General features: G+C 35.0%; 56 protein-coding genes (2 of these 56 running past the window's edge). 39 read left to right on the top strand and 17 right to left on the bottom strand.

Translation table 11 applies throughout. The features are described 5' to 3' along the window. The 18 genes from AC4FQ5_RS04770 to AC4FQ5_RS04685 all read left to right on the top strand — a co-directional run. Positions 1-96 carry the final stretch of a hypothetical protein gene (locus AC4FQ5_RS04770; protein WP_491141350.1) on the top strand. It extends 621 nt beyond the left edge of the window, so only the last 96 of its 717 coding nucleotides appear in the window; its start codon lies off the left edge, out of view; the stop codon is at positions 94-96. 18 nt (positions 97-114) lie between these two features. Continuing rightward, positions 115-1,812 (top strand): hypothetical protein, encoded by a 1,698-nt coding sequence (locus AC4FQ5_RS04765; protein WP_491141349.1) that lies wholly within the window; start codon positions 115-117, stop codon positions 1,810-1,812. 21 nt (positions 1,813-1,833) lie between these two features. After that, a complete protein-coding gene (locus AC4FQ5_RS04760) occupies positions 1,834-5,625 on the top strand; it encodes a hypothetical protein (protein WP_491141348.1) in 3,792 nt (1,263 codons plus the stop codon). Positions 5,626-5,655: 30 nt separating this feature from the next. Continuing rightward, positions 5,656-7,227: a hypothetical protein gene (locus AC4FQ5_RS04755; RefSeq protein WP_491141347.1), complete on the top strand. Its 1,572-nt coding sequence runs from the start codon at positions 5,656-5,658 to the stop codon at positions 7,225-7,227. Positions 7,228-7,290: 63 nt separating this feature from the next. Beyond that, complete coding sequence (locus tag AC4FQ5_RS04750; protein ID WP_491141346.1) at positions 7,291-9,483, top strand: zincin-like metallopeptidase toxin domain-containing protein; 2,193 nt, start codon at positions 7,291-7,293, stop codon at positions 9,481-9,483. Between the two features lie 4 nt (positions 9,484-9,487). After that, complete coding sequence (locus AC4FQ5_RS04745; RefSeq protein ID WP_491141345.1) at positions 9,488-9,754, top strand: hypothetical protein; 267 nt, start codon at positions 9,488-9,490, stop codon at positions 9,752-9,754. Between the two features lie 3 nt (positions 9,755-9,757). Continuing rightward, positions 9,758-10,027: a hypothetical protein gene (locus AC4FQ5_RS04740; protein WP_491141344.1), complete on the top strand. Its 270-nt coding sequence runs from the start codon at positions 9,758-9,760 to the stop codon at positions 10,025-10,027. Positions 10,028-10,396: 369 nt separating this feature from the next. Beyond that, on the top strand, positions 10,397-10,672 hold the full coding sequence (locus AC4FQ5_RS04735) for a hypothetical protein (RefSeq protein WP_491141343.1): 276 nt from the start codon (positions 10,397-10,399) through the stop codon (positions 10,670-10,672). A gap of 94 nt (positions 10,673-10,766) precedes the next feature. Continuing rightward, positions 10,767-11,030: a hypothetical protein gene (locus AC4FQ5_RS04730; protein WP_491141342.1), complete on the top strand. Its 264-nt coding sequence runs from the start codon at positions 10,767-10,769 to the stop codon at positions 11,028-11,030. Beyond that, a complete protein-coding gene (locus AC4FQ5_RS04725; protein WP_491141341.1) occupies positions 11,023-11,190 on the top strand; it encodes a hypothetical protein in 168 nt (55 codons plus the stop codon). The genes AC4FQ5_RS04730 and AC4FQ5_RS04725 overlap by 8 nt, the downstream gene beginning before the upstream one ends. 140 nt (positions 11,191-11,330) lie before the next feature. Then, positions 11,331-11,522 carry a hypothetical protein gene (locus tag AC4FQ5_RS04720; RefSeq protein WP_491141340.1) on the top strand — a complete coding sequence of 64 codons (192 nt, stop codon included), beginning with the start codon at positions 11,331-11,333 and terminating at the stop codon, positions 11,520-11,522. Next, the gene (locus AC4FQ5_RS04715; RefSeq protein WP_491141339.1) at positions 11,512-11,829 is read left to right on the top strand and encodes a hypothetical protein; all 318 of its coding nucleotides are present in this window, start codon (positions 11,512-11,514) and stop codon (positions 11,827-11,829) included. Before AC4FQ5_RS04720 ends, AC4FQ5_RS04715 begins: the two co-directional genes overlap by 11 nt. A 17-nt stretch (positions 11,830-11,846) precedes the next feature. Beyond that, positions 11,847-12,242 (top strand): hypothetical protein, encoded by a 396-nt coding sequence (locus tag AC4FQ5_RS04710; RefSeq protein WP_491141338.1) that lies wholly within the window; start codon positions 11,847-11,849, stop codon positions 12,240-12,242. 174 nt (positions 12,243-12,416) lie between these two features. Then, positions 12,417-12,755 carry a hypothetical protein gene (locus tag AC4FQ5_RS04705; RefSeq protein WP_491141337.1) on the top strand — a complete coding sequence of 113 codons (339 nt, stop codon included), beginning with the start codon at positions 12,417-12,419 and terminating at the stop codon, positions 12,753-12,755. Positions 12,756-12,955: 200 nt separating this feature from the next. Then, entirely contained in the window at positions 12,956-13,879 is a 924-nt protein-coding gene (locus AC4FQ5_RS04700) for a helix-turn-helix transcriptional regulator (protein ID WP_491141336.1), read from the top strand. A 46-nt stretch (positions 13,880-13,925) separates the two neighbouring features. Next, entirely contained in the window at positions 13,926-14,555 is a 630-nt protein-coding gene (locus AC4FQ5_RS04695; RefSeq protein WP_491141335.1) for an energy transducer TonB, read from the top strand. Then, the gene (locus AC4FQ5_RS04690) at positions 14,556-14,987 is read left to right on the top strand and encodes a nucleoside deaminase (protein WP_491141334.1); all 432 of its coding nucleotides are present in this window, start codon (positions 14,556-14,558) and stop codon (positions 14,985-14,987) included. It abuts the gene before it with no gap. Positions 14,988-15,141: 154 nt separating this feature from the next. Beyond that, positions 15,142-15,321, top strand: coding sequence for a hypothetical protein (locus AC4FQ5_RS04685; protein ID WP_491141333.1), 180 nt, complete (start codon positions 15,142-15,144; stop codon positions 15,319-15,321). 35 nt (positions 15,322-15,356) lie between these two features. Here the strand turns inward: AC4FQ5_RS04685 and AC4FQ5_RS04680 are convergent, their stop codons facing one another. Further along, positions 15,357-16,115: a type III pantothenate kinase gene (locus AC4FQ5_RS04680; protein ID WP_491141332.1), complete on the bottom strand. Its 759-nt coding sequence runs from the start codon at positions 16,113-16,115 to the stop codon at positions 15,357-15,359. A 108-nt stretch (positions 16,116-16,223) separates the two neighbouring features. Between AC4FQ5_RS04680 and AC4FQ5_RS04675 the strand changes: the two genes are divergently transcribed. Continuing rightward, a complete protein-coding gene (locus tag AC4FQ5_RS04675; RefSeq protein WP_491141331.1) occupies positions 16,224-17,057 on the top strand; it encodes a M23 family metallopeptidase in 834 nt (277 codons plus the stop codon). A gap of 4 nt (positions 17,058-17,061) precedes the next feature. Here AC4FQ5_RS04675 and AC4FQ5_RS04670 read toward each other — a convergent pair whose 3' ends face one another. Further along, entirely contained in the window at positions 17,062-17,430 is a 369-nt protein-coding gene (locus AC4FQ5_RS04670) for a helix-turn-helix domain-containing protein (protein ID WP_491141330.1), read from the bottom strand. 762 nt (positions 17,431-18,192) lie between these two features. Between AC4FQ5_RS04670 and AC4FQ5_RS04665 the strand changes: the two genes are divergently transcribed. The 4 genes from AC4FQ5_RS04665 to AC4FQ5_RS04650 are packed head-to-tail and all read left to right on the top strand — an operon-like array spanning position 18,193 to position 20,897. After that, entirely contained in the window at positions 18,193-19,107 is a 915-nt protein-coding gene (locus AC4FQ5_RS04665; protein WP_491141329.1) for a hypothetical protein, read from the top strand. A 14-nt stretch (positions 19,108-19,121) separates the two neighbouring features. Then, a complete protein-coding gene (locus tag AC4FQ5_RS04660) occupies positions 19,122-19,727 on the top strand; it encodes a DUF6705 family protein (RefSeq protein WP_491141328.1) in 606 nt (201 codons plus the stop codon). 1 nt (position 19,728) lies between these two features. Continuing rightward, the gene (locus AC4FQ5_RS04655) at positions 19,729-20,331 is read left to right on the top strand and encodes a DUF6705 family protein (protein WP_491141327.1); all 603 of its coding nucleotides are present in this window, start codon (positions 19,729-19,731) and stop codon (positions 20,329-20,331) included. 2 nt (positions 20,332-20,333) lie between these two features. Continuing rightward, a complete protein-coding gene (locus AC4FQ5_RS04650; RefSeq protein WP_491141326.1) occupies positions 20,334-20,897 on the top strand; it encodes a hypothetical protein in 564 nt (187 codons plus the stop codon). 324 nt (positions 20,898-21,221) lie between these two features. Here the strand turns inward: AC4FQ5_RS04650 and AC4FQ5_RS04645 are convergent, their stop codons facing one another. Then, positions 21,222-23,063, bottom strand: a complete 1,842-nt coding sequence (locus AC4FQ5_RS04645) for a M1 family metallopeptidase (protein WP_491141325.1) — start codon at positions 23,061-23,063, stop codon at positions 21,222-21,224. Between the two features lie 102 nt (positions 23,064-23,165). Between AC4FQ5_RS04645 and AC4FQ5_RS04640 the strand changes: the two genes are divergently transcribed. Continuing rightward, complete coding sequence (locus tag AC4FQ5_RS04640) at positions 23,166-23,810, top strand: hypothetical protein (protein ID WP_491141324.1); 645 nt, start codon at positions 23,166-23,168, stop codon at positions 23,808-23,810. Positions 23,811-23,842: 32 nt separating this feature from the next. On the opposite strand, the gene AC4FQ5_RS04635 is transcribed toward AC4FQ5_RS04640, so the two are convergent. Both AC4FQ5_RS04635 and AC4FQ5_RS04630 read right to left on the bottom strand, forming a co-directional pair. After that, positions 23,843-24,319 carry a DinB family protein gene (locus AC4FQ5_RS04635; RefSeq protein WP_491141323.1) on the bottom strand — a complete coding sequence of 159 codons (477 nt, stop codon included), beginning with the start codon at positions 24,317-24,319 and terminating at the stop codon, positions 23,843-23,845. Between the two features lie 204 nt (positions 24,320-24,523). After that, positions 24,524-26,212, bottom strand: coding sequence for a DUF6909 family protein (locus AC4FQ5_RS04630; RefSeq protein WP_491141322.1), 1,689 nt, complete (start codon positions 26,210-26,212; stop codon positions 24,524-24,526). A 556-nt stretch (positions 26,213-26,768) separates the two neighbouring features. On the opposite strand from AC4FQ5_RS04630, the gene AC4FQ5_RS04625 reads away from it, so the two are divergent. Beyond that, entirely contained in the window at positions 26,769-28,964 is a 2,196-nt protein-coding gene (locus AC4FQ5_RS04625) for a glutamine synthetase III family protein (protein ID WP_491141321.1), read from the top strand. 339 nt (positions 28,965-29,303) lie between these two features. Then, on the top strand, positions 29,304-29,993 hold the full coding sequence (locus tag AC4FQ5_RS04620) for a C40 family peptidase (protein WP_491141320.1): 690 nt from the start codon (positions 29,304-29,306) through the stop codon (positions 29,991-29,993). 211 nt (positions 29,994-30,204) lie between these two features. On the opposite strand, the gene AC4FQ5_RS04615 is transcribed toward AC4FQ5_RS04620, so the two are convergent. From AC4FQ5_RS04615 to AC4FQ5_RS04590, 6 genes are all read right to left on the bottom strand, one after another. Continuing rightward, on the bottom strand, positions 30,205-30,786 hold the full coding sequence (locus AC4FQ5_RS04615; RefSeq protein ID WP_491141319.1) for a pentapeptide repeat-containing protein: 582 nt from the start codon (positions 30,784-30,786) through the stop codon (positions 30,205-30,207). Between the two features lie 156 nt (positions 30,787-30,942). Next, entirely contained in the window at positions 30,943-32,172 is a 1,230-nt protein-coding gene (rodA, locus tag AC4FQ5_RS04610) for a rod shape-determining protein RodA (protein ID WP_491141318.1), read from the bottom strand. Then, on the bottom strand, positions 32,169-34,196 hold the full coding sequence (locus tag AC4FQ5_RS04605; protein WP_491141317.1) for a peptidoglycan D,D-transpeptidase FtsI family protein: 2,028 nt from the start codon (positions 34,194-34,196) through the stop codon (positions 32,169-32,171). Before AC4FQ5_RS04605 ends, rodA begins: the two co-directional genes overlap by 4 nt. Next, positions 34,193-34,699 carry a rod shape-determining protein MreD gene (locus AC4FQ5_RS04600; RefSeq protein ID WP_491141316.1) on the bottom strand — a complete coding sequence of 169 codons (507 nt, stop codon included), beginning with the start codon at positions 34,697-34,699 and terminating at the stop codon, positions 34,193-34,195. Before AC4FQ5_RS04600 ends, AC4FQ5_RS04605 begins: the two co-directional genes overlap by 4 nt. Further along, complete coding sequence (gene mreC, locus AC4FQ5_RS04595) at positions 34,692-35,546, bottom strand: rod shape-determining protein MreC (RefSeq protein WP_491141315.1); 855 nt, start codon at positions 35,544-35,546, stop codon at positions 34,692-34,694. Before mreC ends, AC4FQ5_RS04600 begins: the two co-directional genes overlap by 8 nt. Before the next feature lie 27 nt (positions 35,547-35,573). Then, entirely contained in the window at positions 35,574-36,599 is a 1,026-nt protein-coding gene (locus AC4FQ5_RS04590; RefSeq protein ID WP_050378070.1) for a rod shape-determining protein, read from the bottom strand. 227 nt (positions 36,600-36,826) lie between these two features. On the opposite strand from AC4FQ5_RS04590, the gene hemA reads away from it, so the two are divergent. From hemA to hemE, 6 genes are all read left to right on the top strand, one after another. Then, positions 36,827-38,101 carry a glutamyl-tRNA reductase gene (hemA, locus tag AC4FQ5_RS04585; protein ID WP_491141314.1) on the top strand — a complete coding sequence of 425 codons (1,275 nt, stop codon included), beginning with the start codon at positions 36,827-36,829 and terminating at the stop codon, positions 38,099-38,101. After that, on the top strand, positions 38,088-38,996 hold the full coding sequence (gene hemC / locus AC4FQ5_RS04580; RefSeq protein WP_491141313.1) for a hydroxymethylbilane synthase: 909 nt from the start codon (positions 38,088-38,090) through the stop codon (positions 38,994-38,996). Before hemA ends, hemC begins: the two co-directional genes overlap by 14 nt. A gap of 35 nt (positions 38,997-39,031) precedes the next feature. Further along, complete coding sequence (locus AC4FQ5_RS04575; RefSeq protein ID WP_491141312.1) at positions 39,032-39,613, top strand: DUF1287 domain-containing protein; 582 nt, start codon at positions 39,032-39,034, stop codon at positions 39,611-39,613. Between the two features lie 5 nt (positions 39,614-39,618). After that, entirely contained in the window at positions 39,619-40,281 is a 663-nt protein-coding gene (locus tag AC4FQ5_RS04570; RefSeq protein WP_491141311.1) for a peptidoglycan recognition protein family protein, read from the top strand. A gap of 129 nt (positions 40,282-40,410) precedes the next feature. Beyond that, positions 40,411-41,091, top strand: coding sequence for a uroporphyrinogen-III synthase (locus AC4FQ5_RS04565; protein WP_491141310.1), 681 nt, complete (start codon positions 40,411-40,413; stop codon positions 41,089-41,091). A gap of 40 nt (positions 41,092-41,131) precedes the next feature. Beyond that, positions 41,132-42,163, top strand: a complete 1,032-nt coding sequence (gene hemE, locus AC4FQ5_RS04560) for a uroporphyrinogen decarboxylase (protein ID WP_229983213.1) — start codon at positions 41,132-41,134, stop codon at positions 42,161-42,163. 118 nt (positions 42,164-42,281) lie between these two features. Here hemE and AC4FQ5_RS04555 read toward each other — a convergent pair whose 3' ends face one another. The 5 genes from AC4FQ5_RS04555 to AC4FQ5_RS04535 form a co-directional block, all read right to left on the bottom strand. Next, positions 42,282-43,502 carry an aminotransferase class V-fold PLP-dependent enzyme gene (locus AC4FQ5_RS04555; RefSeq protein WP_491141309.1) on the bottom strand — a complete coding sequence of 407 codons (1,221 nt, stop codon included), beginning with the start codon at positions 43,500-43,502 and terminating at the stop codon, positions 42,282-42,284. A 160-nt stretch (positions 43,503-43,662) separates the two neighbouring features. Further along, entirely contained in the window at positions 43,663-44,307 is a 645-nt protein-coding gene (locus AC4FQ5_RS04550; RefSeq protein ID WP_491141308.1) for a 50S ribosomal protein L25/general stress protein Ctc, read from the bottom strand. Positions 44,308-44,361: 54 nt separating this feature from the next. After that, positions 44,362-45,300: a ribose-phosphate pyrophosphokinase gene (locus tag AC4FQ5_RS04545; RefSeq protein ID WP_491141307.1), complete on the bottom strand. Its 939-nt coding sequence runs from the start codon at positions 45,298-45,300 to the stop codon at positions 44,362-44,364. An 85-nt stretch (positions 45,301-45,385) separates the two neighbouring features. Continuing rightward, entirely contained in the window at positions 45,386-46,951 is a 1,566-nt protein-coding gene (locus AC4FQ5_RS04540; RefSeq protein ID WP_491141306.1) for a G-D-S-L family lipolytic protein, read from the bottom strand. Between the two features lie 9 nt (positions 46,952-46,960). Continuing rightward, positions 46,961-48,199, bottom strand: a complete 1,239-nt coding sequence (locus tag AC4FQ5_RS04535; RefSeq protein ID WP_491141305.1) for an OmpP1/FadL family transporter — start codon at positions 48,197-48,199, stop codon at positions 46,961-46,963. A gap of 279 nt (positions 48,200-48,478) precedes the next feature. On the opposite strand from AC4FQ5_RS04535, the gene AC4FQ5_RS04530 reads away from it, so the two are divergent. The 6 genes from AC4FQ5_RS04530 (at position 48,479) to AC4FQ5_RS04505 (ending at position 56,758) form a co-directional block, all read left to right on the top strand. Then, entirely contained in the window at positions 48,479-49,918 is a 1,440-nt protein-coding gene (locus AC4FQ5_RS04530; protein ID WP_491141304.1) for a PSP1 domain-containing protein, read from the top strand. Continuing rightward, the gene (locus AC4FQ5_RS04525; RefSeq protein ID WP_491141303.1) at positions 49,911-50,372 is read left to right on the top strand and encodes a gliding motility lipoprotein GldH; all 462 of its coding nucleotides are present in this window, start codon (positions 49,911-49,913) and stop codon (positions 50,370-50,372) included. Before AC4FQ5_RS04530 ends, AC4FQ5_RS04525 begins: the two co-directional genes overlap by 8 nt. A gap of 6 nt (positions 50,373-50,378) precedes the next feature. Next, positions 50,379-52,760, top strand: coding sequence for a transglycosylase domain-containing protein (locus tag AC4FQ5_RS04520; protein WP_491141302.1), 2,382 nt, complete (start codon positions 50,379-50,381; stop codon positions 52,758-52,760). Between the two features lie 73 nt (positions 52,761-52,833). Next, the gene (locus AC4FQ5_RS04515) at positions 52,834-54,375 is read left to right on the top strand and encodes a protein adenylyltransferase SelO (RefSeq protein ID WP_491141301.1); all 1,542 of its coding nucleotides are present in this window, start codon (positions 52,834-52,836) and stop codon (positions 54,373-54,375) included. Positions 54,376-54,463: 88 nt separating this feature from the next. Continuing rightward, a complete protein-coding gene (locus tag AC4FQ5_RS04510) occupies positions 54,464-55,405 on the top strand; it encodes a choice-of-anchor J domain-containing protein (protein ID WP_491141300.1) in 942 nt (313 codons plus the stop codon). A 78-nt stretch (positions 55,406-55,483) separates the two neighbouring features. Then, positions 55,484-56,758, top strand: coding sequence for a DUF6080 domain-containing protein (locus tag AC4FQ5_RS04505; protein WP_491141299.1), 1,275 nt, complete (start codon positions 55,484-55,486; stop codon positions 56,756-56,758). 52 nt (positions 56,759-56,810) lie between these two features. On the opposite strand, the gene AC4FQ5_RS04500 is transcribed toward AC4FQ5_RS04505, so the two are convergent. Next, positions 56,811-57,341: an SPOR domain-containing protein gene (locus AC4FQ5_RS04500; RefSeq protein ID WP_491141298.1), complete on the bottom strand. Its 531-nt coding sequence runs from the start codon at positions 57,339-57,341 to the stop codon at positions 56,811-56,813. Positions 57,342-57,524: 183 nt separating this feature from the next. On the opposite strand from AC4FQ5_RS04500, the gene AC4FQ5_RS04495 reads away from it, so the two are divergent. Then, positions 57,525-57,671, top strand: partial view of a c-type cytochrome gene (locus AC4FQ5_RS04495; RefSeq protein WP_491141297.1) — the start only. Its footprint extends 1,209 nt past the window's final position; only the first 147 of its 1,356 coding nucleotides appear in the window; the start codon lies at positions 57,525-57,527; its stop codon lies off the right edge, out of view.

Raw genomic sequence — 57,671 nt, 5'->3', positions numbered from 1 at the left:
TCCGGGTTGTACGATTTGTCAACTTATGCAACACAATTGTATGTAGACGAAAAATTAGGAGCAGATGAAGGTGGCGTGTGGAATTTTCCTGTATAAAACACAAAATAATAAATTATGAAATTTAGAGAAATTATCGTAAAAAGTATAAATACCGAAGCGGGTAATTATACAAGCATAAATAATGAAATTAAATCATTTGAACCATTAGACATTTATTTGGTTCCTAAAAAAGGCGGTTCGCATGACCGATATGTTACAGATGAAGAAGGTTTTGTTTCCAAGCAATCTATTGAAAGTAATGATACTTTAGCCGATGTAGTAAATAGAGGTAACACTACGGCCAAAAATGAAATCATACTTGCTGCCAATAAAGGTCGAGCTGCCGCAGTTGGATTCAATGAAACTACATATAGTTACCATTTTGGCGATATGAATCCTGCCCATACAGGTAGTAATAATGTAGGAATTGGCTACAATACTTTAAATAATCTTACTTCAGGTGCCGGCAATACTACAGTAGGAAATTTCACTTTATCATCTCTTACAGAGGGTAGTAATAATACTACATTAGGATATGCAGCTGGTTATCAATTGACGAAAGCATCTGCAAATGTATTTTTAGGTCATTATAGTGGTTTTAATTTAAAAACTGAAGTATATGAATCAGATCTAGCAAATATATCGCCTGCAGCTGTAGCTTACATGAAGGAGCAGACTGGCTTCTCCGGATATAACGGAAGTACATTTAATTCTTCTTTAAACACATACGTCGGTGGGGCTATTAATGCTAATTCTAATAGTCCTACAAGAGCTGTAATGTCTACAATTATAGGCGCATCCACTTTAAATAATGTGTTGTATAGAAACTTTAACAATATTGTTATTGGAGCTGGTAATTACATGAAAACTGCCAATTCAATGATGTATAACTCAATTATTATTGGAAACAGTATTAATTTGCCTAATCAAATTGACTCTCTTGCAATTGGTTTAAACAGATCAAGAAGAATCAATGCTCAAGAGGCAATTATCTATGGAGAATTACCAAACAACAGGCTGTTAATCAACGCACCGCTTACCATTCCTTCTATATATATGCCTAATGCACAGGGGGACGCTACATTTACAAAAAATCTTGTTGCAAAAGCTGACGGAACATTTGGCTGGGAAGAGAAATCAAATTCTGAAGGAATTCCTTTAACAGGAACCCAGATTGGAAAACTAATTTCGGGAGATTTAGAATTTGATAATCAAAACGGAACCAAACTCATTAAAGGTAACGCGTATGGTTCTCATATATCTTTCTTAAATGACGGAGTTGTTGAAATAAACAATCAGACTGGTAGCAATGTTTATATTGCAGGAATGAATGTATCTGGAAAAGACGTTCAATCTGTTGGGATCAAGGGTAACCATTACTATGGAAACAGTTACGAAGACAATTCATTTGTTCAAAAAAAATACATTGATCAAAAATTATCTTATTCTAATAATGAAGAAATAACTGGTGGTGAGTGGATTGATGGTAAACCTATTTATAAAAAAACAGTAAAATTCGATACAATTCCTTCTACCGGAGAAATTGATCTTACACCTCATTTTCAAGATATAGAAACAATCATTTCAAATCAAATGTTTACCGAATGGTATAATATGGATGTAGCATTTGCTGGTAATCAATATAGAAGTAAAGCATTTATTACTCTACAACCAGAAATGGCTAAAATTGAATACGTTCCAAACATAGATTACGATTATTCGCTAATTAATACGTTTACGCTAACTCTTGAATATACCAAAAGAACTCTTTAATCAAATTTAAAAATAAAAAAAATGGCAACAGAAAATAAAAAAAACAATACAGAGCAAACACTTTTCAGATTTGTAAGCTTAAGAAATCCACAATTAACTGAGACCAAAGATAAAAATCTCGGGTTCATTCAAAGACAAAAAGAGATTAAAGGTTTTTTTGATGATAAACTTATTAATACCATAGATCAGTCAGCAAGTGCTAAGTTTAGTGAACTAGAAAAATATGTTGGTGATTTTTTAGAAAATTCGAATGTATTTACTCACGAAAACGAGCTTGAAATTGCTTTTCCAAAATTATTAAAAGCAGGTAGAAAAATCTCTAAAAGAGAAGAGCTGAATGATGATGATATTCTTGAAATATCCTTACAGTATAATCTCTTATTTGCAAATAATACCGACAATTATGAAACATTAAAAAAGTTGTGGGATAATTTGATTTATCAGATTGTAACACAAAAAGATTTTTATGTAAAAGAGTCAATCATTCATATTTTAAAAGCTCTTCATTATGGATATGCCAAAACACTATCTGTTACTGAAGAAATGGTGAAAATCAATGGAAATGATCTTCTAAAAAAATCTTTAGATGGAAAAGTTGTACTTCCTGTCTCTCTTTTTGGTGACGGAAGTAGTACCGAAAGCTCATCATCAACTACAACTGATAATCCTTTTCAGGTAAATGTATCTAGAATTAATGAAGGTGTAATCAACGGAACTCAATTATCTGCCTCAACTCAACAACAACTAAAAGTTGAAGGAGAAAAAATTTCCGATTTATCTTTTCTTGAATTAGAAAAAAATGAATTTACTCTCTTAAAATCTGAATTAGAAAAAATTCAAAAAGCATTTTACAAACTAAAAACAAAGAAGCATGATGCAGAGTATAAAGAATATAAAGATCTTTATCAAGCAACTTTAGACGAATATAATATCGCACTTGAAAGAATAGATGCTCAGATTCACGAAGGGATGACTCAGGAAGAAATTGATGCATTATACGCTACATTAGATGAGCCAAATGTTCCTCCATTTAACTTTGTTTATAAAAATGAGTTAAATTTTGAAGACCTTAAATCTAAACTTTCACAAGATCTACTTGCTTTATTTATCAAAAATTTCACCATTATAAATAATGGTATTCCTGTAGAAAGAGAATTAGATTATTCACAAATTGAAATTGTATCGGATAAAGAACTTCTTATCAATGAAATTCTTGTTTCAATTACGGAAGATTATGATACTTTTTCAGAAGTATTTGAGAAATTAGATGAAGAAATTGCTTCTAAAAACAAAATATTATTTTCAAAATCTCCTGCAAAAGAGCAGGAATTTGCAAAGATTGGAAACGTTCTTGTTCCTGTGAATAAAACAACTTATACAGAGATTTCTGGCACCTATTATTTAAAAGTATTGACGCAGCGAGCAGTCTTTATGAATCAAAACTTTCTTTCTTTTTATTACAACACAGACAGTGCATCTTTGGGATTACTTTCAGCTTCGTTGGAAATGTTAGGAGACGGAACGAATGTTTATAAAAATATATCTGCAATTGATGTTGTTGACGGTAAGGTTATTTTCCCTTTAATTATAGGCTCTTTAAAAACTGTTTCATCAGTAAAGATTACTCTTTATTTTAAAAATGGAGAATATACAACCGTCGAGCAAAACAATATCATATCAGGTGAAACCTATACCGGAAGATTCGCTTTCAGAACAAAAGTTGATGAAGGTAATGGTGAGATTCCTGGTAGTGGAACCGAAAATCCTGGCGAAGGTGGTGAAATTCCTGGCGGAGCAGGAAATACTGGTGGCAGCTCCAATAGTAATACAGTAGGTTTTATTCGTAAAAACTTTGGTATAAAAAGATTAGGTATTGCCGATTATTTGAAAGTTGTACAAAGCACTCATGCATACGTTCCGGGAGAGGTTACTCATATTGAGAACATTATGGCAAAAGAATTTAAGCAAAAATCTTCCCGAAAGCTTAGAAGAAGCGAAATACAGACCACTACTTCCAAATCTACTGAAAGAGAAAACATAAATGACACTACTTCAACTACAAGAAATGATATGCAGTCTGAAGTTGCAAATGTGATTCAGAGCCAGATCAATGCTGAAGCACATTTCAGGTATGGAGGCGGTAAAGCACCATTTGAAGTAGGGGGAAGTTTTGCAACCAATAACGCAAAAGAGAACAGTACTCGCCAAGCCATTGCAAAATCACAAGAAATCACTGAAAAAGCAACAGAAAGACTTCTTACCAAAGTTGCTGAAGAAAGAATTGAAAAAATCATTGAAGAGTTTGAAGAAAACAACGCACATGGTTACGATAACCGAGAAGGCGATAAACATGTTGTAGGAGTTTACAGATGGGTTGATAAAAAAATGAAGAATCAGATCTACAACTATGGCATCCGTACCATGTTTGAATTTATGATTCCCGAACCGGCAAAACTTCACCGTTTGGCAACATTTGCGACAAAAGAGACTTTTAAAGAACCTATTGATCCTAGAAAATCTAAAGACCAATGGGAAATGACAAACCCAAAATCAGCGACAAATGATCAATTGCAATATTGGGCAAATTATTATGGGGTAACTCTAACTCAATTGCCTGAATCTAATATTCTTTATACTGCAGAAACCGGACCACAGAATCTTGATAACAGTGCTGCCCCAAGAACGTTAACTCTTACCATTCCCGACAATTATAAAGGTTATGAAGCCAATATCACTTATGGATTTTATAATAGATTTAAAAGGAATAATTCTCAGCTTACAATAGATAATTTACAAGGAGGTTTTTTACCAACTATCGAAAACCCGAATAGAGAAGGATGGTTGCGAAGTAATCTTACAATTACCGGGATTAATGTCGTAGGAAATTATGCAATGCAGTATGCAGGAAGTAATGGAACAACCGAGATGTCATTTGTTGTGAAAATTAAATGTACGCTGTCGGATGCTTTTATGGCTTCTTGGAGGCAAGAAAATTTTGATAATATTATTAAAGCTTATGAAACAGCTTATGCCGACTTCTTAGAAAAACAAAAAGAGGCAGATGAAAATGCGAAAGAAGAAGAAGCTGCCAATAAAGAAAAAATGTCAAATTTTTATCGTGATATGGAACGTGTAATCATTAAACACAACTGTATCGCATACCTACTTCAAGATTATCTTAACAAAAAAACTCTTGGTGCAGAACTTACAAATAAAGCTCAGGCAATGAAGGATTTCAGCATCATTCTCGATGAAAATCTTGATCAATATACCGCTCTAGCGAAATTTTTAGAACAAGCGTTTGAATGGACGATTATGGATTATACATTCTATCCATACTATTGGGCAAGTCGTGACGAATGGCAGACTATGTATCTATCAGAAAGTACAGATCCATTATTCAGAAGCTTTTTACAGGCAGGTATGGCAAGAGTCGTCGTAACTGTAAATCCCGGTTTTGAAGATGCTGTACAATTCTTCATGGCAACCGGTAAAGTTTGGAATGGCGGTGAAGTACCTGTAATCGGAGATCCAATGTATATGAGTATTGTAGATGAAATGCGTGAGCCTTTAGGTTTAAAACAAGGAAAAGCTTGGATTACCACTTTACCAACTTCTCTCAATATTTTACAGGAAAATTCTGTAGGATTAAAAACAACTACAGCCTTACCATTTTCTGAAGAAAATCCTGAAGAATTCGAAGTTCCTTCTGATGTAGTAACTGATGATTCAGATTTTCAGCCGAATAATAATCTTTTAGGAGTGAAATCTGAAGGTACATCTGAAAAAATCATTACCGGAGATTGGCAATAAATTGATTTAATAATTTAAAAAATAACAAATATGTCCAACATAGGAAAAATCATAAGAGTAAATGCGTTGCCTCCCGCAGGAGAAAGAGAAAACAATGTCATTTACCAAGTAGCTGCACCGGGTGCAGCTACTTACAAAGACTACGCTATTGATGAAAACGGTGATATCAAAACTCATTCTGGAAATTTTAATCCACAGGATTTGGTTGACAGTGCTGTAAATATTTCAAATCAGGAATTACTGGATGAAGGAATTAGCACACAAAAAGATTTTAATGCAGCTACGAGAGAAAGGTTAATCCACAAATTAGACAAACCATATATGGATGGTAATCCTCTGGAATATCCGAAAGTTTTAGGTTTAGATAATAATGGAAATACAGCAACATTACCAGTAGGAGATTTAGGTAAAAATATTGCCAATTCTTCATTGACATCAGTTGCAGGGTCAGGATTAACTTTAGGAGCTGACTGGGGTGTAGAAACTGCAGGACATCCATATTCAATTTCTGGGCTGAATGATGTCTCAACAAATCCTGCATTTCATACGTTTTTATCACAAGATGATTCTGGAAAGCTTGGAAAAACAAATGGTATTCAGCCATTCTTGAGCTTACCTTCTACACTTTCTGAAACAGAAAAAACAGCATGGAAAACCGCAATGAATGGAGGATGGACAACAAATACGATGAGTGTCGCAATGGTTAGTCCATTAGTAATTGATAGAACAAGCAATATTAACACTTGGGTTTCTCTAAAAGGAGCTAACTTGAATTTAAATCCAGCTTCATTTTCGGTTGAAATTATGAATGAGAATGGAGACACGGTAGTAGATGAGATACTTTCTTCACAAGTTCAATTGTATCAAAATGGTATTGATTTAGTTTTTTATTATAATTTTTCGAATTTACCTACAGGAAAATATAGAATAAGGATATGGAATGGAATAGCATATTATATTACAAATTCTAATTTGTCTATTAATTCTGTAAATTCTGTTTCAAATATTGATACTTCGACTTTAACTTGGGAAGTTAGATCCGTTCCGGAGAATAATAATACATATACTGTAGGAAATGGAAATATTGCAAAAATAATGGACGAAACGTCTCAATCATCTGGCAGCAATTATCCAGTAGTAAGCATTAAATCTAGCCCATTTCATGATATTACAGATAATTTTTACATTGAAATGGATATAAATTATACCATAGGAACACTTATAGGCAACCCTTTAATTGAACTATTACCCGCCAGAATAGGTCTAGCATATTCGGATTTTAATATTAATACCGATGTATTTAATACTGTTGCATACATTGCATATAAACCTTACTCAGGTAGAGGAGAGGCAAATATAAATACAATTTCTCCTCCTTTTATTGCTATAGCTTCATCTGATGGCGTTAGTTCATATTCACAAAAATTAACTTTCATTAAAAATGGAAATATCCTGTACCTAATTTGGAGTTTTAATAATCAGATTTATCAAGTCGATATAGACGGCACCCGAGCTTTATCTTTTATTATGCAAATACCCAATTGGCAGTATGGTCTCGCTAATACTGCAGATTTAATGATCTCAAAAGCTTACAAATTTTAATATCACAAATCAAATGGCAGAGCCTAAAAACTCTGCCTTTTTATTAATCTTAAAATTATTAAAATGAAAAATACAGAATATGAAGATGTTTTTGATTTTAGGGAAGAAGTGCTGTCGATGGATAATGAATTTTCAGCATTTGCATTTCCTTCATTCAAAAATACTTTTACGATTGGTGAGAAAATAAGAGGAATGAATAATGTAAACCCGCTTGCGACTGTAAAGTTTTTTAATCAGTCAAGTGATGATGTTTTAGCAAAATATTATCCTGATGCAGGATCTCCTGTTGAAGGTACTTTCACATATATTCCGGACATTGGAAGCGATTTAGAATCAGTCATTAAAACTACAGTTAAAGACTTTTATTATTATGGTGTAGAAGACATTAATAATTTTGCATTCAAAGTCATTATATTTTCATCAAGAGATGCTACAAAATTGAAAGAATCTTTTGACGTTTCAGAACCTCAAGGAAGAGAAATATTAATTTTTGTTGAAGATAATACTGAAGATAAAGCAAGTGGTACCTACGGCGCAATAAAAATTTCGAATGATGTTTTGTCTTTTCTAAATAAAAGTGGAAGGCTGGAATATGATTTATATAACAATGATGCTGTTTACGAAGAAATCAAAAAAGTAATCCCTGAATTGGATGATTCTCAAATAAAAACACTTTTACAGAAAGGTTATATTGAAGATATCCGTGTCGACATTGCCAAAACCTATTTTAAGCTTGCTTCTTTTTTTTCCAGTGGCGTTTCTATTATCAGTCCCGGTTTAGGAATTCTTACCAATGATACTCTAAGAAAAGCAACCAGTGTTCTTTTAGAAAAAGTCATTTTACTCATAGAAGAAACAAGACTTGGAGAAAACAGATGGCAGCCTAAACCTCCCAAACTTGAAAACGGAGAAGTCGATAAAAATTACAAATATAATCCTCTTATATCTTCCGGAAAAGACAGTAATGGCATTGTAAATTTTAGCGAAATTACCGGACTGCTAAAAACAATGCTTACTGATCAGAATAATCTGGTAAGGTTGGTTTTAAACATCAAAAAAGATTTTAGGAAAAACAGCCAGCCAAAAGGTTTTTTGGAACTCTTATACAACCTATATCTTAGTGCTTATGATATTATGTATGATGTTATTATCGGTTTAGACGACATCTCTAATCTCGACATTCTCAAATATGGTGTACAAGCATATAATGCTTTATTATGCGGAGTTTGGAACGGACTTGTAGATGCTGTTTCAGGATTATTTGCAATGGTAAAAATGATCTATGACGGGATTACACTAGGAAAAGATTTTGTACAGAATATAGAAAAATATCTGCCTACTCTTTTGGAACAGTTTGATGAAGCTGTACAGGCAATAAAAAAGATCAGTTTTACTGAAACAGCAAAATACATTTTTGAGAAATTAAAAGAAATAAATCTTACATTTGATCCTGTTGCTTGTTCTTATTTTATAGGATATGCTTTTGGGTTTATTATCTCATTGATTATAGAGGTTGTTCTAACAGTCATCTTAACAGGTGGTACGGTAACTGTACCGTTAATTATAGAAAAACTGGAAGAAGCTATCTTTGGTATTTTCAGGCTGGGTTGGGGAATTGCTAAAGGAACTGTAAAAGCTGTAAGAACTTTTGCCAGATTTGTACTGAGAACTATTGAAGATTTAATTGAAGCTTTTCAAGAATTATTGCGTATTTTAAAAGGAGAAAAAGGTAGCTTCAAAAAAATTATTGATGACGTTTTTGAAGCAAGTAATATTAAAAAAATAGGTGTACAAGGAGGTAAAATTCTTTCAGAATCAGAAATAGAGGATTGGGCAAAACTGGTAATGAAAAAGTATGGAACCAAATTACTGAAAGTTGATAAATTTGATAACCCAAATGTTTTAGCACAATTTGATCCCAACACCAACACCATAAAATATATGGATGATGTAACAGAGTACTTGATGGCACACGAACATTACCATGCAGAAGAAATGTTTAAAATAGGTTTTCCAGCATATGTGAAAGATGCTCCATTAGTGGGGGTTAAGGAAGCAGATTATACGGTGGAAAATTGGATTAGATTATATAAAAGAGAAAAATATGTTTATGATAAGTTAGTAGAAAATGCAAAAAGATTTAAATTTAATGATCAAGAAGTATCAACACCTCCATTTGGACATGCTTTTCGATATTTTGATAGGTATGTAATTTTAGAATTAGAAATAAGAAAAATACCAATTCCCAAAAATTAAAATTATGATAGCTAAAGAATTAGAAACGAAATTAGAACAGTTCTTGAAAGAAAATAATAGAAAATATTATGACGGTTCAATTAAGTACAAGAGTTTAAGAGAATGTGGAACTCCTGATGGTAAAATTAGAAATTTCCATATAGTTTCATATATGGTTTCTATCTCAGACCAACCCTATGATGGGGATGCTTTTTTTTATGCTTCTTTTGATGAAAAAGATTATCATTTAGTAGAAATTGTTGGACCTCAATCTTGGGAAAATTTTGAATAGGATATGATAGAACAGGAATTAGAACAAAGAGTCAAGGATTACTTAGAAAAGAAAAAAGAAGTGTATTACCCAGACTCTATAGGATATAGAGGGCTTCGAAATACGAAACAAAGAGATAATAGCTTCAAAAAAATGCATTTAGTGCATTATATGGTTTCGATTAGTGATCAACAATATGGAGGCGATGCGTTTTATATTATTGCATTTGATGAGAAAACTCTAAAAATGGAATTTATAGTAGGACCGCAATCCTTAGAGATAATCGAAGAGTAGCTTTTAATATAATCCACTTCTGAAGTTTAGTAAGATGTGGATTTCTTTTTCTAGCACTATAGATATAATGATGATATGACAGAGTATTTAATGGCAGATCAATCTTTTCATGCTCAAGAAATGCATGAAATAAGTTTTGCAAAGTATACAGAAAATGGTCATGTGTAGATACTCCATGGACAATAGAAAATAGAATACATGAATATAAGAGAGAAAGGTATGTTTATGAAAAAATTCAAGAAAACATATCAAAATTTACTCAATATGAAGATAAACACAGTTTCATTTATTTTGATACTCTCACAGCAAAATTAGAAATATTGTTAAAGCAAAATAATATCCCATTTCCTAAAAATTAAATATCTTATTATGAAAGAACAAAAAGAATTAATTGAAAAAGCAAAAACTTTTTTAGACAATAAAAAGGTTAATTATAATAATGACTCATTAGAGTTTATAGGGCTAAGAGAGAATTACGAAATAGAAGAAGGTAATCCCCAAAATTTTTATTTTATTAGCTATGATGTTTTAATCGATAAAACAAATAAATATAGTACAAAAACTTACTTTATTTACATTGATAAAAAAACTTTAAAAATATCATATATCATAGGTCCACAATCCTTTGAGAAAGTAGAAGAATAATCTTTTATTCAAAATCCACTTCCGAAGTAAGGTAAGAAGTGGATTTTTATTTTCTCATACCATAAAATATAGGGATGAGGCAACAGAGTCTTTAATGGCACACGAACATTACCATGCAGAAGAGATGTCTAAAATAGGTTTTCAAGCGTATTTTAAAGATGCCCCATTAGCTGGAACAAAAATAGAAGATTATACTGCGAAAAATTGGATTAACCGATATAAAAGAGAAAAGTATGTGTACGATCAACTTGTAAAAAATAACCCCCTCGCTGCCGCACGAATCCTTTCGTGTGGCTTTTATTTTCACAACTTTCTCAAAAAATTTCTATCTTTAATTAAAACATACATTGATGAGTAGAAATTACAAATTCCACAATCCCGAAGGATTATATTTCATAAGTTTTGCTGTAGTAGGTTGGCTGGATGTATTTATCCGAAATGAATATAAAGAAATTCTTTTAGAAAGCTTAAAGAACAAAGACCTAGACGGGCAGAAACCTGGAACTTTTGATTGGTGATTTAAAAAAATTTACAAACAAAGCCATTATAAAAGCTATTAAAGAAAGCCCCAAAGAAAGCAGAAAAGAATTTTTATTAGATTTCTTTCTTAAGGAAGGTGCAAAAACGTCTAATGTAAACCAGTATCAATTTTGGAGACATGATAATAAAACCTATTGAACTTTGGAGCAACCATGTAATCAACCAAAAAATAAACTATGTACATCAAAATCCAGTTGAAGCAGGTTTGGTTTTCCGTGCGGAAGATTATAGATACAGCAGCGCAGTAGATTATTCTGTTGAAAAAGGTTTATTGGAAGATATTGTGGGTTTTAAAATGTTTGATTTGTAAGAAGAACCCCACAAGAAAGGATTCGTGCGGTAGCAGTGTTTTTTTTACCGAAGTAAACTCTAAATGGGTAGATGCTGCCGTAAGACAAAAAGCCGAAGTGGTGATTATGTCGGATGCAAGTAGTTTAAGAAATTATGATGAGGTTTTAAATAAGAGAGTTTTAACAGGCTTTGGTAAAGAGGCTCACCGCTTTGAATGGAAACATGGTTACAGATTTAATCCTAAAACCAAACGAATGGTGCCGCCAAATGAAGCAAAAGGATTAAAACCTTTAACAAGATTTGAAGAATATATTATTAAAGATTAATATAAAAACTTAAGACAATGGAAATAACAGAATATGTAAGTTTTATTAAAGAGCAATTTAAAAATATTGCTACTGATTATGGATTTAGCTGGAGACAGCAAAATGAATTTATTTTATTTTTAGAAAAAAAAAATGTAGCAATAACATTTACAACGCATTATAGAGAGAGAGGAGTTACTTTAGTTGTACAAAATAAAATAAAAAGAGAATATTATGACATGTTTGATTTAGCAGAAAAAAAAGGGTTTGAAAGTCCGTTTGATATGTTAGATGATAATGAAAAACATATTAATGAAGTATATAAAGAAACAATAAAATATCTCATTTATCCAGCAGCAATTTTATTGGAAAAGCATTTTCCTGAATTATTAAATGGAGATTTTTCTTCCATCGGCAAAGGAAATCCTTTGTAAAAGTAAAACCGTCAGTAATGGCGGTTTTACTTTTACAAAGGATTTCACCGCTTTGAATCTATCGATTTAATCCTAAAACGAAGAGGATGGTACCACCAACTGAAGCAAAAGGGCTAAAACCTTTAACCAAATTTGAAGAATATACTATTAAAATTAATTTATAATATTAAAAAAATGGAAATTACTAATTATAAAAACTTTATTATTGAGTGTTTTGAAAACATCTCGACAAATTATAATATGAAATGGGTCATAACTAATGATTATGTTATGAAATTATCAAATGGAAATATTCTAATTTATTTTTCAACAGAGAAGCATAGTGAAGATTTAACATTAACAATTAATAACGATAAGAGGAAAGAATATTATACCGTTTATAGTCTTTCAATGAAAATTTTAGGAAACTTAAACTATTTATCAGAAAGTGAAATTGAAAAGTCAAAATCTTATCAAGATAATGTAAAATCAATTATCTATACTTCTTCTATTTTCATAAAAAACCATTTTTAAGTTTAAAAAGTTCTCGATATACTCCCCTACTCGAATTGACGGAGTTTTACTATTCCGTTTTTGGTAAAAATATGAATGTCTATTAATTTAAAAATAAACTCCAAAAACTTATCCACAAAAATAAAACACGACATCTTTTGTCGCATTATCCTTCTATATTTGTAATAGAAAAACAAAGCAAAAAATAGATATAAACACCAATGAAAAAAGATTTTTACCTTACAAGATATGCCTTAATCATCAAGAAATTAGAAAGCGCTCCCGCTAACTATTCGCAGTTGGAGGAATATCTCCTTAATTCTTTCGAATTTCAGGATGCAGATATTAAAAGCTACTCTATCCGTACTTTGCAGCGTGATATCCGTGAAATTTCAAATCTTTTTAATCTTTCCATTCATAACAAAAAGAAAGGTGACAACCGTTATTATATCGAAAGTCGGCCGATGATGGAAGTCGATGAATACAACCAAAAACTTCTGGAATCTTTTCAGGTAAGCAACGCATTAAACCTACATCCCGATTTTGCAGATTTTATCTTTTTTGAAAGCAGAAAACCAACCGGTGTAGAGCATTTTTACGATCTTTTTTTTGCTATCCGCAATAAAAGAGTCGTTACTTTTGAGCATTACAATTACAAAAACAAACTGATGACTTCCAGAAAAGTTCATCCTTTAGCTTTGAAAGAATCTAAGGATCGATGGTATCTGATCGCAATTGACACAAAAGATAAAGCTTTAAAATCATTTGGTTTAGACAGAATCAATTATCTGGATGTCAATAAAAACAATTTCAGGGAAAAATATAAATTCAACTTCAGAGAACATTTTAAGAACGCTTTTGGCGTGATGAATCTGACCGAACAAAATCCTCAGCGAATAGTTTTGAAATGCAGCCGACATCAGGGAGAATACATCAGAAGCTTTGCTTTGCACCAGTCTCAGAAAGAGACCAAAGAAACTCCGGAAGAAATCTACTTTGAGTTCTTTCTCCACCCTACTTACGATTTTATGCAGGAAATTCTTTCGTATGGAAAAGAAGTTACCGTTTTAGAACCTAAAACCTTAGTTGATGAAATCCGGGCTCATTTAAAAGCTTCTTTAGGTAATTATTCGGAAGAATTGTAAGCGTTCATATTCAATTTTTTGATTACATTTACATAAATATCACGGTTTGAAATCACTGTTTTTTTATCTCTTCTTATTCATTTCTACTTTTTGCCTCTCACAGCAGACGGAAGAATTCAGGCAGGTAAAAAACTATTACAATCAGCACAGAAGTATGCTGAATACTGAGTTTAAGAAGAAATTTGATGCAGAACCCAACAGCGTTATCAAAGCTTCCATCAAAAATGATTTCTTATTTTTTATGAAAAAGATGGACAGTATTGAAAACACCGCACTTGTCGGAGCTTTGCTGAAAGTGAAAAATACTGAGGACTTAGGGAATTTAAACTTAGACAAAAAACTAAATCCCTCCACAGACCAAAGCGAAATTTTTCCTTTTACAGATAAATCCGCAGATTATCCCGGAGGAATCAATGCTTTGAGACAGGAGGTTGCCAATCTATTCTATAGTGAAGCCGTATTTTCGGAGATCAATCCTGTAAAGACCAATGTAGCATTTGTTGTAGAAAAAAACGGTAAAATCAGCAATGTAAAAGCAGAAGGTGATAATTTTACGTTCAACCGACAGGCAGAGATCGCTTTATATTCTCTTTCAGGGAAATTTTCTCCCGCTGTCATCAATGGTGACCCTGTTAGATACCGTTTCAGACTTCCTTTAACTTTGAATATTGAATAAATGTTTACCGACGAATATTTTATGAAAATGGCTCTTAATGAAGCCGAAACCGCATTTGAGAAAGATGAGGTTCCCATCGGATGTGTTATCGTTTCAAACAACCGGGTGATTGCGAGATCGCATAATCTTACAGAAACTTTAAATGACGTCACCGCTCATGCAGAAATGCAGGCAATCACTTCTGCCGCTAATTTTCTGGGTGGAAAATATTTGATCAACTGTACTTTATATGTGACTTTGGAACCATGTGTGATGTGTTCCGGGGCACTTTCGTGGTCGCAGATTTCAAAAGTAGTGATTGGTGCAAGAGACGAGCAGCGAGGATTTATCAATAAAAACTTAACGCTTCATCCAAAAACAGAAATCGTCACCGGAATTATGGAAAATGAATGTTCTTCGATTGTGAAAGCTTTTTTTAAATCTAAAAGATAATTTTTTTAATATACTTTTATTTCAAAGTCCCAAATACACTATTAAAATATACTATACGCCTGTTTTTTTTCAATCTTAAATGTTAATATTTATTATTTAATCATTTCATGTTGAATTATTTTATATATTTGATTACAACAAAATATGTACAGCTATGAGAAAATTAACAAGAAAAGAAACCGCAAAAATTAATGGAGGCATTCGTCCTGATCAATGTTTCTACATCGATCAAAATGGAGTAAGAAAACTAGGATGCAGAAATATGCCTTTCCAGGATGAAAATGGCACATGGGTTTATCCGTTAGTAGAATGTGATGCTTGCGGTGGTCTTTAAAAAAACAAGAAAACAGCCTTGAGAGGCTGTTTTTTTTATATATCTTTCCCTAGAAAATACAAACCTTTCAAAGTATGCAGTCGGTCTGCAATGTGTATTTTATCCGTCAGCGGTTTGTATACATGAGAAACCCCACCGGTTGCAATGACAAAACAATCATCATTCACCTCATCATTGATGCGGTCGATGAAGCCTTCTACCATTCCGAGGAAACCATACACCATTCCGCTTTGCATACAACTGATGGTGTCTAAACCCAAAACTGATTTTGGCTTTACCAGTTCAATCTCAGGAAGCTGGGCGGTCTGACTGATCAGAGAATTTAAAGAAGTCACGATTCCCGGAGCGATGATTACCCCTAAAGTTTCACCGTCTTCGGCAACACAGCTTGCCGTGAGTGCAGTCCCGAAATCGAGTACAATCTTCTTTTTCCCGGGATACAGATTGTGTGCTGCAACAAGGTTGGCGTAAATATCTGTTCCCATCTGTTTAGATTTTGCCTGTACTTCCGAAGGCGTATTGCGGTCTACCATCACAGGAACAATCCCGTGAATTTTTCTTATCGCAGAGGTGATTTCCCTTGTCAGTTGAGGAACTACAGAGCCTATGATGATTTTTGTAATCTTTTTAGGATCAACTTTATAGGTTTGGTATAAGATCAGCATCTGACCATGCAATTCATCTGCAGTTCGGTAAGGTTTGGTATTGATTACCCACGAGATATCGCAGTTTTCATGATCAAAAAGACCAAATCTGATGTTGCTGTTTCCAACATTGATGACGATAGAATTCATTGAATAGCTTTTCGGGGGTAAATTTAACAATTTTCATAAACAAGAGCCTTTTATTATCTGCAAAAATGGTTTATCATTGTAAAAAGATTTTATTAACCTTAAAACACTATGAAAAAATTTTTAACTCTACTTTTTATCAGTCAGCTTACCATCGTATTTGCTCAGAAAAATGTGAAAATGTATTATGAGCAAAAGCAGGATACCATTGCTTATTATGTAGACAATCTTGAAATCTATCCCACATCGATCGTCTTTGCAAGCCAGCCCGAACTTGAGAATATGAAGAAGCCCGAACTCTTTAAAACAACCCAGGTGCTCCCTGCAAAATCAAAAAGAAACAAGGTTACCTATTTTGTGATAAATGATAAGAAAAAGAGATGGGGCATCAAAAAAATGCCGGGCTATTTGATATACATCGGTGATATTACCATAAAAAACTACGACACTACTTACCCGTACGATTTGCCATATCAGAAAGGAAAATCTTTTCTGATGTACCAAGGCTATAACGGAACGTTTTCTCACCAGAACGAAAACTCTTTAGATTTTACAATGCCTGAAGGAACAGAAATCTTGGCTGCGAGGGAAGGCTTGGTGATTGACGTTCTCCAAAGTAATAATAAAAGTTGCCCGACCAGAAGCTGTGCACCTTTCGGAAATTATGTATCGATTCTGCATTCTGACGGCACGATTGCGCAGTACTTTCATTTGCAGCAGAACGGCGCAAAAGTAAACGTAGGTGATACCGTCACCAAAGGTCAGCTCATTGCATTAAGCGGAAATACCGGCTGGAGCAATGGCCCCCATCTGCATTTTGTCACCTATCTGCCCAGTGCGACTGCCGATAAAAACAGAATTACGGTAAAAACTCTTTTCAGAACGGGAGACGGTAAGAAAACCGAGTTTCTAAAGGAAAAAACAAAACATTCCAAAGAATATTAATCTGCTATTTGCTTCCTTTCAGTTGCGCAATTTCTGATTTTAATTCTTCTATTTGTTGCTCATAATTAGCAATAAGCTTTTTAGAAATCTCGGAATATTCATTAAAAATATTATCATTAAAGCCTTGAAATCCGTGAGCGTTATCTTTATTTTCTTGATTAAAATTTTTTTGTGAATCAGTGTCCAACAAATCATTTAAAGGTGTTTCCAGTATTTTAGAAATATCAACCAGCCTTTCTACGGTCAGTTTAGTTTCTCCTGTTTCTATTTTGCGGTAAGCTGAGGTACTGAGCTCAAGATCATGCGCCATATTTTCGTACGAAAAGCCTTTTCTGGTACGGATCTCTGCAATTTTCTTAATAATTTTTTCCATAATAGTAAAAATATTTTTCGTAAAAGTAATAAATATTCCGTAAAAGTAACATACAGCTTGGTTAAAATATTCTAAACTTGCAGTAATAATAATTGTAACACAAAAATAAACAATGAACAAAAATTTATTTCTCAGGCTTTGCCTGATGATGGCGGTACTACTGTCAACTTATTCCTGTCGACAGGATATTCTTCCAGAGCAGGAAACTTACCACAACACGAGTGCATTTCAGCTCACTTCCAAAAGAATTTCTTTAAATGAAGCCGAACACAAAGCAAAGCTTCTTCCAGAATTGGAAAAGGTGGAGGCTGAATTTAAGAAGCTTACCGCAAATGCCTTTGGGAAAACCGTCAACTACGGAAACGGTGTTTCTATCGATACCGATGATGTGGTATATATAGAATATGGTCCTTATCACACCTACACATTTAAGATCAACAGAGAAAATGCCACCTCAGAATCACCAGTAGAAAATTTGATTTTAAGTCTAGAGCCAGACGGAACCTACAAAGAATTAGTAAAAACGTACAATCTTACGCAGAACGACTGGCACGAGCTGAGTCTCGGCAACGGTATTGATCTTGAGGGTAAAACCACAACGGTAGAAGTTGCTAAAGGAACTTATTATCAGGCTAATGTAAAAAGTTCCGGCTGTTCTTATGAGAGTCAGCAGGTTTACCAAGCGTGCTGTCTGGCGTACATGGGGAAGGTAATATCGGTGAATGGGGCAATTGTACCTGTACAGGAAGCGGTCTTCCCAAGATGTATACCATTGAGATTTTGGTTTGCCCTCCGGAACCGGGTGCGCCAAGTAGCGGATGGGTTCCTACACCATCTTCTCCTACTGCGCCGACAGCTGGAGGAGAGCCATTGGATGGCGGTAGTTCTTCAGGATCGGAAACCAACCCTACAGATCCCAATACTGTGGAAGGAGCGCAAGGACAACTAGGGGGTACACCTACTTTGCCACTACTACAAGTTAGTATCAATCCTAATACGCCTTGCGGAAGAGTAAATGCACTAACTTCTAATCAGACATTTAAAAATAACCTTATTGCTCTTGCACAAAAACTTAACTTAGGAAGCGAAACAGGTTATAGGATGGATTATACAAATCAAAATCCTACATCTCCTTTGGGTAATGGCATAAGTAACCAGTTTCTGCAAAGCCTACCAGGTACTACTCAAGTCAATCTCATTTATTTTGTACCTGCAACCTATGCGCTTATTCATACGCATTACAACAAAATGAATGATCCTATATTTTCACCGGAAGATCTTATACAATTTAACACATGGCTTATTGCTGCAAAAGCATGGAATGACAACCCTGCAAATCTCCCAAAAGTTGATCTCAAAAAACTTTCTTACACGCTGGTTACCGATTTTGGAAATTATATGCTAACTTTCGATGGTACAAATGTGACTCCTTTTAGTGGATATGATATTAAAACTTTGAATGATAAATATGTCGAAGATGTAATATTAACTACAGGAACCAAGTATCCAAGTGGAGAGGTAAATTTTGATATGAATAAATTGGAAGAGAAGTTATTGAAGTTTTCAAAACAATATTTACCTATGCCGGGAATGAAGCTGTTCAAATTAGCAAGTGATGGCAATAAAGAAATTTTTCTTGACAACAATAATAAAAGAGACACCAATACCTGTAATTAATACCAAAATAAAAAATGAAAAAGTCAATATATATAATCACACTGCTATTATCGTTTTATACTTTAGCACAAGAATATCCTCTTAATACGAGTTCTTTTGATGTGCCTCCCTATGGATATATAAAAGATACCAATAATGAATACGATAAATATGTAGGTTTATGGAAAGGCGAATGGAATGGTAAAATAGTTTATCTTGAACTTAAAAAGGTAAAAGTTTTTCGTTCAGGAAATCATCCATATTATCGAGATAAAATATTGGGTGAGCGCAAAATAATAGCTGCTAATGGTTCAGTAGAGATAGATAGGATTAGTAATTTTAATTATCAAGATTCTGAATTTACAGGTTTAGGTATGTTCACCAACTATAATGGTCAAATATGTGAAACGATTATGTTTTATCCAAAAAATATGTGTAACACATATACACGTCTTATCATTACCAAATTAGAAAATCTACTGACAATTAATAATCCGAACGTCACCACGCAAATGACCTTACATTGGGATGGCAAGATGGAAGGAGGTCTTACGCAGGATTGTGTACATGATGCGTATGCACAACAGCACGGAGAATACCCTGTAAATTTTCCGAAGGATATTGTTTTGACGAAGCAGTAAAATGAAAAAGTTAATATATATAATCACATTGCTATTATCGTTTTATACGTTAGCACAAGAATACCCTTTAGATTACAAAGAAGATGTACCTGACGGTGCATATTACAAAGATATAAATGGTGATTTAAACAAATATTTAGGTTTATGGAAAGGTGAATGGAATGGAAAAACGCTTTATCTTGAATTGCAAAAATTTAAATACTTGTATGTTGGAATACATCCTTATTACGAAGATAGAATTTTAGGTGAACGCAAAATAATTGATGCTAACGGAAATGTAGAAATAGATCGGATTAGTAATTTTAATTACCAGCATCCTGAATTTAGAGGTTTAGGTATGTTCACCAACTATAATGGACAAATATGTGAAACGATCATGTTTTATCCGAAAAATATGTGTAACACATATACACGTCTTATCATTACCAAATTAGAAAATCTACTGACTATCAACAGTCCGAATGTAACCACACAAATGACATTACATTGGGATGGTAAGATGGAAGGAGGTCTCATGGAGGATTGTGTACATGATTCGTATGCACAACAGCATGGAGAATACCCTGTAAATTTCCCGAAGGATATTGTTTTGACAAAGCAATAAAAATGAAATGGTCGTTTTTATTAATGCTACTATTTGGAAAATGCTTTTCCCAAAATTATGAAGTCTCTATTGAAGCAAACGCTCAAGCTACAGATAAAAGAGAGAGATATAAGGTAATGCTGAAAGACTCAACAGCACAATTCATATATTTTAATAGAGACAGTATTTCAAAAAAATTTAACACAGATAAAAGAATAAAAAGGTTTTTTAAAAAGAATATTGATTTAAAGAATCCTAAAGACTTTGCAAAAGCAGAAAAATTTAAAAATATTTTAGAAAACTACAGTTATTATAAAAAAGACACAATCAAGTTATTTACTAAAGACATCGTAGAATTAAAAAGTATTATTTCAAGAATTGATCAAACTTCAACTTTGGATTTGGAAATAATTGAACCTGGAAAGTTTTGGGTAATGATTGATGGAACAATATATAAACTTAATATTCCTTATAACGGAGAGAATAGAGTAATATGGGTATCTAGGAATAAAAAAAGATATCCATTGATATATGAGTTAATAGATTTTGTAGAAAATCTAAGAAAAATAGTTCATTGTAGTCTATAAATATCTAAATAACATAGTTCTTACTAAACAGTAATAAATAAACCTCCGAAATTGGAGGTTTTATTATATTATATGCCACTGCCTTTTTAAAAATCCTTTAAAGGATTTTACCAAAAGCTCTAAAGGTTTTACCCAAATCGTTAAGAGCTTTTCAAAAAAGCAGGCGTGCAATTTTTAAAATCACGCCTGCTTTTTATTTTTGCTTACTGAGCTTTTCTATGATACCGTAAACTGGACGAAGCTAAAAATAGAAAATCAAATATCTTAAAAACAAATTCCCCAAAGAAAAACTCTTCGGGGATTATTATTTCATTTAAAAATCAATTATTTCACTTCAACAAAATTGTTCTCAGGATTTACATCCGCCATTCTCTGGCTAAAATCTATTCCCAATAACGACAATTGAGATTTTGTATAAGGAATTGTCAATGTATATTCTTTCTGCGTCCACGGCCAATATTTTTCTGTTGTGAAATCGCCGTAACCATCTTTCTGCTTCCAGGTGTGGGTCATGTTCATCGGAATTTGATAAGTAATGATTTTCTTATCAGTTGTCATTATAGAAAAGTCAATAGGCATTGGAACCTGACCGTTGTTTAACAACGTGATTGTGGTAGATTTCGTGTCGTATTTTATGTCTTTAATTCCGTAATCGATGGTTTTTGTGGTGTTGATCCAGTAATGATGAAACCACTTCAGATCCATACCCGAAACTTTCTGTGCGATATAAAGGAAATCTCTGTCGGTAGGATGCTTCATGCTCCACTCTTTAAAATATTCGGTCATGATTTTTTCTAAATTCTGCTCACCAACGATGTAGCCTAGCTGCGCCAGGTACAACTCCCCCTTCACATAACTTGCAAAACTGTATGCCGTTCCATTGTCATGATGGTCACCAAGCCAGACCGCAGGCTCTTCGATTCCTTTTTGTACAATTCCTCTGTAAGCGTTTATTTTGTCAACGAAAGGATTTGGTCGCTCATCCGTTGGCGGAAAAAGCTGGTGCATCACAATACTTTCGGCATAGCTTGTAAAACCCTCATCCATCCAAGGTCTCAGAGGCTCGTTGGTTGCCAGCATCTGCTGATACCATGAGTGAGAACCTTCGTGCACCATCAATCCCATCAGATCTTCCAGTGTTTTAGATTCACCCAAAATCATGGTACACATTCCGTATTCCATACCGCCATCGCCACCTTGGATGAAAGCGTAAGAAGGGTATGCATATTTCCCGAAACGGGAATTCATAATCTGAAAATACTTTGTCACATAAGGTTGCGCCTCACCCCAAAATGTAGTCTTATCATTTTTCTGATACACAAAAAACACTTTCGGACCTTGTGGAACATCAAAACTTTCCACAGAATAATCTTTGTCTGCCGCCCATGCAAAGTCGAGCATATTTTTGGCAGCCCATCTCCATGTAGCTTTGTTTTTAGTTGTTTTAATAGTTGCGGATGCATCATAACCTTTTACTTCCGTCGGATTCAAAAGCGTTCCTCCCGCTCCTATTACATAATCTTTGTCGATTTTAATCGTTACATCAAAGTCTGCAAACGGTGCGTGAAATTCTCTTCCTACATAATCAAAAGTTGCCCAACCGTCATAATCATATTCTGCAATTTTAGGATACCATTGCGTCATCGTCATATCGACACCTTCTTTATTATTTCTTCCGCTACGTCTGATTTGCTGAGGTATTACGGCGTCCCACTCCATTGTAAAAGTGGTTTTAGAGTTTGGCTTTAAAGATTCATTCAGATAAACCTTCATTACTGTTTCCTGAATTTCAAACTTCAGATTTTTTCCGTTTTGTTTAATCCAGTGGATATTTTGGGCTCCTTCCTGATCTTTAGGAATCGATGCCAATCTTGAAATTCCGTCTTTCTGCAATCTCGAATCGCCGTTTTTTCCCTGTCCGCCAACTCTCTGATCCATCATTGAATTGGGCTTGAATGCATTCCAGTATAAGTGGAAATATACAACATTGAGTTCGTCCGGAGAGTTGTTGGAATAATTTAAAGTTTGATTTCCTTCGTAGGTAAATTTTTCTGCATTGACGTCAATATCCATTTTATATTGGGCAGCCTGCTGATAATAAGCGTTCTGCTGCGCCTGAAATTGTGAAAGGATCAAAGCAAAGAGTATTGCAAACGATTTTTTCATTGAAGATTTATTTTTTTTAAAGGTAAGTAATTTTTGAAAGAGGCTCAAATGTGTTTTCGTTTTGAGAATTTATATCTTTGAGTAAAATAATCAATTATTCTTTTGAAAAAATTTATTCATTATTCACTCATTTTCCTTGTCTGTATTTGTTGCAACCCTACAAAGCACCTTCCTTCTTCAGAAGATTTAAGTGCTAAATCCATCATAGAAAATGAACAACTTAATATTGTATATAGAGGCATAAAAAATCATCTGAAAATTTATGTTCCCAAATCGGATAGTATTAAAGTAAGCGGATCAGGAGTTTATAAAGAGGAAGAAAATAAATATTACATTGTTCCTTCTACGGGCAATACATTGCAAATCAAAATTATTGGTTTTATTAAAGGTAAAGAAACAGTTGAAAAAAGAGAATTTCGAATATTAAACATTGGAAAACCTTTCGCAAGTATTAGAAACAATATAGAAAAAATCACTTTGTCACAGGAGGAGCTTGCAGCTTCCAAAATAGAATATTACATTCCTCAATTTGTTCTGAGACTGGGAAAAGTTGGAAAATTTCGCTACAAAATTAATGATCAAGAACCAACCATTAATTATGGAAATGAATTTACTCAATCAGCTAAAGAAAAGATTTACAATATGAAAACTGGCGATGTTATGACCATCGATGAGCTAAATTTTAACCCGGAATTACAAAATATTGATCTTAAAAAAGTAGCTGGATTAGTAGTTTATATTGAGTAAAAAATATACTTGTTTCATTTGTAAAACTATTGCTATTCGTATTTAAACAAAATCATTTTTTTTATCAAAGTAATCTGTCCCAAATGATAATAAGCATGCTCAATCATTCCATCAATATTTCTTTGGTAGGTTCCGTATTTTGCATCGACAAAAACTTCATTCATTTTAGAATCGGGCATTTGTTCTAATAAGTTTGCAAACCTTTCAGCATCTTTCCAAAGGTTATTTAATAATTCTTCCCATTGCTCCTGAGATTCAATCGATGGAAGATCAAAGCTGTATTTATCTTTAATTTCCAGTTCGCCACCTTCAAAAACATTAAGAATTCCTGCGATATAATAGTCAATATGAAAGGTGAGCATTGCGATGGTGTTTAGATCAGCAATTTTTGTTGTTGCCTGCTGCCAAGTCAAGTCTTTGAGCTGATCTTTAAAATTGGTATTGGCAATCCAAAGTCCGTCAAGCAAAACCTCTCTGAATCTTTTTGCTAATTGTGAGACTGTACTCATTTCTTTTAATTTTAAAATATTTAAATATAATAATTTTTGTTATTGCTGATTTTATTTTAAACCACTAGTGGCACAAATTTTTTCACAATTTTAAACCCAAATAATTTATTGTCATTCGTGAAAGCATTTGTGCACCTTGTCTTAAGAAACAAAAAAACCTCAAATGCAGAAACATTTGAGGTCTATTTTTATCATTAAATAAGATTATTTATTCTCTGCAACCTTTGCAGCGCTGTCAAAAATCTTTTCTAAAATTTTCAAAGTAATCAGATAAGTTGGCTTTACTCCTGTCAGTCCCAAACCGCCTGAAGAAAGTGTACTGCCCGTTTCCAGAGGATTATCTGACGCATAATATGCGTAGCAAACAAAAAGATCGGGTGTGATATGATGTCTGATTTTAGACGCTACCTGAATTGCTTTTTGGTAATGCGCACCTTCCATTTCAAGACCGATTGCTTTCCAAGAAGTGTTCATAAAATAAGAAAGAATATCCCTGTTCTGAAGTGAAGTTCCCAAAACGGTAATCATTGTTCCTTCAAAAGCTCTTAATTCATCATCATTGAAATCTTCCAGTTTTAAAGCATTCTCAAAAGGATAATTATCTGCCGTTCCTTCAAAAATATGAGAGGTCGGGATCATAATATCGCCTTTTCCTCCATTCAAAATACCTGCTTTACCCATGATAGAAACAGATTTCACCTTCATCATATAGACTTCACCTTTCTGCTCAAATGGTCTTAGTAATTCGTCCATCACTTCAAAAGCCTGTTCGCCAAATGCATAATCAAAAACCAACACTACATCATCTCCTTTGAATTTTGCTGCACTGAAAGGAGTATTTTTAAGATCAATTTTGCTTAAATCAATGATCTGAACGTCGATATTACTTCCGCTTTTGTCGTCAATATAAATTAAACCTTCCTCCAAAGCATATTTTAAAACTTTGTCACGAAGATCTTTTTTATTTGAAATCTCCTGATACAACTTATAATCTACGTCTTTCGTCTGCTTTTTCTTTAGTGCATCATTGGCATACAGCATATTTTTCACTGAATGCATGTTTGCAGAAATAATGTGAAGCGGACGCATATGAAGATCATTTTCAAATAAAACTTCTTTTACTTTGTTTGCCCATTTTTCACCGAAATAATGATGCCCTACTCTTTCCTTTAATATAGCACTGAAATGTATTTCTCTTTCTCTGCTCTGTTTAGCGTCTTCAAGACTTGCTTTCCCGAGATTATAAATGATTTTGAATAAGCGATCCGGATTGTCATCGTCTCCGAAGGAATTGTACGCATTTAATGTTTCATCAAAAGTTCTCCCTATTAAAGAAGATAAATGAATCAATGCAACTTCTTTTTCTCTTCTGCTGAATTTTTTCTCTCCTTTCACTACTTCCTCAATGATTTTGAAAGCGCGTGTCGGCTTCCAGTTTTCATCTTGGATAAAAGCAAGATTGCGAATTTTATCTGCTTCTATAAATAAGAAGGTTAAGTGGGTAAGAATATCATAGATTTCCGAACGTCCCAAAAGAACTTCAATATTCATCTGGTGTTCGTCGATTCTGTAGCAGTTTCTTCTTCTCTTTTTGGGAACAATCGGTTCGAAACTTCCTTTATCAAAACCCTCATCCGAAGTCAGATGAATAAAAGCACATTCCTCAATACCTTCAGGAAGTCTGTCTAAAACATACATCAATCCATTCAGTTCCAATTTGCTTGGAACATTCATAGTGCCGTAAATTTCCGGATCAATGATTTTTAACAAGCTTCTGATACTCTCTCCGGAAACTCCGCCCGGCTTGAAAAATCCTCTGTAAAACAGGTGTCTCATAGAGATATAAAGTCTTTCAATTGCCTCAGTGGTTTCTCTCGCTCTAGAATAGGTCATAAAATAAATTTCACGCAAATATACAAAATCTCCTTTCAACTTATTTTAAGTATCTTTTAATAAACAGTTTAACACAATGTTTTTTTGAATGCGCTTAAATTAAATTTTATTGTCGTTCCGATGAAGAAGAATCTATTATTTCACACTATTAAATAACCATAAACTTTGTCATCCCGTAGGGATCTAAACCCGAATCTTTCCATGCTATTATAAAAAAACTTTGCCTAGATCCCTACGGGATGACAAACTGGATGATATGGGATATTCTTTATTTTACTCGATATTTCTTCATTCAGAATAACAGAAGAAGAAGTATAATATAGAAGTATATAGATAATTTTGTAAATTGTACCATATATTAATGACTTAATAAATCAAAGTATTCTCAATCGCTTTAAAACATCAAATTTTAAGCTTCAAATACTTCTCACCCCTTTCAAAACTCAAACTATCGTTTGAAATTTATTTAAAATTTAAATTACCCCTTAAAATTTTAGGGTAAAAACAATTTCAATTCATTTTTTTTGTAAATTTGCCCCATAAAATTCAACACTATATGTCAACTTTAAGATTTAAAGCTTTAGAAACTTTACCATTCAAGGACTTTAGAAAAGATAATTCAGTAGAAATTCCTGCTAAATTATCAGAATTATTTTGTGAAAACGTATTCTCTGAGAACACAATGAGAGAATATCTTACAAAAGAAGCATTCCAATCTATTATGGATGCTATCAAGAAAGGAAGTAAAATCCAGAGATTAATTGCAGATCAGGTAGCAGTAGCCATGAAAGATTGGGCAATGAGCAAGGGCGTTACTCACTACACGCACTGGTTTCAGCCATTAACCGGAAGCACTGCAGAAAAGCACGATTCATTCTTCACTCCCATCGAAGGAGGTAGAGCAATCGAAAGATTCAGCGGAAACTTATTGATTCAGCAAGAGCCGGATGCATCTTCTTTCCCGAACGGCGGAATCAGAAACACGTTTGAAGCGAGAGGTTACACAGCATGGGACCCTACTTCTCCGGCATTCATTATGGGAACTACTTTATGTATTCCTTCAATCTTCATCTCTTATACAGGAGAAACTTTAGATTACAAAGCACCATTATTGAGAGCTTTGCACGCTGTAGATGAAGCTGCGACAAACGTCATGCAGTATTTTGACAAAAATGTAACAAAAGTAACTCCTACTTTAGGTTGGGAGCAAGAATATTTCCTTGTTGATTCAGCATTGTATCAATCTCGTCCGGATCTGGTTTTAACTGGTAAAACTTTATTAGGACATTCTCCTGCAAAAGGACAACAATTGGATGACCACTATTTCGGTTCAATTCCTACAAGAGTAATGAACTTCATGAAAGAGTTGGAAGTTGAATGTATGAGATTGGGAATTCCTGTAACGACAAGACACAACGAGGTGGCTCCAAACCAATTTGAGCTTGCGCCAATGTTTGAAGAAGTAAATGTTGCTGTAGACCACAACTCTTTGTTGATGGACGTGATGGCAAGAATTGCTCACAGACACCATTTCCATATTTTATTCCACGAAAAACCATTCGCAGGAGTAAACGGAAGTGGAAAACACAACAACTGGTCATTGGCAACTGATACAGGTGAAAACCTTCTAAGCCCGGGAAAAAACCCTAAGAAAAACTTACAGTTCTTAACGTTCTTCGTGAATACAATCAAAGCGGTTCATGAATATGCTGACCTTTTAAGAGCAAGTATTGCTTCTGCAAGCAACGACCACAGATTGGGTGCAAACGAAGCTCCACCGGCAATTATTTCTGTATTTATCGGAAGTCAGTTGTTCAGAGTTTTGGAAGAGCTTGAAAAAGTAACGGAAGGAAAACTTTCACCAGACGAAAAAACAGATTTAAAATTAAATGTTGTTGGGAAAATTCCTGAAATCTTGTTGGATAACACTGACAGAAACAGAACTTCTCCGTTTGCATTTACAGGAAATAAATTTGAGATCAGAGCGGTTGGATCTTCTGCAAACTGTGCAGAATCTATGACGGTAATGAACACGATTGCTGCAAAACAATTGGGTGATTTCAAAAAAGAAGTTGATGCTTTAATCGAAACTGGTCTTAAAAAAGATGAAGCAATATTCAACGTATTGAGAGAATACATCAAACAATGTAAAAACATCATGTTTGAAGGTGACGGATATTCTGAAGACTGGGCTGTAGAAGCTGAAAAAAGAGGTTTAAATAACCTGAAAACAACCCCAGAAGCTCTTAAACAGGAAATGGATGAGAAATTCGTTAATCTTTACGAAGAGATGGGAATTTTCACTCACAGAGAAGTTGAAGCGAGAAATGAAATCAAATTAGAAAAATATTCAACAGTTATTGATATTGAAGCAAGAGTATTAAGTGATATTGCAAGAAACCATATCATTCCTTCTGCTTTAAATTATCAGAACAGACTGATTGAAAACGTAAGAGGTCTTAAGGAAATTTTTGAAGATAAAGAATTCAAAACTCTTGCAAAAGAGCAAATGAGTTTAATTACTCAGATTTCCGGAAACATTTCTAAAATTAAATTGGGTGTTGAAGATCTTATGAAAGCGAGAGAAGCTGCAAAAGCAACGTCTGACAGCCAAAAGCAGGCAGAAATATACTGCACAAGCGTAATTCCATTATTTGATCCTATTAGAGAAGCATCTGATGATCTTGAAATGATGGTGGATGATGAGCTTTGGCCAATGACGAAATATAGAGAAATGTTATTCACAAGATAACATCTGTAAAGTTCCATATTAGTGAAGGTTCCCTGTTTTTTCAGGGAACTTTTTTTATATTTCTAACAAAGTATTATTCTGAGTTCAATTTTATAGAAGTTTATTAACAAAGGAAAAGAGAGGTATTATGTTAAAAAATCTTAATAAAAAAAACCGCAGAATCTCCAAAATAGGGACTTAGCGGTTTGTTTTTCTTTAACATACTTCTACGAGATGTTAAAATGTGTTAAAACGACAACATGATAATAATCATATCGAGGCTGTCTTATCTGGAATATCTACTTTTGTAATGCTTTAGAGAAATAAATATTCCTTTTTAACACGGATAATAAAAAATATATGAAGAAAAGAGTTTTGTTTTATTTAGTTGCTTTCGTTTCTACAATATCACTACAATCATGCGTTACTAATTATGTCGTTTCAAAACCAGCAACTTACACTAAAGAATACAAAACAGATGCCAAACTTGCAGCAATAGATACTAAGATGGAGAACGATAAAAAGTTGTTAATCAACTCTTTCATCTCTGAAAAAGCAGTGGCCATCGCAAACGCAAAAAATTCTTTAAAAAATTCTGAAATCGCAAAAGCGATCAAACACAATAAGACCATTGATAATATCTTAACAGAAGCACAGACTTACCTGGGAACTCCTTACAGATACGGAGGAACAACAAGAAACGGGATTGACTGTTCAGCATTTGTTTTATCAGTATTCGGAGCAGCAGCAGGTCTTACTTTACCAAGAGTGGCAGCCTCTCAGTCTCAGGAAGGAGAAACTGTTGAAAAACAAAACCTTCAGAAAGGTGATCTGATTTTCTTTTCTCACGGCAGAAGAATCTCTCACGTAGGAATAGTAGAAGATGTAACTGAGGAAGGAGAAGTAAAATTTATTCATGCGGCGACTTCAAAAGGAGTAATGATCTCATCACTGAACGATTCTTACTGGGGACCAAAATACAGGTTTGCAAAAAGAGTAATCAATGAGAACGGAGAAAGCTACAACAATTTAGCATCTACTAGTTTTTAGTCTTAAATAATTGATTTATATAAATGAAGCCATCAAAATTTGATGGCTTTTATTTTTGGCTTAATTCAAATTCAATTGTAAAATTACACATCGTCTTTGTCATTCCAGAGGGATCTCAACAAATATTATAAAAAAGTATATCTAGATTTCTACGGAATGACAAACTTTACATTTAAATTTTAAAAAAATAATTTTCGAAACTTTATTAAAATCAGCTATTTTTATCAATTTCTATGTCAAAGCGACTTAAGAGCCCATGAATTTCTGAAAGTGAAAATTTGGTCTTCTTTAGTCTGTTAAGCTCAAGATTGATCGTGTAACTGAAAGATGTTCTGAGATCTGCTTTTTCCAAATTTGTTCTTTCGAATGTTGCACCGCTGAAATCACAGTTGGAGAATACAGAATTGGTCAAATCGCATTCGGAAAAATCAACTTCAATCAGTTTACAATTTTTGAATAATGTCCTTTTGACGGTCGTTTTATAGAAAACAGAATTATTCAGAGCGCATCCTTCAAAACTGAAAGACATTCCAAACTCATTGCAGTCGTCGAAATGCATTCCGTACATTTTGCAATCCTTAAAAATGACATCCCGAAAAGCAGTTCCGATTAATTTAGTCATGCTTAAATTACTGTCTATGAACTCGCAATCGGTAAATTTAAACTGAGAAAGATCAGCATATTCGAAATTGCAGTTTTGAAATGTGCATCTCTCATATTCGCCTGTTTGCAATGGTGATTTGGCAAAGTTTAACTGACTGTAATTCTGATCTGAGATGTAAGGTTCACTCATAAAATTTTACGATTGCATTTAAATAAAAATATTAGAAATTTTTTCTCGCTGATTTGGCAGATTGCGCAGATTCTTTGCTTAAAAGAATTTATGAAATTGATGGAATTTAGATGAAAATGCTGTAAACTTCCATCATTCATATTCTAATTTTCAACCTTAAACTAAACTGTTTTTATCTGCGTAATTAAGTTTAAAGAAAATAAAAGTCATTACAGAAAAGGCAAGCAAAGAACTTCCCCCATAACTGAAGTACGGTAATGGAATACCAACTGTCGGAAACAACCCCATAACCATTCCTAAATTAATAGAAAAGTGCATCAGCAGGATAGAAGCAAAAGAATAACCGAAAACCCTGTTGAACGTTGATTTCTGCTGTTCGGCGAGGTAATAGATTCTCCCGATAAAAACCATGTAGCACAATACCAAAACTGTACTTCCTGCAAAGCCCCATTCTTCACCAACCGTACAAAAAATATAGTCTGTTTCCTGTTCCGGAACAAATTTCCCTTGTGTGACAGAACCTTCACGGTAACCTTTCCCCCACATTCCTCCGGAACCAATGGCGGTTTTTGAATATAATAAATTATAACCCGAAGTATCCCTGAAAGCTTTCTCGCCTTTATACAAAACCTCAATTCTTTCTCTCTGGTGTTTTGGCATTTTTTCTAAAACGTAAGGGGTGGCAAATGCCAATCCGCACAAAAGTATAACAGAACCCGCAATACTGGAAATCGTAATAATATCCCAGCTCATTTTGTAATAATTCAGAAATATAAGAATCCCGGCAACCAAAACAATTGCAATGACGACATAAATAGGATTAACAGCCAACGAAACCAAAAATACCGATGCAAATAGAAATCCGACACCGAACAACCATCCGCTTAAACCCTCACGGTATAAAGCAATAAAAAACGCCGTAAAGACCAACAACGATCCCACATCGGGAATTGCCAAAACAACAACAGCAGGAATTCCTACAATTGCAAGAGTTGTTAAGAGTGATTTTCTGTTTTTTAAATTATATTCTGGTCCTGAAACATAATTGGCAAGCATTAAGGCAACACCAATCTTAGCAAATTCTACAGGCTGCATGGTAAAGCTTCCGAATTTGTACCAGTTTTTCTGTCCTAAAATTTCTTTTCCAAAAGGAAAAAGCCCGATTAATAAAAGAACACCGCCAATATAAATGATTGCGGACATATTTTCGAAAAACTTACTTCGGCTGAAAAATATGATCAATCCAACAAATAAAGAAATACCGAAAAATATCAGTTGTTTTTTACCTAAACCCTCATCAACACTGTAAATATTGGCAATCGCAAAAATACAGAGCAAAAAATACAGCCCAAGACCTAATTTGTCTATTCCTTCTGTCCACTTCATTGTTTCACAGTTTTTTTAGGTTCAACTTTCTTCTTGGCTTCTAATTTTTCTTTTGCCTTTTTAATAAGATTTAAGCTATCCTGTATTCTTTTAAGCTTAAGCGAGTCAGGTTTTGGTTCTTTGTATAGTCCTTTCCTTTTGAGATCAGCAATCCACTGCCTTTTATATTCAGGCATAAAACTAGAGGTGATCATCTTTTTGTAAAGATGTTCTCTTTTAAGGTCTCCGGTAATATATTTTTCAGCAATCACCGTACAAGCCGGCCCGGCCCAGGTTGCACCAAATCCTGCATGCTCCATTACGGCAACTACTACAATTTTAGGCTTTTCGGCAGGAGCTATCAACACAAAAATAGAGTTATCTTTTCCTTGCGGAACCTGTGCAGTTCCGGTTTTAGCCAGCTGAGTAAAGTCATTAGATTTCAGACCTCTTGCAGTACCATTTAGAACTACGGCTTCCATCCCTTTCAGAACGGGTCCGAAATGTTTGGGATCGACCAGGGTTTTATGTTTAACTTTAAATCTTGGATCAGGATTTGGCTTACCATCAATTGACTTTACAATATGTGGCGTGTAATACCATCCTCTGTTGGCAATTGCGCTAACATAGTTTGCTAACTGAATCGGGGTCACCAAAACATCACCCTGTCCCATTCCGTTATAGATGGCTCCGGTTGACATTTCGTCCCAGTTCTTATAATCCTGTTTCTTAGAACCGTTTGCTTTAATAATTGCTTTGAATCTTCTTTCATAAAAGTCTCCTGAAGGAATTCTTCCTTTAGCACCTACAGCAAAATCATTATTCAGAAATTCTCCCACCCCGAAGCTGCTCATTATTTTTTTCCATTCATCAACACCTTTTGATGGGTTTCCCGGATATTTTTTAATGATTGCAATAAATGCATAGGTAAAAAAACAGTTGCTGGACACCTGAATTGACGGAATCAAAGGATCTGCCCCACCGTGACCTTTAATTCTCTTTCCTTTATAATAAAAACCTCCGCCGCAAGGGAAAATTGTATTCTCATCCATCACACCCATTTGCATTGCTGCCAAAGCCGTTAACAGCTTAAACGTAGAACCGGGTGGATAACCCGCCTGTAAAGCTCTGTCAAATGTGGGTTTATTTTCATAAATCGTATCTTTTGAAAGTGCATATAAATTTTTAGATTTATTGGGTCCGGTGAAAAGATTAGGATCAATATCCGGTCCGGTTGCTGCCACCAGAACTTCACCGTTATTCGGATCGATGGCAACGATGGCTCCGTGCTTATTGACAAGCATTTCCTCAGCAATTCGCTGAAGATCGTAATCAATGGTTAAAGTAATATCTTTTCCTGTAATCACATCCCGGTCTAATGTGCCGTTTTTGTAAGGACCAACGTTCCGAAGCTTTATGTCTTTCTGAATGTATTTGATTCCTTTTATTCCGCGAAGTTCTTTTTCATATGATTTTTCGATTCCTGTTTTTCCGATGAGGTCGCCCGGAAGATAATAGGTGGAATCTTTTTTGATTTCCCTGTCATTGACTTCGCTTGTGTATCCCAAAAGATTCCCCGAGGTAGAAACTTCGTATTGTCTTTGAGGACGCTGAACGATACTGAATGCCGGATATTTAAATATAATTTCCTGAACTCTTGCAATTTCTTCCCTGCTCAGATCCTTGATGAAAGTCATCGGAGTCAGCTTAGAATAATATTTTTCTTTTTTTATAAGGTTGATTCTTTTGATAAAATCTCTCTTTTCGATTTTCATTAAATTACAGAAGGCCAACGTATCAAAATCAGGTTTCATTAAAGCCTGGGTGAAAGAAATTTCATAAGCAGGCTGGTTTCCTACCATGATTTTGCCATTACGGTCAAAAATAACTCCACGTTGAGGAATGATGTATTCTGTTTTTATGGAGGTATTGGCGGCATTTAGTGCATAACGGTCTGTAAACAGCTGTAAATAAGAAAGTCTTGCCACAAAAATGATAGCAAGAATGATGAGAACAGATAAGATTTTTATATGACGTGTGTTCAAACTTTCTGTTTGATTTTAAAGATTAATGCGTAAACTATGATAAATATAAAAGAAATTACACTAGTTACCAACACATTAAGCAAGATTTCAAAAACTCTGCTGAATTTAAAAAACTCAATATACTGTACCAAAAGCTGATGCAGAAATATGCTTGAGAAAAGGAACAGCAAAAACTGAGTCCACTGCAGTGACTGAAATGAGAAGAAATCTGTAGAAGTATCTGTAGAAGTTCTGAAGATTAAAGTTCTGAAATAAGCGATGACCGTGGTTGCCAAAGCATTGATTCCCCACGAATAAAGGAAAGCATCAATCGATAAACCTATTAAAAAACTTAAAGCTAAAAACTGAAATTTATTTCTGAAAAAAGGATAAAACATCACGAAAACCGGATATAAAACCGGAGTATATTTCCCAAACAGCGTAATTCTGTTCAAAACAAAAATCTGTAATGCAACCAGAAAAATCATGATCAAAAGATCTGTAAATAACGTCCTGCTAATCATTTTCTTTATTTATTACAGCCTGCATAGTATCATTAATTTTCTGAACCTCAGCTTTTTTAAGATTTTTAACAACAAAAACTTTATTCAGAGCACCCATTTTTTCGCTCAACTCAACAGAAATATCCCAAAATCCTGTCTGATTATCTACAGTATAACCTGCGACAGTTCCTATCATGACACCTTTAGGAAATATTGCAGATTTACCATCGGTCACAATGGTATCACCTATTTTCAGAGAAACATATTTAGGAACATCTGCCAAGTGCATTACTCTGGAATTATCTCCTCTCCAAGTCAAAGTTCCGAAATATCCCGAGTTTTTTAATGACGCATTAATTCTGATTTTATTAACGCTGAGCACAGACTGTACCAGAGCATAACTGTCTGTAGAATTGATGACGATTCCGGCAATTCCTTTCGGAGCCATCACGCCCATCTGAGGAAGAACTCCGTCTCTTTTCCCGCGATTGATTGTAAAGTAATTGTTTCGCCGGTTGATACTGTTGAAAACAATTTCACCGTCTACAAAAGTATAGATTTGTCCACCTCCTAAAGTATCGTGCACTTTTCTGAAAACCGGATTTTTACCGCCCTGTTTTCCGTACAATTCAACCATTAAGGCTTTATTTTGAACAACAAGATCTTCGTTGACCTGCTTTAATTTAAGATAAGAAACGCCTTCATCAATACCTCCTGAAACCCACGAATTGAAAGCCGCAGTCTGACCTGCAAGCCAGGATTGCTGCATTGCATTTTTAGAGAATATCAGAACAAGAGCAATAATTTGCAGGAAAATAAAGAATACAAAAAGAGCATTCTTAGAAAATAATCTCAGCAAAAATCCCATTCAGATAAAGTCGTAAAAAGTTAAAAATTATTTGATTAAGAAATTGAATTTATCCATATTCTTAAGTGCGATCCCTGTTCCTCTTACAACAGCTCTCAAAGGATCTTCTGCCACAAATACAGGAAGACCTGTTTTCTTATGCAGTCTGTCTGCAAGACCTCTTAGTAAAGCACCACCACCGGCAAGATAAATCCCGGTTTTGTAAATATCAGCAGCCAATTCAGGAGGTGTGAGAGAAAGAGTTTCCATTACAGAATCTTCAATTCTGATGATTGATTTATCAAGAGCACGGGCAATTTCTTTATAGCCAACCATAATTTCTTTTGGTTTACCTGTAATAAGATCTCTACCCTGTACCGGAATATCATCGATATCAACATCAAGATCTTCAACTGCAGAACCTACCTCTATTTTCACTCTTTCAGCAGTTCTTTCACCAATGTAAAGATTATGGTGTGTTCTCAAGAAATATGCGATATCGTTTGTAAATACATCCCCTGCAATTTTTACAGATTTATCACAAACAATACCTCCCAAAGCAACCACGGCAATTTCTGTAGTACCACCACCTATGTCGATGATCATATTTCCTTCAGGCTTTTGAACATCAATACCTACTCCTATTGCAGCAGCCATTGGCTCATAAATCAACCGTACCTCTTTTGCATTTACTTTCTGAGCAGAATCTCTTACCGCTCTTTTTTCAACTTCAGTAATTCCTGACGGAATACAGATTACAATTCTTAACGCAGGCTGGATAAATCTGCCTTTGATCCCGGGAATTTTTTTAATAAACTCTTTGATCATATGCTCAGAAGCATGGAAGTCTGCGATAACTCCGTCTTTCAGCGGGCGGATGGTTTTTATGTCTTCATGGGTTTTACCCTGCATATGTTTTGCCTGTTCTCCCACAGCAATCGGCCTACCCGTAGAACGCTCAATTGCAACAATTGAAGGCTGGTCTATAACAATTTTATTATTATGGATAATAAGCGTGTTGGCGGTTCCAAGGTCTATCGCAATCTCTTGCGTAAACATATCGAATAAACTCATAATTTCTCCTTGATTTAAGTTTACAAAGATATAAATTTAAGACTACTAATGAATACCATAGTAAATATAATTTGGTTAAAATTTTATTAAATTTTAAAAACACGTTTAACCTTTTGATTGTGAAATTTTCATAATTTCCGGGCAGCAATTCATAGCTTTTTACGATAATTATCATATACATTATCTGAGGATGCTTAATTAAAAATATCGTATTTTTGCGATTGCTTATGATACAGTATTCTAACATACATCAGACATCCAATTTCGCTGTACTTTCCGTAAGCTTTGAAAAGGCTGATGTAGAAACGAGAGGGAAATTCGCATTCTTTGATGAAAATATCAAAAACTTTGTTACCCGGATTCACAATGAGGATTTGGGAGACGCTTTTGTAGTTTCTACCTGTAACAGAACCGAAATTTATACCACTTCCAGCAATTATCTTTTGGTGGCAGAAGAATACTGCAAGACGATCGGTGTGAACCTTTCGGATTTTTTGCCGTTTGCCAATATTTTAACAAAAGAAGAAGCGCTGCAACATTTATTCAGAGTGGCAGCAGGTCTGGAAAGTCAGATCATTGGTGATTTTGAAATTATCGGGCAGATTAAAAAAGCGTATGCTAGATTCAAAAAAGAGAGACAAAACTCCAATCCTTATCTGGAAAGATCTATCAATTCTGCAATTCAGATTTCGAAAAGAATAAAAAACGAAACGGGAATTTCCAATGGAGCGGCTTCAGTTTCTTATGCGGCAGTTCATTATATTTTAAATAATCAGAAAAGACTTACCGAGAAAAATATTTTACTTTTGGGAGTCGGTGAAATCGGACAGAACACTGTTGAAAATTTAGTAAAACATATTTATCAGCCCCAGATAAAAATTGCCAACAGAACTCAGGAAACCGCAGAGAAAATTTCTGAGAAATATAAAATTCCACATATCGAGTATTCAGATTTTGAAAAAGAACTGGAAAAAACAGACATTCTTATCGTAGCGACCGGAGCAAAAAAACCGATTGTAGACCAATCACATTTTAAAAACGGAAGAGAAACCTTGGTCATTGATCTTTCGATTCCGCATAATGTTGACAAAAATGTTTCCGAATTGAATCATGTAACTTTGATTGACGTTGATGCGCTTTCAAAACAGATTCAGCAAACCATTCAGCAGAGAGAAAAAGAAATTCCGAAAGCTGAAAAAATCATCAAGGAAATGACCAAAGACTTCCTTGAGTGGGAAAAAAAGAGAAAACTGGCACCGAATATTCACCACTTCAAAGCAGTTCTAAAGAATATGGAACGCAATGAAATGCACAATTTTTACAGAAAAAATAAATACATAAACATCACAGACATGGAGCTTTCTGAGAAAATGATTCAGAAAATTACCAACCGTTTTGCAAAATATATCATCGACAATCCTCTAAAAGCCGAAGAAATTAGTAAATTAATGCACGAAATATTAGTTGAACAACCCAATAACGAATTCAATGAAAAGCATTAGAATAGGAACCAGAAACTCGGCACTCGCACTTTGGCAGGCAAGAGAAGTAGCAAGGCATTTGCAAAACAACAATTATCTCACAGAGATTACACCAATCGTTTCTTCCGGAGACAAAAATCTCAATCAACCCCTTTATTCTTTAGGAATTACAGGCGTTTTTACAAGAGATCTGGATATCGCTTTATTAAATGACGAAATTGATATTGCCGTACACTCTTTGAAAGATGTACCTACACAATTGCCTCACAATATCGAACTGATTGCTCATCTTGAGAGAGATTTTCCGCAAGACGTTCTGATCAGAAGAGAATCTGCGAAGGATAAAGAATTTCATGAACTGAAATTGGCAACAAGCAGTTTGAGAAGACGAGCTTTTTGGCTAAAACATTATCCGAACACAGAATTTTCTGACATCCGTGGAAATATTCAGACCCGACTGCAAAAACTGGAAGAACAGGATTTTGATGCCACAATCCTATCTTTAGCCGGAATTAAGAGAATGAAAATGGACATCAATTACGAGATGCTTCCGGTCATGATTCCCGCAGCTTCGCAAGGCGTAATCGCTATTGCAGGACATTCTGAGAAGCCTGAAATCAACGAAATTTTAAAATCAATCAATCATAAGCAAACCCAAATCTGTGTAGAAATGGAAAGAAATTTCCTGAGCACACTGGAAGGAGGTTGTACGGCTCCGATTGGTGCTTTTGCAGAGAAAATCGAAAATCAGATCCGTTTCAAAGGAGCGCTTTGCTCACTTGATGGGAAAAACTATATCGGCATCGACGAAAGTTTTGAATATAACGAAGAAGAAAATTTCGGAGAGAAATTTGCCAACATCGTCTTAGAAAACGGTGGCAGAGAATTGATGGCGGAGATTAAAAGTCAGCTTTAATTGATTTAAAATTATTAAATCTAAGTTTCACCTCAATGAAAAGGTATCTCTCTATACTGGTAATTTTGTTTTTTGTTTTTACTGCAAAAGCACAAAATCAGTTTGCTCAAAAACTTTCTGATGCAGCTCTGAGTTTAACAAAAGACAGAGTTACCTACGATCCCGCTTATTACTCAATCAAATATCCTAATGGAGATGTTGCTGCAGATAAAGGTGTTTGTACTGATGTAATTATCCGGGCTTACAGAAAATTAGGAATAGATTTACAGAAAGAAGTGCATGAAGATATGAAGAAGAATTTTTCTAAATATCCTAAAAAATTTGGTCTGAAAAAACCAGACACGAATATTGATCACAGAAGAGTTCCAAACCTGATGGTTTTCTTTGCCAAATTCGGAAAGTCAAAATCGATTGAGACCAATCCTTCGCTGTATGTTCCCGGAGATATTGTTACTTGGCTCTTACCCGGAAATCTGACACACATCGGGATTGTTGTCAACAAAAAATCTGCTGACGGAAAAAGATATTTAATCGTCCACAACATCGGTGGCGGACAAGTAATCGAAGATTGTTTGTTTAAATTTACCATTACCGGACATTATCAATATCCAAAATAATTTTCATGAAGAATCTTATCTGCATTTTATTTTTATTGATTTTAAATTTTTCTCCTGCGCAAAAAAGTGATTTTAAGATAATTAATAAACCGATCAATTATTCCGAGGAGAGAATTCGTCTCAGTTTAGAATATCTGAAAGACCATCACGGCTTGACTCAAAAAACACCGACAATTGTTCCTAAAATGATTGTTCTGCATTACACGGCAGGTGGAACCGTGGAAAGTAATTTTAAATACTTCAACAAAACCCATCTGGAAAGTGCCAGAAACACCTTAAAAAAACAAAGTACACTGAATGTTTCTTCTCAATATATTGTCGACCGTGATGGGACAATTTATCAGTTGATGGAACCCAATATGTTTGCAAGACATACAATCGGATTGAATTACTGCGCTATCGGAATTGAAAATATTGGAAGCAAAAAACAACCGCTCACAGAAAAGCAAGTTGCCGCAAACGCACAGTTGGTGAGATCTTTAACCCAAAAATATTTAATCGAATATTTAATCGGTCATTCGGAATACGGAATTTTCAGAAACTCTAAGCTCTGGAAAGAATCTGACCCGAAATATTTCACCGGAAAAGAAGATCCGGGAAAAGATTTCATGAGCAAAGTAAGACTTCAGGTTGCAGATTTAAAACTAAAAGACAAACCAAGTAATTAATAAGACAAAAACTTTGCGTGCTTGTCTAAGTGAAACGCCTCAGCGAACCTAAAAACAGTTAGTAGTAAAAAAATCTTAGCGTCCTTTGCGTTAAAAATTTTATTCTTATTTAAATGTAGGATTTACAAAATGAAAATTTTATTTACCAAAAACATAGATTCAGAAATACTTTCCAAAGAATTGGAAAACGACATTTTGGCTGAATGTGTTGAGGTCATTAAAATCAAAAATCTAAAAGCAGAGCCATTTGATTTAAAAAATTACTCGTTGATTTTCACAAGTTTAAATGGTGTAAAATCTTTTTTTGAAAATAGTTTTAAGCCCAATGAAGATTTCACATCAAAAAGCTACAATAAAATTTACTGCGTTGGCGAAAAAACAAAAAGAGAACTCCGGAAAAACGGTTTCGGGACTTTTAAAGTTTTAAAAAATGCGGAAACGCTTTCAAAATTTATTATTGATCACTGTCAGCACGAAAAATTCATTCATTTTTGCGGAAATCTTGCGATTGATGTTTTAGACCAAAAACTTCCGCTTCAGAATATCAGCTATAAAAAAATCACTGTTTACCAGACAGAAGAGCTGAATCCTGCGATACCTGAAAAATATCATGCAATAGTTTTTTTTAGCCCAAGCGGAGTTCGTAGTTTTGCGAAAAATAATTCTCTGGAAAATATGGTTCTCTTTTCGATCGGAGAAACGACTTCGAAAGAATTAAGAAAACATACAAAATCAAAGATTTTTACAAGTAAAAAAAATACTTTATCAAACCTGTTGCTGGTCATCAAAGATGCTTTAAAGAACAATTAATCTAAAAGTAACTGAAACCAACAACTATCAACTAAAAGATATGATTAAAAACGACCTATATTTAAAAGCACTTCGTGGTGAAACCGTAGAAAGACCACCAGTTTGGATGATGAGACAGGCGGGAAGATATTTACCGGAATTCATCGCACTGCGTGACAAATACGACTTTTTCACAAGATGTCAGACTCCGGAACTGGCTTCTGAAATTACTGTTCAGCCGATCAGAAGATATCCTTTGGATGCTGCGATTTTATTTTCCGACATTTTGGTGGTTCCTCAGGCGATGGGAATTGATTTTAAAATGAAAGAGAACGTTGGTCCGTGGTTGGACAATCCGATCAGAACCATGGAAGATGTTCAGAATGTAATCGTTCCAGATGTGAATGATACTTTAGGCTACGTTTTTGATGCGATTGAACTGACTTTAATTAAATTAGACAACGAAATTCCGTTAATCGGCTTTGCAGGATCGCCTTGGACGCTTCTTTGCTATTGCGTTGAAGGAAAAGGAAGTAAGGCTTTTGATATTGCGAAATCTTTCTGTTTCCAGCAGCCGGAAGCTGCGCATTTGTTACTTCAGAAAATCACAGATACTACGATTGCTTACTTAAAGAGAAAGGTGGAAAAAGGAGTTTCTGCCGTTCAGGTTTTCGATTCTTGGGGCGGAATGCTTTCTCCTCAAGATTATCAGGAATTTTCTTGGCAATACATCAGTCAGATTGTTGAAGCTTTGGCTCCGTTGACGCATGTTGTCGTATTCGGAAAAGGATGCTGGTTCGCTTTGGAAGATATGACGATGTCTCCGGTTTCTGCTTTAGGTGTTGACTGGACGATCAAACCGGAATTGGCAAGAACATTGACGAATCATACGATGACCTTGCAAGGGAATTTTGATCCTGCAAGATTACATTCAACTCCAGAAACCATTAAGAAAATGGTGAACGAGATGATCAACCGTTTCGGGAAAGACCGATATATTGCCAACTTAGGTCATGGAATTTTACCTAATATTCCTTTGGAAAATGCGGAAGCGTTTATCAGAGCGGTTGTAGATTGGAAGCCGAATAATTAATTGTTCTCCCACAGATTTCACGGATTAACACAGATTTATTTAGCAAAAATTATAAAACAAAAATCCCTTTCAACATAAGCTGAAAGGGATTTTTTATGTCTAAAGATAATTCTATAAATTAAGCTAGCATTCTCTGCGCCTTTTTCACACCTTCCACCAACAGATCAATTTCCTCAAAAGTATTGTACACTGCGAAACTGGCTCTTACGGTTCCTGCAATCTCAAAGAAATCCATAATCGGTTGGGTACAATGATGTCCGGTTCTTACGGCAACTCCCATTTTATCGAGGATCATTCCGACGTCAGAAGAAATACCTACACCTTCAAGATTGAAAGAAACTACTCCTGTTCTATTGGCGTTTTCACCGTACACTTTTAAACCTTCAATTTCCAAAAGATGTTTTTGAGCATATTCCAATAAAGCACTTTCGTGACGCTGAATGTTTTCATGTCCAACTTTATTAATAAAATCAACTGCGGCTCCCAAAGCAATATTCCCACCTACATTTGGAGTTCCGGCTTCGTATTTAAAAGGTAAACCTGCATAAGTGGTTCTGTCAAATGAGCAAACAGCAATCATTTCTCCGCCTCCGTGAAATGGTGGCAAATCTTCCAAAATCTCCTGTTTACCGTACAAAATACCGGTTCCCATCGGAGCGTACATTTTGTGCCCTGAGAAAACAAAGAAATCACAGTCTAAAGCCTGAACATCAATCTTAAAATGCGGCGCAGACTGTGCGCCATCAATAACGATATACGCATCTGAATTGGCTCTCGTCTTCTTAATAATTTCTTCAATAGGATTGACAATTCCCAAAGCATTGGAAACCTGATTTACAGAAACGACTTTTGTTTTTTCACTTAAAAACTGATCCAGATAATCAAGTTGAAGAATTCCGTTGTGATCGATTGGGATGACACGAAGTTTAGCTCCTGTTCTTTCACAAAGCAACTGCCACGGAACGATATTCGAGTGGTGCTCAAGGTAAGAAATAATGATCTCATCATCTTTTTTGAGCTTCTGGGTTAAAATATAAGCGATAAGGTTGATTCCTTCTGTAGTTCCTTTCGTAAAAATGACTTCAAAATCATTTTTTGCATTGATGAATTTCTGGATTTTTCTTCTTGAAAGTTCCATTTCTTCAGTCGCCAATTGACTCAAAGTATGAATTCCTCTGTGTACATTGGCATTAATTTCCGTATAATATTGTTTCCAGACTTCTAATACAGAATTTGGCTTTTGAGATGTTGCGGCATTATCTAAGTAAACCAATGGCTTACCGTTCACTTCCTGATTTAATATAGAAAACTGACTTCTTATTTCCTGAATGTCAAACATTTATTATATTTTTTATTATTAAACGTTCTTAATTTAGAACAGTTCAAATTTACGACTTTTTATCCAAAAGTCTGTCAGATTAATAGGGTGATAGATTTCATCTAAAAACAAAAGACCCGCCAATAAATTGACAGGTCCCGTATTGTGATTAAGAAATTTCTTATTCTGCTGCTGCTTCTTCAGTTGCAGGAGTAGCTCCTTCAGCTTCAGTTGCCACTTCTTCTTCATCGTCATCATCTGCAACTGCACCACCTTTGGCTGCATTTCTTGACATCTTAACAGCTACAACAACTGCATTGTCTGGATGTACGAAAGAATATCCTTCAGTTTTGATACCTCCTACATAAAGTTTGTTACCAATCTTCAATGATGTAATATCAACAACGATCTCATCCGGTAAATTTGCAGGAATTGCTTTTACTTTCAGTTTTCTGAAAGACTGACGTAAAACACCACCAGCTACAACACCTTTAGAACGACCAGTAATTCTTACAGGAACTTCCATGATAACCGGCTTATCGTCAGATAATCTGTAGAAGTCTGCGTGAATAATCTTGTCTGTAATCGGGTGGAACTGAATATCCTGAAGAACTGCAGGAATTACCTGTCCGTCAACTTCAATAGATACCGTGTGTGCTTCAGGAGTATATACCAAACCTTTGAAAGCTTTCTCTGCTGCAGAGAAGTTCAATGGCTCACCACCTCCGTAAACAACACAAGGAACTAATTCAGCATCACGTAAAGCTTTTGTCGACTTTTTGCCCACGCTTTCTCTTTTTGTACCTTGAATTGTAATAGATTTCATTTATAAAAATTTAAAAATTGTTTTGATTTTATTTTGCAATCAGCTCATTATCAATTAAATAACAAACTTACTGCTAATCGATTGATGCTCATGCACCATCTTCATAACATCAGCAAATAATGGGGCGCAAGATAGCACTTTTATTTTAGATGACAAATTAGTTTTTACAGGAATTGAGTCAGTTACAATAACTTCCAGCAATTGTGAGTTCTCAATATTATCATATGCCTTTCCTGAAAGCACTCCGTGAGTAGCCATTGCTCTTACAGACAACGCTCCTTTTTCCATCAGAATATCAGCAGCTTTGCAAAGTGTACCTGCCGTATCGATCATATCATCAATAAGGATCACGTTTTTACCTTCTACATCACCAATAAGGAACATTTCTTCAACAACGTTTGCCTTTTTTCTTTCTTTATAAGCGATTACTACATCAGCACCAATATGACCTGCGTAGTTTTTTGCTCTTTTTGCACCTCCCATATCCGGAGAAGCAATGGTAAGGTTATCCAGATTCATATTTCTGATATAGTCGACAAATATTGTAGATGCATAAAGATGATCCACAGGAATTTCAAAGAATCCCTGAATCTGATCTGCATGAAGATCCATCGTCATGATTCTTGTAGCTCCGGCAGCCGTTAACAGATTTGCCACCAATTTAGCACCGATCGGTGCTCTTGGTTTGTCTTTTCTGTCTTGTCTTGCAAGCCCGAAATATGGAAGCACTACGGTAATACTTTTCGCAGAAGCTCTTTTTGCTGCATCAATCATGAGAAGAAGTTCTAAAAGATTGTCTGCCGGCGGAAATGTAGATCCTATCAGGAAAACCCTCCCTCCTCTTACAGACTCATCCAAAACAGGCTCAAATTCCCCGTCGCTAAACTCCTGAAAGTTGATTTTCCCTAATGCTTTGCCATAATATTGGGCAATTTTTTCTGCTAGCTCTTTACTAGTTCTTGTCGAAAATAGATAACTTTGTTGCTCGGCCATTTTTACTTTTTAAAAGATTTTGCAAATTTAAAAAAAAACCACAAGAATAAGTCTTGTGGTTTCCTTTTTTTATTTTTCCTATTAATTAGGGGAATGTTACTCCCGAATATTTATTAGGATCTACCTGTGGTAATGTAGATTTATATTTCATATTGATTGCCTTGATAAATTCATTGGCAACAATAGCATAACCTCTGCCTGTGAGGTGAACTCCGTCTAAAGAGAATGCTCCACCAGTAACAAATGTTGCCGTATATCTTACACCGTCCCATGAAATGCCTGATTTAGAATTCAACTCAGACATTTTTGCATTCATATCAACAAATGCAAGACCGTAAGAATCTGCCATTGCTTTGATGGAAGTGTTGTATGCCTTAACTGCTGTCGAAATATTAGTCACTTCATCCGAAGTTAATGAATACTGGTCTCCTATCGGGAAACTCGCTCCGTAAATGAATACTGAGCTCGGTGTCGCAGGTTGATTAGTCGTTGCATCTATCCCCAGAAGAGTACTGGAAGTAAGCAGCATAAGTTCTCCCGGCTTAGCCTGTCTCGCTCTTCCAAAAGCATTTCCTATAAATGCTGCCTGTGTTGCAGGAACACCCCCTGCAGTTAATGCTGCAGTAAGCTGCACGGAAAGATTGGTCAATTTATTATCAATAATAAGTACGGGGTTATTTCCTGCAACCACAGGGTTAATTCTATCTCCTTGTCCGAAGGCAGTAAGAGCCGCTTTCAAGGGACCATACAGCTGAGTATTTAAAGCCTGAGCTTTTGCAGCATCCAAAGGTATTGCATTATAAGGTACTCTTGTGAAAAACGGAATATTAGTAACGTCAGGAATATTTCCTATAATGCCTTTAGTAGAACCAACACTTTTTAATCCGTCTAAAACTCCTTTTATAGAACCTGCAACAACATTAGGATCTGAAATATCATTTGATCTGTAAGTTGCAGGATTCAAATTTCCATTTTGAACCGTTGCTGCAGTATAAGTGGTAACTCCACCTGTTGTTTGGGAATTTGTTCCGCCATTTGTGGCATATGATAACACATCATTATTACCTATCCAGAGAGAGAAAAATGTTGGAGACTGTGCCATTGCATCTGCCAAAACACTCGTGGTGGCCGAAGAAGCAAATCTTACAAAATAAGGGTTTGCTGTACCTGTCGCCAAACCTGCAGCACTTCCGTAATTAGGTGCAACCAAATGGAATGATTTGGCTCCGGGAACTCCCATATTATTATAAGGTCTACCGGCAGCTACATTATCTAAAGCAGCAGCGGCGGCAGATGCTTTTGGAGATAAGGCTCCATTCACAAGATTCAACATCAATTTCCCAGGGAATCCCGGTAAATTTGTAAATCCGCCAACATTGTTTGGCATCAAAGGCTGTTTGAAGTCTCCTCCTCCGGCAAGCCTCATCTGCATAGCTATCATACTAGGATAAGATTCATTCTGTCCATCAGAATAAAGAGCTCCATCTCTGTATCCTGAAGTCAACGAGTTTCCTAAAGCTACATATTTAGAAAAATCTGCTTCACCTTTCGTTACAACGATATCTTTAACGTCTGTATCAAAATCTGTTTCGCAGCTTGTCGTAAAAAACAAAGCAGAAACAGCAAGTGTAGATATTATTATTTTTTTCATAATTTCAAATTAAAAAGCATTATAAGATAAACCTAGACCAACATAGAATGCCTGTGCTTTTGCCTGACCATAAAAACCTAAGTATTTATTATTCACATCTCTACTCTGCGGCATTACGTATCCTCCTGCAACATCAACTCCGAATTGCTTAAACTTAAAGCCTAAACCTCCCGTAACGACAAAAGAATCAAAAGAAGGTGTTTCAGGAATAAAATTTTCGTCAGTATAAGGTGATTCGTCATAATACGCTCCCAATCGTCCAAAAATCATGTTATTAAACATATACTGTGTTCCCAATCTGAATGTCTTAGAGTTTCTAAAGTTTTTGGGGGCAACCAGAATTGTAGGATCGGTCTGATTTCCAATTGGGGCATTAGCAAAATCTAACGTCAGCTTGCTGTATCTTTCCCAACCGTGATAATTGAAATCTGCTGAAATCAACCATTTTGGAGTAACCTTGTACGTCATACCAATTGTATATTCTTCAACCAGTGGTAAAGTTGCGGTAAAAGCGTCTTGTCCGGCGCTGTTTAATCCTAATAATCCGTTAACGGTGCTTTGCGCAGGAACTTTAAATGTAGCAGTTCCTTTTTTAGCTTTCATATCAACCGGTGAACGGTAAGCAATACTCATATCAAATTTAGGATCTGGTCTGAAATAGAAACCAAAGCCATACCCGTGACCGCTTGCCTTCTCATCGTTAATATTTACCGTACCTCCAAACTGAGTAACCGCTTTATCCCAATTTACACTTCCTTTAGCATAAATATAACTTGCTCCGAAGGATAACCAATCAGCCATTTTCACAGAAACCATCGGTTGGAAGTAAAAACTTTTCAACTCAAGCTTCTGCACCATTTCTCTTCCCTCCCAATCATAAGGATACTGAATCGTACTTCCGAAAGGTGTTGTAAAACTGAAACCAATAGATAATTTGTCGATTGGCTTGTACGCAATCGCAGCATAAATTGGTGTTCCCATCGGGTTATCCGTCTCTGTACTCTGCAGAGTATTTAAATTTTGAAAAGTAACTTTATTACTTGCTCCAAAACCTCCTGCAACAATACTTAATTTTGAAGGGATGAATGACATACCTGCAGGGTTAAAGAATGCAACACTCGCATCTTCGGCATGAGCACTGGTATGCGCCATTGCCAATTGTTTTACCCCTTGGAGAGAAACCCTGAAGCCTCCCGCATAAGATAGAACACCAGCCAACAAGGCAGTTGATACTAATATTTTTTTCATAGACATTTATTATATAATCCAAATATAAAATTATTTTGATTAGGTCTGTTAATAAATCTTAATATTTTAAACATAACCATAAAAGAAAATTATGTTTAAAATAACACTTTCAATATTAAAACCATTAAAGCTCTGTTAATAAACACCTTATGGAGTTAAAAATTTATTTAAAAAATTCACGTTTAAGATTAAACATTCAACAAAATAAAGATTTAGTATTTTTGGAATTGTGTAAAGATAAAAATCAATAAATTTGCAAGATTAAATAAATTATAATATATGAGTTGTGGATGCAAAACATCCGGCGATTCTGCACATTCTTGCGGAACGAAATCCGCGAATGGCTGTGAAAGTGTAAATACCTGTGGTAATAGTTATAAATTAAGTGTTTTCGATTGGTTATCTAACGTACAAAACCCTGCATCTAACCGATGTGATTTTGTGGAAGTTAGGTTTAAAAATGACAGAAAATCGTTTTATAAAAATGTAAACAATATTCCTTTACATATAGGTAGTGTAGTAACAGTAGAATCTAGCCCCGGACACGATGTAGGAGTGGTAAGTCTCTCAGGAGAATTGGTAAAAATTCAGATGAAAAAGAAAAGATTTTCAACTGAAGACCCACTTAAAATATACAGACTGGCTAACCAAAAAGACATTGAAGTCTGGCAGGAAGCAAGAAAAAAAGAAGAAACCGTAAAGGTTGATGCCCGAAAAATTTCTCACAGATTAGGTCTTGAAATGAAGATCACTGATGTAGAATATCAAGGCGACGGCTCAAAAGTTACTTTCTTCTATACTGCAGACAACCGTGTAGATTTTAGAATGTTGATTAAAGAGTTTGCAGGAACTTTCAGAACCAAAATCGATATGAAACAGATCGGTTTCAGACAGGAAGCCGCAAAAATCGGTGGAATTGGTTCGTGTGGAAGAGAATTGTGCTGCTCGACATGGTTGACAGATTTCAGATCAGTAAATACCAATGTAGCAAGATATCAGCAATTAAGCATCAATCCTCAGAAATTGGCAGGACAGTGCGGAAAGCTGAAATGTTGTTTAAATTACGAGTTAGACAGTTATTTGGATGCATTAAGCCACTTTCCATCGTCTTCAACAATGCTGGATACTGAAAAAGGAAGAGCTTTCTGTATTAAAATTGATGTTTTCAAAAAGAAGATGTGGTTTGCTTATGTTGACAGTTCAATGGCTTGGTATGATTTCGATATTGATTTAGTTAAAAAACTGATTGCACAGAACAAAAAAGGCGAAAGAATACTTCCGCTTGAAGAATTGAAGGTTCCCGATATCGCTTTACCAAGTGTAGATCTTATTCAGGAGAACAGTGTTGACCGGTTTGAGAAGAAAAACAGAGGAGGATTCAATAAAAACAGAAATCAGACTCAAGGTCAAAACCCCAATCAGAACAGACCAAATAACAATCAGGGACCAAGAAAAGACCGTCCGGAAAGGAATGACAGAAATGACAGACCCCAAAAAACGGAGAGACCTCTAAATGCTGAGAGACCTAAAAACGCAAATCCGAACGCAAAACCTAATCAGAACCCGAATCAAAGACCGCCAAAGCAGCAACAGCCACAGCAACCAAAGGTTCAGTTAGAAAAAGCAGAGGTCAATGTAAATGCCGAACAGAAACCACAACAACCTCCAAAAAAGAAATTTAAAAAGAAATTTCCTCCCAAAAAAGATAACAATGTATAGAGTTTTAGGGTTATTAATGCTTATTTTTTTAGTAGGATGCGGCACTTCGAATGAAGATGTCATTATGAATTCTATTGATAACAAATGGAGTAAGAAAGCCGAACAAAAATTTAAGCTTGAAATTACGGATCCGCAAAATCCTAAAAATATTATATTTGTTGTGAGGAATAATAATGACTATCCTTACAGCAATATCAGATTTATAGTTAATTTTAAAAATCCTAAAAGCAAAGTTGCTCAGGTTGATACCTTAAACTATATTCTGGCAAAACCAAATGGCGAATGGTTGGGAACAGGATTCGGAGAAACAAAAGAGACTTTGTTTCAATACAAAATAAACTATAAATTTCCGGAAAAAGGAAGTTATGAAATTAATGTGAAGCAGGCAATGAGAAATGACAACCTTCCGGGAATTGAAGATTTGGGAATAAAAGTAGAAACGGCTAAACCGTAATTACACATGGAAGACAACAGACAAAATACAGGAAACAAGGGAAAAAATTTTCCGCTTCCTCCTAAAAAGAATATTAAAAATACCACATGGAAAAGATGGGTAAGGTTTATTTGGGTAGGCCTTATTGCAGTAGTTTTAGGAATTTCAGGACTTTTCTTTGCTGTATCACAAGGCTTTCTTGGTGATATGCCTGATGTGAAAGAACTAGAAAATCCAGACATCTATGTTGCATCAGAAATCATTTCTTCTGACGGTGTACTTTTAGGTAAATTTGAGAAAGAAAAGACCCAGCCAATTGCTTATCAGGATCTTCCGCCTTATATCATTTATGCTTTGCAGGCTAAAGAAGATGAGCGTTTTAAAGAACACTCCGGGATTGATTTACAGTCTGTTGTGAGAGCAGTTGTTTTTCGAGGGGGACGAGGTGGAGGATCTACGATTACCCAACAGCTGGCAAAACTATTATTTACCGGTAAAAGATCTGATAATAAAATTAAAGCGGTTATACAAAAGCTTAAAGAATGGGTGGTAGCGGTAAGTCTTGAGAAAAGATATACCAAAGAGGAAATCATCACTCAATACTTCAATAAGTTTGACTTCCTATACAATGCCAATGGTATTGAAATGGCAGCAAAAATCTATTTTAATAAAACAACAAAAGAGCTTACCCTTCCGGAAGCAGCAATGTTTGTAGCAATGCTGGAAAACCCTGTCAAAAACAACCCGATGAGGAATATCGAAAGGGCGAAAACCAGAAGAGATGTAGTTTTAGACCAAATGTTAAAAACTGGGTATATTGATCAGGCAACATTTGAAAAAGCGGTATCTACACCAGTTGCTCTTGATTATCACCCCATTAAAAATATTAACGACAATCATTCTGCATACTATAAGTTTTATTTAAAGAAAGAGATTGACAAATATCTTGAGGATTACGAGAAAGAAAAGGGTAAAGAACTAAATCTTTATAAAGATGGTTTAAAAATCTATGTAACTCTTGATTCTAAAATGCAGAAATATGCTGAAGAAGCTATCAAAGAGCATTTGACGGATCTTCAGAAAAGATTTGATGCAGAGCAGAGAGGCAGAAAAGCCAGACCTTTTTATTATCTAAATGATCAACAGGTCAACAATGTAATGATGCAGGCGGTCAAAAGAACGGGACGTTACAAGCAGCTCAGCGCAGCAGGAGTTTCTGAAGATTCTATTATGATGGAATTCCGTAAGCCGATCAAAACTTCACGCTTTACATGGGCTGGAGAAGAGGAGGTAGAAATGTCACCTTGGGACTCCATCAGATACCACAAACAGATTGCACAGGCAGGGTTGATGTCTGTGGTTCCGGGAACCGGAGAAATCAAAGCCTGGGTTGGCGGAATCGACTGGCAGCATTTCCAATATGATCACATCAAACAAGGGAAAAGACAGGTAGGATCAACCTTTAAACCTTTTGTATATGCTACGGCTATTATGAAATTAGGTTTAACACCATGTTCTACAATATCAAACGCCAGCTTCAATAAGGGAACTTATCACGTTCCTGGAAGAGGCGGAATGCTTACTTTAAAAGATGCTTTAGCTCATTCTCAAAACCCTGTAGCTTTAAGACTTGCTGAAATGACAGGAACGCAAAGCGTAATACAAACCGCAAGAGACCTGGGAGTAACTGAAGAAATATCTACCAGTTTACCAATGGCATTGGGTTCTTCAGACATTACTATTTATGAAATGGTAGGAGCATACAGTACATTTGCCAATTATGGCAACTATAATAAGCCCGAAATGATCTGGAGAATTGAAGATGCCAACGGACGGGTAATAAAAGAAGTAAACGCAGAACCAAAAGAAGTAATGAATCCTAATTATGCCTACACGATGATCGAACTGATGAAAGGTGTGGCACAATTCGGTACAGCTTCCGGTGAGCTTGGAAGAAAAGGAATATCCAAAGATGTAGAAATAGCAGGTAAAACCGGCACAACACAGAATAACTCCGATGGCTGGTTTATGGGAATTACTCCAAAACTGGCAACAGGAACCTGGGTAGGATGGGAAGACAGGGCAACCCATTTCTATGGAACCGGAGAAGGACAGGGAGCAAAAATGGCATTGCCGATCTGGGCGATTTTCATGAAAAAAGTCTGGGCAGATAAATCCCTTAACATTTCTATGGAAGACAAGTTTGTAAAACCTGGCGACTGGAAAGACGGCTGTACCAATCTTAAGGGGCTTGGTAGCGGTTATGGTGATGATGGCGGACTTCAAACCATTGATGAAATCAAGAATCCCCGCCCGGCAGATCCTGCACCAAAGAACAATTCAGGTAAAAAAGATGACAACGTCAACGAAAATCTGAATACCAGTGAAGAAATAGATTTTAATAAGTAAATTTTAATAATTATCATAAGACCTTTCAATCATTGGAAGGTCTTTTTTGTCTTGGTTTTAATATATTTGGCGTATGAATCTTAAGAATATCAAACAACCTTTCATCGAAGCTTTTCCCGGAGATTTTTCTAAAAATCCAATTCAGAGAAACACCCCGAAAGTATTGTTTTCAACCATTGATCCGGTAGGTTTTGATGAGCCAAAGTTGATTGTTTTTAATGAAAAACTTTCCGAAGAAACAGGACTTGGAAAATTTGATAACCATGATCTTGGTTTTCTTGTCGGAAACAATTTGCCGGAAAATATAAAAACTTATGCAACTGCTTACGCCGGTCATCAGTTTGGAAACTGGGCCGGACAATTAGGTGACGGAAGAGCCATCCTCGCCGGAGAAATAACAAATGAAAAAGGTCAAAAAACAGAAATCCAATGGAAAGGCGCTGGTGCAACCCCATATTCCAGACATGCAGACGGACGAGCTGTTTTAAGATCATCTGTCAGAGAATATTTGATGAGCGAAGCCATGCACCATCTCGGAATTCCTACAACAAGAGCTTTAAGTTTGAGCCTCACGGGAGAAAATGTAGTCCGCGATATGATGTATAACGGAAACCCGCAGGAAGAAAAAGGAGCCGTTGTAGTAAGAACTGCGGAAAGCTTTTTACGCTTTGGGCATTTTGAACTGATGTCTGCACAAAAAGAAATTGAAACGTTACAAAAGCTTACAGATTTTACCATTGAAAACTATTTCCCTGAAATCATTTCCGAAGGAGAACAAAAATATAAAGACTTTTTCAAGTCAGTTTGCACAAAAACAGCAGATTTAATGGTGGAATGGTTCAGAGTTGGTTTTGTACATGGAGTGATGAATACTGATAACATGTCAATTTTGGGATTAACAATCGATTACGGTCCTTTTTCAATGATGGACGAATATGATCTGAATTTCACTCCCAATACAACCGATCTTCCCGGAAGAAGATATGCTTTTGGTAAACAAGGTCAAATTTCCCAATGGAATTTGTGGCAACTTGCCAATGCACTTTTTGCTTTAATTAAAGATGAAAAATTCCTGGAAGACACTTTAAATTCTTACGGAACCTATTTTTGGGAAGCGCATGACAAAATGCTTTGCAGAAAATTTGGTTTTGATGAACTAAAAGATAATGATGAAGAATTTTTCAGCAATTGGCAAGGCTTGATGCAGGAACTTCAGTTAGATTATACTCTATTCTTTAATTTATTAGAAAAAATCAATGATATTTCTGATGCAAAAACTGAGTTTCAAAAAACTTCATATACAATCTTAGATGAGGTTAAATTAAAAAAACTGGAGAATTTTCTTGAGATATATAAAATTCGATTAGAAAAAAATGCAATTTCTAAAAACGAGTCTTTAGATTTAATGAAAAAGGCAAATCCTAAATTTCTCTTAAGAAACTATCTTCTTTTTGAATGCATCGAAGAAATCAACGAAGGGAAAACAGAAATGCTTCACAAACTAACTAAAGCTTTAGAAAATCCTTATGAAGAAATTTTTACGGAATTTTCGGTGAAAAGACCTTCTGGATATGATGATATTTCTGGTTGCTCGATGCTTTCTTGCAGTTCTTAAATAATGTAAATATTCAACAAAATAAAAATTTAACATAACTACACTATAATCAACAGATTTTTATTACTAATTTTATAAAAATTTTTTTATGAAAAAACTTCTACTTTCTGCACTTACACTAACAATGAGTGTATCTGCATATTCTCAAACTTTATTGGATGAAAGCTTTGAATCTTACACAAATTTTGCAATCACCGGTTTTGGAAGTTGGCAAACTTTAGATCTTGATTTACTAGGCACATATACTGGAGGAGGACCTGTAATTGGTGGTTCTACTACATGGACAGCATCATGGGCAAACGCAAGTGCTCCAATGGCTTTTCAGATATTCAATCTTTCAGCTAGTAATGCTACAAATAATGCTACTGCTGTAACTGGTGTTGACGAAGAAGTAAGAAACTTTTCAGCTCATACAGGACAAAAGGCAGCAGTATCTTGGGCAGGAGTTCCAGCAGCTGGAGTAACCTCGAACAATGATTGGTTAATTTCTCCTGCTATTACTTTAGGGGCAAGTAATAATGTTTTAACATTATGGGTAAAAGCGTTATCTCCTGCGTATGTTGAAAGTTATAAAATTGGTGTGTATGTTGGTAGTGGTACTCCAACAAGTGCTGCGAATTTCACAATTATCTCCGGTACATCAGCCTTAACAGCTCCTTTTACTTGGCAACAAGTTACCCAATCTTTAAATGCATATTCAGGACAGACCATAAGAATCGGTATTCAGTATATGTCTTCCGATAAATATATGTTTATGGTAGATGATATCAAAGTTACTACAGGAACACTGGCAACTGATGAAGTTTCAAAATCAAAAACAAGCATTTTCCCTAACCCAACAAAAGGAGAAATCAACATCAAAACTGACAAAAAGATAAAATCTTCTACAGTATTTGATCTTTCTGGAAAGGTATTATTGCAATCAAACTCTGAGAAAGTAAATATCAGTTCTTTCACAAAAGGAACTTACCTATTAAAAGTTGAATTTGCTGACGGAAGCACAAAAACTGAAAAGGTAATTAAAGATTAATTTTAATTATTTTACCAATACATAAAAACTCACCCTCATCGGTGAGTTTTTTATTTATTTTTGCAGAAATTTAAATCGGTGTCTATAAAATCAAAATTTATTTATTTTTTCAAGATTATTTTTCCTTCATCTTTTGCAGAGTTAGGAATTTTCATCTTTTTCCTTACGGTTTACGGAATTTTAGGGTCTTATATTGCAATCAATTACAGGATTATTTTCGATAGCAGAATTCCTTGGGATGCATATTTCAGTTTCGATAACAAAGCCATTGTGATGACGGGCGGAAGCTTCGAAAGACATCCACTCTCATATTATTTTTTTAACTGGATGCGGGATTCTATTTTACTTTTTACAAACGGAAAAACGGATCTTAATTTTAGATTGATTTTAGCTTGGCTGAGCAATTTCATCATTAGTTTAAGTCTCGTTCAGGTTTATAAATATTTAAAAAACATCATCAGACTTCCATTCATTTTAAGTCTCCTAATTGTTTTCTTTTTCAGTTTATTTTCAACGAATATTTTACTTTCCTTTACCCCTGAAACATATACCTACACTTTGTTTCTTTTAATTTTATTTAATTATTACACGGCAATAAAATTTCAAAAAGACGGAAAAATTGCAGGTTTTGCATTGGTTCTTGCAGGCGTGACCATCGGTGGGTTGACCGTGACAAATATTGTAAAAGTTTTCATTCCGGTTGCTTTCGAAAAAGGAGTATTTAAAAGCTGGAAAAAGTTTGGAAATGCAGCTTTCAGGGTTATCATTTCTATCGGAGTTTTTGTTCTCTTATATTTAAATAGAATTGATTTTAAGTATCAAAATATCCTTTCAAAATCCGGCGAACAGTATGAAAAGTTCTCAAACGTGAAATCAACTCCTATTTGGGACATGATTTATTCATATTTTTTTGGCGGAAACATTCTTTTTCCAAGTTTTTTTATCCGTGAAAAACACAATATGAAAGGTTTTTACTACAAAGCCATCTTCATGGAGACCTACTCTACCGCATTCGCATACGTTTTCATCGGAGTGATTTTAGGATTTGTTTTATGGAGCTATATTAAGAATTTTAAAAATAAATTGGTTCAGATTCTTATGCTTTCGTTTTTGGTAGACATTATCATTCATTGCATCTTTAGATTCGGACTTCACACTTCTTACATCTATGGTGGACACTATGTTTTTATCTATCCTTTACTTTTAGGTTGGTTATTTTTCGCTTACAGCAATTCACCGAAAATACTTTCATTTCTCACCACGACAACAGGCATTTTGACTGTTTATTTACTTCTCAACAATTATCATAGAATGATTGACTTTTTTGAATTTTTAAATCTTTATTACAGATAAAAAAGGGCTGAAAAAATAAATTTTCAGCCCTTTTTAGTTTATTCTTTAAAATCTATTTTGCTTCTGCACAGAAAATTCTGTACTGTACGGCAACTGCAGATTTGAAATATTCTCTCACTCTTGAAAGGTCCGAAGCGGCACTTTGTTTAGTAAAATAACTGCCTGCAAGAATTTTGTAATTAGGTCTTAGAGAAGCATCTGTTTCTACCTTCAGATTAGGGAATCTCTTTCTGAAATATGCCTTAATTTCGTTGGCTTCATTATTACTCTTTACTGTCGTGATCTGAATTTTATACCCTAAAATTCTCGGGTTCTTTCTGCACACTTCAGCATTCGTCAGTTCTCTGTTTGGTACAAAAATCTTTGCAGGTCTTGTAGGCACATCATCATTGTTGACCGAATTGTTTACTGCAACTCTTGCACATTTTTCTTCAAGACCAGTCATTGCATCGCTCACACGAGAATCCATAGTCATTACCAGCTCTGTTCCTGATAAAGTATCTCTCTTTACAACCTGTTGGGCATCAACATTATAAAAACCAAAGAAAGAAAGCATCGAAAATATTTTAATGAAATTTCTCATTTAAACTTGTTTCTGCAAATTTAGGATAATTTAAAAATACAGCAACCATAGTTATTTAGAATAATTACAAATTAAACGTTAATGACATTTTCCCCTTTGCATATACCGTTAAATTCCTGTTAAAAATATTATTTTTGCGGGATTGATTACAGTTTCAATATTTACTAACATAAGACAATTTAAATGATTAGTTGGAGAAAGCATTATAAAAAAGGGCTGATTGCGATAGGTTTATTGCTATCAACAAGTGCTTCAATTTACGGGCAAGACGGCGATCCTAAAAATGGTGAGAAACTTTTTAAGGCAAATTGTACAGCATGTCACGCTTTA

Source organism: Chryseobacterium sp. DT-167, from assembly GCF_058310155.1.
The sequence above is the reverse complement of the archived record's forward strand: the minus strand, read 5'-3'. Positions and strand labels throughout refer to the sequence as shown.

What these genes read in the sequence shown, in the direction of transcription:
- AC4FQ5_RS04765 (WP_491141349.1), top strand. Translation starts at nt 115, where the DNA reads ATGAAATTTAGAGAAATTATCGTAAAAAGTATAAATACCGAAGCGGGT.
- AC4FQ5_RS04760 (WP_491141348.1), top strand. Translation starts at nt 1,834, where the DNA reads ATGGCAACAGAAAATAAAAAAAACAATACAGAGCAAACACTTTTCAGA.
- AC4FQ5_RS04755 (WP_491141347.1), top strand. Translation starts at nt 5,656, where the DNA reads ATGTCCAACATAGGAAAAATCATAAGAGTAAATGCGTTGCCTCCCGCA.
- AC4FQ5_RS04750 (WP_491141346.1), top strand. Translation starts at nt 7,291, where the DNA reads ATGAAAAATACAGAATATGAAGATGTTTTTGATTTTAGGGAAGAAGTG.
- AC4FQ5_RS04745 (WP_491141345.1), top strand. Translation starts at nt 9,488, where the DNA reads ATGATAGCTAAAGAATTAGAAACGAAATTAGAACAGTTCTTGAAAGAA.
- AC4FQ5_RS04740 (WP_491141344.1), top strand. Translation starts at nt 9,758, where the DNA reads ATGATAGAACAGGAATTAGAACAAAGAGTCAAGGATTACTTAGAAAAG.
- AC4FQ5_RS04735 (WP_491141343.1), top strand. Translation starts at nt 10,397, where the DNA reads ATGAAAGAACAAAAAGAATTAATTGAAAAAGCAAAAACTTTTTTAGAC.
- AC4FQ5_RS04730 (WP_491141342.1), top strand. Translation starts at nt 10,767, where the DNA reads ATGGCACACGAACATTACCATGCAGAAGAGATGTCTAAAATAGGTTTT.
- AC4FQ5_RS04725 (WP_491141341.1), top strand. Translation starts at nt 11,023, where the DNA reads ATGAGTAGAAATTACAAATTCCACAATCCCGAAGGATTATATTTCATA.
- AC4FQ5_RS04720 (WP_491141340.1), top strand. Translation starts at nt 11,331, where the DNA reads ATGATAATAAAACCTATTGAACTTTGGAGCAACCATGTAATCAACCAA.
- AC4FQ5_RS04710 (WP_491141338.1), top strand. Translation starts at nt 11,847, where the DNA reads ATGGAAATAACAGAATATGTAAGTTTTATTAAAGAGCAATTTAAAAAT.
- AC4FQ5_RS04705 (WP_491141337.1), top strand. Translation starts at nt 12,417, where the DNA reads ATGGAAATTACTAATTATAAAAACTTTATTATTGAGTGTTTTGAAAAC.
- AC4FQ5_RS04700 (WP_491141336.1), top strand. Translation starts at nt 12,956, where the DNA reads ATGAAAAAAGATTTTTACCTTACAAGATATGCCTTAATCATCAAGAAA.
- AC4FQ5_RS04690 (WP_491141334.1), top strand. Translation starts at nt 14,556, where the DNA reads ATGTTTACCGACGAATATTTTATGAAAATGGCTCTTAATGAAGCCGAA.
- AC4FQ5_RS04685 (WP_491141333.1), top strand. Translation starts at nt 15,142, where the DNA reads ATGAGAAAATTAACAAGAAAAGAAACCGCAAAAATTAATGGAGGCATT.
- AC4FQ5_RS04680 (WP_491141332.1), bottom strand. Translation starts at nt 16,115, where the DNA reads ATGAATTCTATCGTCATCAATGTTGGAAACAGCAACATCAGATTTGGT.
- AC4FQ5_RS04675 (WP_491141331.1), top strand. Translation starts at nt 16,224, where the DNA reads ATGAAAAAATTTTTAACTCTACTTTTTATCAGTCAGCTTACCATCGTA.
- AC4FQ5_RS04670 (WP_491141330.1), bottom strand. Translation starts at nt 17,430, where the DNA reads ATGGAAAAAATTATTAAGAAAATTGCAGAGATCCGTACCAGAAAAGGC.
- AC4FQ5_RS04665 (WP_491141329.1), top strand. Translation starts at nt 18,193, where the DNA reads ATGTATACCATTGAGATTTTGGTTTGCCCTCCGGAACCGGGTGCGCCA.
- AC4FQ5_RS04660 (WP_491141328.1), top strand. Translation starts at nt 19,122, where the DNA reads ATGAAAAAGTCAATATATATAATCACACTGCTATTATCGTTTTATACT.
- AC4FQ5_RS04655 (WP_491141327.1), top strand. Translation starts at nt 19,729, where the DNA reads ATGAAAAAGTTAATATATATAATCACATTGCTATTATCGTTTTATACG.
- AC4FQ5_RS04650 (WP_491141326.1), top strand. Translation starts at nt 20,334, where the DNA reads ATGAAATGGTCGTTTTTATTAATGCTACTATTTGGAAAATGCTTTTCC.
- AC4FQ5_RS04645 (WP_491141325.1), bottom strand. Translation starts at nt 23,063, where the DNA reads ATGAAAAAATCGTTTGCAATACTCTTTGCTTTGATCCTTTCACAATTT.
- AC4FQ5_RS04635 (WP_491141323.1), bottom strand. Translation starts at nt 24,319, where the DNA reads ATGAGTACAGTCTCACAATTAGCAAAAAGATTCAGAGAGGTTTTGCTT.
- AC4FQ5_RS04630 (WP_491141322.1), bottom strand. Translation starts at nt 26,212, where the DNA reads ATGACCTATTCTAGAGCGAGAGAAACCACTGAGGCAATTGAAAGACTT.
- AC4FQ5_RS04625 (WP_491141321.1), top strand. Translation starts at nt 26,769, where the DNA reads ATGTCAACTTTAAGATTTAAAGCTTTAGAAACTTTACCATTCAAGGAC.
- AC4FQ5_RS04620 (WP_491141320.1), top strand. Translation starts at nt 29,304, where the DNA reads ATGAAGAAAAGAGTTTTGTTTTATTTAGTTGCTTTCGTTTCTACAATA.
- AC4FQ5_RS04615 (WP_491141319.1), bottom strand. Translation starts at nt 30,786, where the DNA reads ATGAGTGAACCTTACATCTCAGATCAGAATTACAGTCAGTTAAACTTT.
- rodA (WP_491141318.1), bottom strand. Translation starts at nt 32,172, where the DNA reads ATGAAGTGGACAGAAGGAATAGACAAATTAGGTCTTGGGCTGTATTTT.
- AC4FQ5_RS04600 (WP_491141316.1), bottom strand. Translation starts at nt 34,699, where the DNA reads ATGATTAGCAGGACGTTATTTACAGATCTTTTGATCATGATTTTTCTG.
- mreC (WP_491141315.1), bottom strand. Translation starts at nt 35,546, where the DNA reads ATGGGATTTTTGCTGAGATTATTTTCTAAGAATGCTCTTTTTGTATTC.
- AC4FQ5_RS04590 (WP_050378070.1), bottom strand. Translation starts at nt 36,599, where the DNA reads ATGAGTTTATTCGATATGTTTACGCAAGAGATTGCGATAGACCTTGGA.
- hemA (WP_491141314.1), top strand. Translation starts at nt 36,827, where the DNA reads ATGATACAGTATTCTAACATACATCAGACATCCAATTTCGCTGTACTT.
- hemC (WP_491141313.1), top strand. Translation starts at nt 38,088, where the DNA reads ATGAAAAGCATTAGAATAGGAACCAGAAACTCGGCACTCGCACTTTGG.
- AC4FQ5_RS04575 (WP_491141312.1), top strand. Translation starts at nt 39,032, where the DNA reads ATGAAAAGGTATCTCTCTATACTGGTAATTTTGTTTTTTGTTTTTACT.
- AC4FQ5_RS04570 (WP_491141311.1), top strand. Translation starts at nt 39,619, where the DNA reads ATGAAGAATCTTATCTGCATTTTATTTTTATTGATTTTAAATTTTTCT.
- AC4FQ5_RS04565 (WP_491141310.1), top strand. Translation starts at nt 40,411, where the DNA reads ATGAAAATTTTATTTACCAAAAACATAGATTCAGAAATACTTTCCAAA.
- hemE (WP_229983213.1), top strand. Translation starts at nt 41,132, where the DNA reads ATGATTAAAAACGACCTATATTTAAAAGCACTTCGTGGTGAAACCGTA.
- AC4FQ5_RS04555 (WP_491141309.1), bottom strand. Translation starts at nt 43,502, where the DNA reads ATGTTTGACATTCAGGAAATAAGAAGTCAGTTTTCTATATTAAATCAG.
- AC4FQ5_RS04550 (WP_491141308.1), bottom strand. Translation starts at nt 44,307, where the DNA reads ATGAAATCTATTACAATTCAAGGTACAAAAAGAGAAAGCGTGGGCAAA.
- AC4FQ5_RS04545 (WP_491141307.1), bottom strand. Translation starts at nt 45,300, where the DNA reads ATGGCCGAGCAACAAAGTTATCTATTTTCGACAAGAACTAGTAAAGAG.
- AC4FQ5_RS04540 (WP_491141306.1), bottom strand. Translation starts at nt 46,951, where the DNA reads ATGAAAAAAATAATAATATCTACACTTGCTGTTTCTGCTTTGTTTTTT.
- AC4FQ5_RS04535 (WP_491141305.1), bottom strand. Translation starts at nt 48,199, where the DNA reads ATGAAAAAAATATTAGTATCAACTGCCTTGTTGGCTGGTGTTCTATCT.
- AC4FQ5_RS04530 (WP_491141304.1), top strand. Translation starts at nt 48,479, where the DNA reads ATGAGTTGTGGATGCAAAACATCCGGCGATTCTGCACATTCTTGCGGA.
- AC4FQ5_RS04525 (WP_491141303.1), top strand. Translation starts at nt 49,911, where the DNA reads ATGTATAGAGTTTTAGGGTTATTAATGCTTATTTTTTTAGTAGGATGC.
- AC4FQ5_RS04520 (WP_491141302.1), top strand. Translation starts at nt 50,379, where the DNA reads ATGGAAGACAACAGACAAAATACAGGAAACAAGGGAAAAAATTTTCCG.
- AC4FQ5_RS04515 (WP_491141301.1), top strand. Translation starts at nt 52,834, where the DNA reads ATGAATCTTAAGAATATCAAACAACCTTTCATCGAAGCTTTTCCCGGA.
- AC4FQ5_RS04510 (WP_491141300.1), top strand. Translation starts at nt 54,464, where the DNA reads ATGAAAAAACTTCTACTTTCTGCACTTACACTAACAATGAGTGTATCT.
- AC4FQ5_RS04500 (WP_491141298.1), bottom strand. Translation starts at nt 57,341, where the DNA reads ATGAGAAATTTCATTAAAATATTTTCGATGCTTTCTTTCTTTGGTTTT.